We start from the raw sequence: 57,671 nt of genomic DNA, 5'->3' as shown, positions 1-57,671 counted from the left end.
TCAAAAGCTTCCAAATCCTCAGGTGGATATTCCGTGGTCGTCAGGATGGTGTAGAGGATTGAGGTGAAAAGAACCAACGCACCAATCGCAAATGCGTATTTCACCGAATCGGGCACCACTCCCTCGGGAGCGATGTTTGCCACACCGATCTGCGTCATCATCCAGGGAAGATTGGAGGCCACCCAGGTGCCGATCCCAATAATCAAGGTCTGCACCACAAAGCCATAGGAACGCTGGGAGTCGGGTAGCTTGTCCGCCACCAGGGCCCGGAAGGGCTCCATGGAGATATTGATCGACGCGTCCAGAATCCACAGCGCACCTGCAGCCATCCACAGGGCGGAGGAGTAGGGTGCAAAAAATAGCGCTACCGTACTCAGCACTGCCCCTACAAAAAAGAAGGGCTTTCGCCTTCCAAACTTTGGGTGCCAAGTGCGGTCACTCAGATACCCGACAATGGGCTGCACGAGCAATCCGGTCAGCGGCGCTGCAATCCAAAGAAAGGGAATGGTGTCTTTGTCGGCTCCGAGTGTCTGAAAAATCCGCGACATAAATCCGCCCTGCAGGGCGAACCCGAATTGGATTCCAAGAAATCCGAAGCTCATATTCCAGATTTGCCAGAAGCTGAGTTTGCTTTTTTTGGCCGTCATTGAGGGTTATTTCTATTGGGAGTAAAAATGTGACTTACTTCAGTCCTTTGATTTCAAAGGCATCCAAGGAGTGATCCATTTCAAGATAATAAAGGTTTTTGATGTCAAAATAGGGGTGATCCTGCTCTGGTAGCGGGTCAAATTCAGTCAGTTTTCCAAGGAAACCGTAGTCCTCAGTTTGGAGGCGGATTTCATTTCCCGACAGTAAAACCGAGTTCAGCCCAAATCCATGAAAGTAGATCCTGAGTGAGCTGAAATCACTCGGATAGTTTCCGTTTGACGCGGAAAAATGCAGAGACTCAGACCTCGGATCGTATCGAATTAGCCTTTTCATAAATCCTCCCTCAAGATACTCCAGCCCATCTCCCGCATCTTCGTAATGCAAGTATTCTGAACCGGTGCTGCCTTTGTAGACATGGATTCGGAGGATTCTGTCATGGGCGTCTGCGCTGTGTTCTACATCGGATTGCATTGCGAAAACCTGTCCGGCTTTGACATAGACGGGGAGGTAATTCAAGGGACAATCCTGATAAATGGTTTGATCTCCAGCGTATATCTTGTCGGCATACAGGTAGTACCATTCACCGGCTGGCAAGTACACTTTGGTGATAGCGGTGGTACTTTCGACCGGCGCGACCAAAAAGGAGTCACAGAACAGGTATTGGTTTTGAAAAGCGGAAAGGAAAATCTTGGGATCGTTAGGGTACTGAACCGCGAGGCTTTCTGCAAGCGGAAGACCGGAAAGACTGCTGGAGTAAAACTTGCTGTAGAGCGTGGGCAAAAGTCGGTAGCGCAGTTTCATATAGTTTCGGCTGATTTCCTCGACTTCCTCTCCGAACGCCCAAGGCTCCGAATCGTTACTATTGATCATGGAGTGCGCGCGGTAGAATGGAGCAAATGCAGCAATGCTCATCCACCTGGCAAAAAGAGACTTAGTCGCCTCACCTGCAAAGCCACCGACGTCGTATCCTGCGAACGGAACTCCACTCAAACCCAGGCTGTTCACCAGACGGATACCGGCTAACATATGTGCTTCTGTGGCGACGTTGTCGCCAGTCCAGGCCGCAGCGAAGCGCTGAATTCCCGCAAAGCCTGAGCGTGTCAATACAAAGGGTCTTTTGTTTGGGTTTTGAACTGTGGAGCCTTCCTGAGCGCTGCGAGCCATCTGCATGCCGTAGCTGTTTCGGGCTTTGCGGTGAGATGCTTTTTCGCCCTCGTAGTCAAACTCGATCAGATTGGGGGTAAACTGCCCCCAGGAGGCGGGTTCGTTCATGTCTGTCCAAAAACCGTCGACTCCAGCTTCGGTGTAGAATGCCATCTTTTCCGCCCACCAGGCTCGGGTTTCTGCTTTGGTAAAGTCGGGAAAGGCACACCATCCTGGCCATACTTGCGCTTCGTAAGTTATTCCGTCAGGATATTTTACAAAAAGATCTTTCTCAAGGCCTTCCTCAAATGGCAGGTAGCCTTTTTGGGTTTTGATGCCCGGATCCATGATGACGACGACTTTGAAGCCCTGCTCTTTTAGCCGCGCGATCATCGCTTTTGGATCTTTGAATTTTTCTCCGTCAAAGGTAAAAACCTTGTAGCCCTCCATGTGGTGAATGTCCAGATAGATCACATCGGCAGGCATGTTTTTGTCCCGAAAGGTCTGTGCGACCGTGTAAACTTCCGAGTCCGGGTAGTAGGAATAACGACACTGCTGGAAGCCCAATGCCCACTTGGGAGGCATTTGCATCCGACCTGTCAGCCAAGTATAGGAGCTAATGATCTCGGAAACGGAGGGCTGATGGATGAAATAATAATCCAGATCTCCGTCTTCAGCACTGAAATAGACAAAACGATTGGTGGAGGCGCCAAAGTTAAAGGCAGTCTTATGGGTGTTGTCAAAGAAGATCCCATAGGCGCCTCGATCATGAATACCCATATAGAAAGGGATACTCATATACAAGGGGTCATCGCCTATGCCGTAAGCGAAATAGTCCGTATTCCAGTTGGTATAGGCATAACCCAGTCGATTGAGCGGCCCGGTTTTCTCTCCCAAGCCAATGAATCTTTCTCCTGGTTGAACCTGCTTGTAGGTCGTCACTTCGGTGCCGATCCAAGCGGTGCCGAGTGAATCATCCTTATTCAGGAGGTTTCCTGCGAGGTCAAAAAATGACAGGTTGAAGTTGGCCAAATCAAGTGTTATCGACATGCTTGGGGTGGTCAGCGTTACCAGTCCTCCTTTTTCTGTCAAAGAAAAATCTACCTGTTCAGGTGTCCCCACGACGGAGTAGGGATTGCTTTCGAAGGATTCGAAGCGGCTGGCTTGCACACGGATGATTCCATCCTGATAGACGGTGATTCGGAAAAAAAACTCGGCACTTTTTCCCTCCAAGCCAAAGGGACTGGTATGCCATTCGGTGAGTGTTCCAAATCCTCGATGTCTATCGGAGTTCCGGGTGAGCTGAGGTTGGGAGGAGGAGTTCATAGATTTGTTAGGCTAGGATCCGGTTTGAGCGCTCGCTAAAATAAGGATGAAACCCAACAAAGTGATCAGTCGGCCACTCATTTTCACGTTGAAGCGTGCCAGTAAAAAATCAAGCATCCCTCTTTTATGGAAATTTCCTATAATTAAGTATTGGCATCAGTGATAGGTCGGTGCAAATTTTTTGGTTAATTTGTTCTTAGAGCTTGGATCTCGCCAAACAGTGAAAATCTCTGAAAACTACACTGCAGATTTCCCCGATAAATCTATCCCCAACCCCACTGATTTATGAAAAAGCTATCCGTTTTGCTGGCGTTGACCGCATTCTCTCTACCAGCAATGTCCCAAAATTTTGTCGGCGCCCAGATCGATAGCCGCATGGGTGTACAATCGCTCACCTTGAATCCTGCGCTGGGAACTCTTGCCCGCACTAAGCTGGACATCAACCTTCTTTCCGGCTCAGCGTTCGCAGGAAGCGATTACCTGTCCATCAATTTGAGTGACTTGGGATCAGTCGTAAATGGGTTTAGCTTGGAAGATGATGTAGTGACCAATCCCCAACCAGACAATAATTTCTTTGGCAACATAGATATCCTCGGCCCCTCGGTTTTGATGCGGCTCAATGAGCGTAGTGTGATCTCCTTGACGACGCGGGCGAGGGGATTTTTCAACCTGAATAATATTGATGGGGATTTCTTTGAGTTTGTTACCGATTCTGAGACAGGAAAGGTGGATTTCAACGCAGAAATGGAGGACATCTCGGGGATAGGTCACTTCTGGGGAGAAATTTCAGCCGGTTATTCGAGAATTTTGGTCGAGAGATCCAACCACAGTTTCAGTGCCGGGGCGAATTTGAAGTTACTCCTTGGAGCAGGTGGCGCATTTGGAGATACTCCTCAGCTAAGCGCCTCATATAGATCGGAGAGTGACATGTTGACCACTCAAGGCGATTTAGACTATGGATATTCTGTGGGTTTCGATTCTCAGGACATCAATTTCTCGGAAATTCAGCCGGGTTTTGCAATAGATTTGGGCTTTATCTATGAGTTGAAAGGAAACCACACTGAAGGTAAAGATTACAAACTTAGGGCGGGAATTTCAGTCTTGGATATCGGTAAAGTCAACTATCACGATGGATATCGCATTGAGTATGATATGAACGCCACTATCTCCGGCGACGAGTTTGAAGAGAAAGACTTCCAAGAAGTGTTGGAAGATAACTATGTTGGAACCGAACGGCCGTTTGAAGGAGCTTTGGGGCTTCCCACGTCTTTGCAGATTTTTCTGGATTATGGCATCAGTCATCGGTTTTACCTCAGTGCCCAGGCAGGAGTCGCGCTAAGCCAAGACGGAGACATCCCCGTCAGTAGAGTGATCAACACCGCGACGATAACACCCCGAATGGAGATGAAATTGCTGAGTATCTATAGTCCGATCAGTTACCGACAGTACGATGCGATCCCTTCTTGGGGATTGGGTGTGAGGTTTGGGCCGGTGGTTATCGGATCGGGGTCAATATTGACGAATGCCATTTCCAAAAAGTCGCGTACTGCTGATGCCTACGTAGGGCTGAAACTACCGATCTACGGTCGGATCAAAGAGAAAGTGAAGAAGGACAAGAGCAACGATATCTAAGCGGATGATTTGAGGGTGTTCTACGGAATGACGTGAGATAATCAGTTGGCGTTTTCCTTTTAGAATTTGGAATTGAAAAGTAGGAGGAGTTCCGCATCTGTTGGGAGCGGCTACATCCTTTTATATTTTTAAAATCCGAAAGTAGATTGAAGCCCTTGCGGAAGAACTGTACGGACTGAATGTGAAGGATTGCTCCGATCGAATTAAAAAAATTGAGCCTTTCACTACTGGTTTTAAAGTTCATTTGTACTCCTCAGATTCATTAAGCGCAAAGCCACGGCACACAGATGTCCCTGAACTCTGAATACGGGATATTTTTCTTGAACAGGTCGCTTCATAATCTCTGAAAAGTGGCATGTACCAACTGACGGCAAAGGACACCTCACTCCCTCCAATACGCCTCTGCCATACAAACGATATGCAGGATCACTCCAGGGACAATCAACAAAAAGTATCCGCCAACCACGACTATCAACCAAATCAATCCTTGGAGTTTTCTGCCACGGCGCATCTGACCCCAACCTGGAATCAAAAAACTTAGGAATGCCGCGGTACCCGGATCGATCGTGGAGGTATGTGTCATCTGGCAAAAATCTATAGCTGGAGATACATTAAGTTAAGGTTTTTTGCTCACTTCATCGCTGCGCAGCACCTTCAGGTAGGATTCGAGTTTGTCAAAAGTACTTTTGAATCCCTGCTTCATGTTGCCGTGATTTTGGGTAAATAATTTTTGAGAGGCGTCTGAAGCTTGGTGAGGGTGGGAGGTGAGGCGGAGTAGGCATTGATCTCCCTCTGGAATGAAGCGGTATTCTGTCCACATCTCCAAAGGCCAGTCTGCTCCAAAGGGAACTGCCGGGGCATTGATTGTCTCTCCTTCGGGATTGGAAAAGGCATTTAATAAGGCTATCCGATTTGGCGCGTCGATTTCGAGATAGGTGAATTTGCCCCACATCTCGAAACTTCCAGCTTTCAGGACATAGTGAAACGTCCCTTCGGGTTGGAAGTCAAATGTTTTGACTTCAATTCCCATGCCTTCGGGTCCCCACCAGTTGGCCAAGTGCTCTTTGGAGGAAAACATTTCGAAAACGAGGGCCGGAGAAGCAGGAAGGATTTGGGTGATTTCAAGGGGAGAGTGCATGGATGATTGGGTTTTAGCTGATGGTTTTTTAGTTAACTATTGCATTTAAAATTGGGCGAAATGTGGATTTGCAATCTTTTAATACCTCCGAGGATGGATTTCGACTTGGCTCTCACTATTGCTTCAGGACTGACAAGGCAGTTGCTCTTCTGCGATTGTCGAGATTGACGCTATTATCGCCCTCAGCACCCGCATTCCGAATTGGACGACGCTTAAGGGTAATAGGGTTCAAAGCCCTCCAAATGCGAAAATTTCAAGGTTAGAAATACCGGCGAAGGTCTAGTCACTGACTCTTGATACTGATTACTGAAGTACTACCCCTCGCAGTGATCTATCCACTTTCCGTCCAAACTCAAATAAGCTCCCATGCAATCCGCAGTCATACAGGAATGTATGGGTAAGATACCCAGCAGATCTCCCACTTTTACAGAAGCCAAAAGCGAATCGGAAGCTTTGATCACTCCGTGTTCCTGTGAAATGCTTTTCAGATAAGAGCGGTCAGCAGGGATTGTCCAGCCATTTTCACTTAAAAAGACTACTTCACCGAAGTTCTTGTTGCCATCAGTGTCAACCAAGACATCTTTGGCGAGATGAACTCCGCCACCGTGGATGAGGATTTCTTTTCGATCCTTGCTGATGTCCACCACGGGCACGGCCAAGCAAACAGAAATATCCTCTTTTGCGCAGCTTCCCAACTCGGCCTGCATCAAGTCAAAAAAGACAAAGTTTCCCGGTCCGAGCTCGTCCACATCTCCGAAGTCTTCGATCACGGCGCAGCCCGGTGTGTCTCCCACACGGGTGACCAGATTTGGGAATTCGCTTTGATACTTCATCTTGAGCATGTGCAGTGCCTGTCGGCTTTGCTCGTAAACTTCCGCTTTGTCAGGCATATAATACGTGTGTCCAGGATGGAGGTAGAAGCCTCTAAACTGCAGCTTTTCCGATTTGGCGGCGGTTCGGAGGATGTCTTCGATCAAGCCAAAATCAGACACATGAACTCCTGTTCTGCCGTAGCCAGCATCGATTTCGATAAAGAATCCGACTTTGTTGGTCAGGCCGTCGACGAGTTTTTGGGTGGTGGCTAGATTGACCAGCTGGACAGAAAGGCTTTCCGACTCAGCAAGTTGATTGAGCTCTGGAGTTTCCAGAGGGTTAAATGGAAAGGCAATGTGAACAGCGTCCCAGCCTTGTCCGCAGAGGTATTCTGCCATCTTGATAGAGGAAGCCGTCACTTCACGTATTCCGTATTCTTTCGCCCAGTTGCCGATTTCATGAGATTGGGCTGTTTTCCAGTGCGGGGTGAGTTTTTTACCATTCCGCTTAGCCTTGTCAGCCATTCGCTTGATATTGGCTCTGGTGATGGATTCGCTGATTAATAGGGTGGGGGAAGTGATTTGATCTAGGTAGGACATGGAAAATGATGGGTTTCTGTTTTTTGTCTAAAAGTAAAAAGGAAGTAGCAAGACGCAAGTACTCGTATCGTGTTAACTGGGAAAAGACCTTTTGACTCCCTATCCTCCGGCAGACTTGGGCACGAGGTAACACAGCGATGTCGGCAATTAAAATTGTCGGGAGAGGAGAGTTGAGGCCCTGCCTAATTTGACATCAAAAACAAACAACGCCTACGCTTCAATGCATTTCGTCGAGATCAAAACCGCAGTCACGATTGAACTTTGAACCTTATCCAAAACGACCGAAATCGAACGAAAACTGTCCGTACTGATTTGCTGATTATTATAAAATGGCCACTTGAAGGTTTAATGCGCTATTTTTTAATGGCACAATAGTAGAAATGGGAGAGCAGAATAAATCTGTCCGAACTAAACCCATTCCCATGAAACGCCTGAAAATACCCTTCGCTATCACTCTTCTAGTTTTGATTTCGCTTCAGCTCACAGCTATTGCTTCAGAGTTTCGCGCAGATCCTTACCTCATGAAAAAGTTTACGCTTAGTGGTGCAGGCAATCTCAATGTGGAAACGTCCGGTTCGTCCGTTGCTGTCACAGGGGCAAGTGGAAATGAGGTGGTAGTAGAGATGTATGTGAAGCTGAACGGGCGGGAAATCGACTCGGAAGATGCAGAGGTGGAGGATGAACTGGATAATTATAATCTCGACATAAGCCAAAGCGGCAATACAATTTCGCTTATAGTAAAAAGGAAGAACAACAGCGTTCGTAGCAAGATGAACCTATCTTTTAAGATCAAAGTGCCGAAAGAAATGTCTTCGAAAATCAAATCGAGCGGCGGATCAATCGCCATTGAAGGATTGAAAGGAAAACAGGACATCGCCACCAGCGGCGGAAGCATTCAGGTGCTTAATAGCAACGGCGCTGTCAACACCCATAGCTCTGGAGGTTCATTCCGGCTAGAAAACTTCGAGGGAAATGTGGAAGTGCAGAGTAGCGGCGGGTCAATTAAGATCAATCACCTAATCGGCGACGTCCTGGTTGGCTCTTCTGGAGGAAGTGTCACCCTAGAAGACATCAGCGGCAGTATCAATGCAAATACCAGCGGAGGCTCAATTAAAGCTCAGCTTTCCCATTTGGAAAAATCTCTGAGCATGAAGTCCAGCGGCGGCAGTATCACAGCTGTGGTTCCAAAGGGACTTGGGTTGAATCTGGATCTCAGTGGGGGACGGGTGAACTCTTCACTTTCTAACTTTGACGGAGAGATCAAGAAAGACCGAATCCTGGGCAAGATCAACGGCGGAGGAATTCCTGTGACGATGCAGAGCTCAGGGGGAAGTATCAATCTGGAGTTTAACTAGGAGCATCAAGTCCTAGTATAGGGAGGTTAGAAACTGGCAGTCGATTTCGCTTCCAAAATATTGGATTGGCCATTTACCAGGTCTCGGCAGGTCATTTTTCGGGATTCCTTTTACAAGTAACATTGGTTCAATAGCTTGATGCTGTGGTTGCCGATATCGGTTTAGTTGAGGTTGAGCGTTTTTACAGTGGTTCTTTCCGAAAGTTTCGCCAAGATTTGTTTTGATGTGCCAAAGCGCGGCGTATTGCCTCCCACGCATATTGTAGTACCTCTCAAAGACGAGCACAGGGTGGGTAAAGGTTCAATTTGAGCAGAGGCCAGTTTCCTTAGATTCGAATTGCCTGATTTTTTGGTATTTTAGTCCAAACCCAAAAGAACATGCGAACCTCAACTGCCCGACTTTTTTTCATTGGATTGATTTTCATCGGCTGCCAAAGTCAAGATACTTCTGAAGGACGAGCGCTGTTTGACGGGAAGACTTTTCAGGGTTGGGAAGGAGATACCCTTAAGACCTGGCGGATCTTAGAGGGGATGCTTGTGGGCGGATCGCTGGAGGAGACGGTCCCGCACAATGACTTCTTGGTCACCGATCGCGAATACGGGGATTTTATTCTTCGTTTGCAAATCAAGCTGACCGGAGACGAAGGCTTCATCAATTCCGGCATCCAGTTTCACTCCCAGCGTCTGAATGATCCCGCTCATGAGATGACTGGCTACCAAGCCGACTGGGGCGAAAACTACTGGGCTAGCCTCTACGACGAGTCGAGGCGAAACAAAACCCTAATCGCTCCGGATTCGGCACAGGTGCTGCAGTGGATCAAAAAAGACGATTGGAACGACTATCAAATCCAGGCCGAAAACGGCCATATCCAACTCTTTATCAATGGCCATCAAACCGTGGACTACATCGAGTCCGATCCGGCAATTCCCCAATTTGGTCGGATCGGCGTCCAAATCCATGGCGGAGGCAAAGCCGAAGTCTCCGTCAGGGATATTTTTATTAAAGAACTCAAGCAAAACCAATAGCTTGAATGCTCCGCTACCTCAATTCCCAATAACCCACCACCTATGAAAGCCCAGCACCTGCCTATCCTGATTGCGCTGCTAGTTGTGATGTTTGCCGCCAAAGCCCAGGAATCCGAGCCCGACAAAGAGTTTCGCCTGACCGCGACGATGCTGGGCTACTTTGCGGAGGATGGGACGAGAAACCCGATTTTGAAAGCAAAAAAGGGTCAAACCGTCCGTATCACGATCACCAACGGTGAGACCATGACGCACGATGTGGCCATGGAAAAACTCCAGGTTAAGAGCGAAACGATCTTTGACAAGGGGATGAGCACGAATATCACCTTCGTCGCGGTAGACGATGACACCTATTACTGTACTGTGCCAGGCCATAGAGCGGCCGGGATGGTGGGCGAGTTTCGACTGCTCAAGGAAGGGGAGACTGAGGAGATTCCCGGAGGGGTCCTTCCTATGAAGGATGGCAAGCCATTCAATTTTAACTTTGAAAGCGGCGATCTAAGCAACTGGACTGGGGAGGGGGATGCCTTCGAGTCACCCCTTGTCCACTCCGATCCCTCCCCCATACATGGGGAAGAGGGCCCGATCTTCTTTGAGGGAGAAAATTTCCTGAGCAGCGGAGGGTTGAAAAACTACCAGCTCACCGGCACGATGACTTCCGACCGTTTCGAGGTCACAGCCCCCTTTGCAGCCTTTCGGGTTTCCGGAGGAGCCTTGGTGGATACGCGGGTGGAATTGGTCTTGGCAGAGACCGAGGAGGTGATCTTCAGCTCCACAGGACAGGGAAGAGCTACGCTACAACCTGTGGTAGCTGATGTGACCCCGTTTTTGGGTAAGGAAATCTTTATTCGGGTGATCGATAATGAAACCGGTGTTTCGCAGATTCCTTATATCAAAGACGACCAGTGGGCCCACATCAATTTTGATGATTTTCGCTTTTATCCCACAAGACCCAATTTTCCCAATGAGCTGGACAAAGAGGATATCATCGTGCTTCCACCTTTGGATCCGGTCTTGAATGCAGGACTCTCCGGCCAAGAGGCGGCTGCGGCCATGACTCCGCCGCCGGGATTCAAGATTACCCTGGCTGCGGAGGAACCGGAGATCATTCGTCCGATCAGCTTCACGATAGATGCGAGAAACAGACTTTGGGTGGTGGAGGGCCATACCTATCCTATTCCGGCGCCCGAGGGAGCGGGCAAAGACCGCGTGTTGATCTTTGAAGACACGGATGGTGATGGCACCCTGGACAGCAGAAAAGTCTTTGCCGAAGGCCTAAACCTAGTCAGTGGCATCGAGGTCGGCATGGGGGGAGTGTGGCTGGGAGCGGCGCCTTACCTGCTTTTTATCCCGATAGACTACGCTACCGACAAGCCCGCTGGCCCGGCACAAAAACTCTTGGACGGCTGGGGTACACAGGATACGCACGAGGTCTTGAACAATCTCCGTTGGGGACCCGATGGTTGGCTTTATGGCACACATGGCGTATTTACCCACTCCAATGTTGGCAAGCCCGGAGCCACAGAGGCCGAGCGAACCAAGATCAATGCAGGCGTGTGGAGATACCATCCGACGAGGCATGAGTTTGAGGTTTTCGCCGAGGGGTCCAGCAATCCTTGGGGCATTGATTTCAACAGCTACGGGCATTCCTTTATCACCGTCTGCGTGATTCCGCATCTCTACTATGTGGTGCAGGGGGCAAGGTATCAGCGGCAGGCTGGCAAGCATTTCAACCCTTACACCTTTGATGACATCAAGACCATCGGCGACCACGTCCACTGGTTGGGTGATAGGGGCCCCCATGCGGGAAACTTCCGTTCGGCAGCAGCAGGTGGTGGCCACGCCCATGCGGGCGCGATGATCTATCTGGGTGGGGACAATTGGCCGAAAGAGTACCGGGACGCGATCTTTATGAACAATATCAACGGTGCACGACTCAATATCGATGAATTGAAAAAGTCTGGTTCAGGCTATGTAGGCATGCACCATCCCGATTTCATGGCGATGAACGACTCCTGGTCGCAGTGGCTCAATTTCAAGTACGACGCCAGCGGGTCGGTCTTTGCGATCGACTGGTATGACAAAAACCAGTGCCATAGTCCCAATCCGGATGTGCATGACAAGTCTTTGGGAAGGATCTTCAAGATCAGCCACGAGGGCGATGTCTTCGTAAAAGAAAATCTTTACGAAGCCACCGATCTGGAGCTGGCAAACTATCAAACCCACTCCAACGAATGGTATGCCCGTCAATCCAGGATGATCCTACAGGATCGGGGTGGCAATCGCAAATCCCAGAAAGCATTGAAAGCCATCCTTGCCAAGGATCCGGAAGTTACCCATCAGCTGCGTGCGCTGTGGACACTGCACGGGATGGAAGCGATGGGTGAAAAGGAAATGCAAATCTTGCTGACGAATTCCAACGAGTATCTCCGCAGTTGGGCGATTCAACTCCTGACGGAAGGCAAATCCGTCTCTCCCGAAACCCTTGCCAAATTCGCTGAAATGGCGAAAGTTGACTCTTCACCGATGGTCAGGCTCTATCTCGTTTCCGCCATGCTGCGTCTGGATCCGGAGATGCGTTGGGAGGTGCTCGCGGCCTTGTCCCAGCGATCCGAGGATGCAGAAGACCACAACCTGCCGCTCATGCTCTGGTATGCGCTTGAGCCACTCACCGACTTGGACGCTACACGCGCCTTGACTTTGGCGGAGAACAGCCAAATTCCTCTCCTTTTGGAGTATTGTTTGGAGAAGCTGCGGGAAAGGAGCGTTTCAGCTCCCGAGGAGTCCAGTCCCACACATCATTAGCTTAGTGGGGCTTTTTCTGAGTTGGAAAGCTTCCGCCTCTGGCAGTACGCTAGGTTTCTAAGGTGACTTTCACCGTCACCAGCAATTGGCCAAGATGCCGCTGCATGTGCTCTGCTGCGTGAAACAGCAAACCTCCCACCGTGGAGGGGAGTTGGGCTCGACCTACACCACGGAAGTCCGTCAGGGTCGCGGGATCGATGCTGCTCAGGACTTCCAGGAATAGCTCGATCTGACGATCCAGGTTTTCGAGTAGGGCGGTGGTGCTAAGGTCTTCGTTTGGGACTCCTTCCGCTTTTAGGTAAGCAAACTGAGATTCCTTCAGCACATCCCCTTTGGCATAGGTCGCCATCCTGTCCAGCACTCCAGCGATATGCTGGAGATGAAATCCCGGACTGGCCATGCCAGCCGGTTTCTGCCAGAGCTGCTCGGTTGGGAAATCATCCATCAAGGCATGTATCTCATCTTGGGCTTGCCGGATGGCATGGGCTACTGGCTGCAGAAGTGCGGGGATGCCGGAAATCGCTCCTCTCAGCCATACTTCGGGTTGCTTGTTCATAAGGTTAAATTTACAGGTTTGGCGGGTTTATCGGTTTTTGACCATTCCATTTCCCAAGTGGATATTGGAAAAAGAGGGGTTTAAGGGCGATATTGAAGGGATGGAGGAAAATTTGGAATCACTCTTACAGCGGGTCGCGCAATGCAGGATCTGCGAAAAGGATCTTCCCCTCGGCCCAAGACCCGTGCTATCGGTTCATCCGGACAGCAAGATCCTCATCGTCGGCCAAGCTCCCGGCACCAAGGTGCATGCGACTGGCATCCCTTGGAACGATCCCAGTGGGGATGAGCTCCGGCGCTGGCTGCAGGTCGATCGGGAGACTTTCTACGATCCCAGCGTATTTGGGATCATACCCATGGGTTTTTGCTATCCGGGTAGGGGAAAGGGTGGGGATCTGCCGCCGCGAAAGGAATGTGCAGCGACCTGGCATGCGCCTTTGCTGGATCATCTGCCCCGGCTCCAGCTCACTTTACTCATCGGGAGCTATGCGCAGGCTTATTATTTGGGAGCGGAGCGAAAAGGTACTCTCACCGAGACGGTCATGAATTTCGAAAGCTACCTGCCGCAATTTTTTCCCCTGGTACATCCCTCACCGCGAAATAGACTCTGGATGCGGCGTAATCCCTGGTTTGAAGAATGCGTCGTGCCCAGGCTCCGGCAGGTGGTCTGGGAATTGATCGGGGCATCCAAGACTTGATTGCAGTGACTGGAGCTTTTTTTGCCGAGGGTAGTCTTGCTCAGGTCAGTCCTTCAGCAGACCTTGAATTCGGATTTCCCCGATCAGACCGGAGGGCATAGGCTCCCAAACCTTCGCGTCAAAGGGCTGGTAATCCTTGTTGACCATGTTGATCTCATGGAAGATCTTCCATTCCTTTCCCGAGAGTTCCAAAGCCCGGATGCGGTTGGCGGAGAGGTTGGTGACTTCGATGCGAAGACGATTGTCCCGGTCTTTGAGCTCAGGCAAGACGATCTCGAAAGGATTGGCCCAGAGCGTGCCGAGGTATTTATCGTTGAGATATACCCGGGCACTTTCCCGCACATCGGGAAGCTGCAGCAGCCAGGCATCCGATCTTCCTGCAGGTTTGTCAAAGTTGATCTCATAGGCAGCAGTGCCGCTGAAAGCTTCGGCCTCGGAGTTTAGGCTAGTCCAAGACTGCAAGTTCGACAGGCTTTCGGGAGCGGGTAGGGAAGGGCCGCTATCGAGGAAACTGAGTTGGTAGGGACCGGGAATGGACTGCGGCGAACCCGATTTTTTCCAATAGGTCCAAGTCCCGCTTGCAGGACTTTTTCCCGTCAGGACAAAGAGGGACTTTCCAGCCTTGAGCTGAACCCGTACGAACTGCTTTCCTCCCTCGCTTTTCACGGCGGCTATGCCCAGCTGTTCGGTATCCGGATCATACAGGCTGAATTGCTGGCTCGAGGCATTGAGTGGGACAAAGGCGTCCACGTCTTTTGCCAGATGGTTGACCAGGAAATAGGCATGTCCTTGCTCGGTCTTCCTGCGGATAAATTTCAACCCACTTTCCACCAAGCTTTCCGGCAAGATCCCCTGGGCAGCTAGGTCATCCATCAAATCTCCAGAGACCTCCAAGCCTTCATTGAGCTTTTTCAATTGGGCCATCCTTTCTTCCAAGTCCAGCAATCCGGGTACGGATTGGGGCTTTCCGAGAAAGATCACCCGTCCACCCGATTTTTTCAACTCCTGAAGCTTCGCCAGCGTCTCCAAGGGCATGTGATCCACGGCAGGCACGACGATGGCTTGGTAGCTCCCTCCGGAGAAGTAAATCTTTCCATCTTCGACCTGGGCAGTTTGGACGAATTCGTCAGAGAAGAAGTCTAAGGAATAGCCTTCTTTCATCAAAGCTTGTCCCGTTTGGTAAAAGGGCGTCTCCAGCAGCCACTCATTGAGCGAGTGGATCTTGAACTGGAAGAAGGTACTCCCCTCGTAGTATTTTGCCCAGTTGTCGTACACCGGCCAGTAGAGGGCGATCTCGTTGTCTGCCTGGCCACTTTGCAGGATGCGCTGACTGTTTTCCACATAGTTGAAAAAAGCCGGGGCATCCCGCCAGATCGACAGCTGGGGGCTGAAGTTGACCGAGGCGTAAAACTTCCAGCCTGGCCAGTCCGCTACGGGATCGGTGTAGGTGGAGCCATGGAGAAAGATATGGTTGATGCCGCTGAGTAAGAGTTCCTCCAACTCCGGCTTGGTCTGGGAGAGCGCGGTTTTGAAATGATCCCGAAGCCAAGTAAAAGTCTCGGAGGAAACCAGCGGCTTGCCCGTCATGTGGGCCGCCGAGGAAGAAAACTTGAGCATCATGGGATCGGCATCGCCGGGACGAATGTCCGCCTCCTCACGCCTCAGGCCGGGAATGTCAAAGGGCATGGAGCCAAAAGTCTCGCATTCGGGAATATCGGCTGTGGCATACAGATCGAGGAGATTCCCCGGCGAACCATGAGCCTGCAGCTTGGTCTTATAGCCTTTAGAGTTTGCCCAGGCAGTCCAGGGCCGGTCAAACTCTACCTTCAGCAGCTCGCCCAAGGTTTCCCGATAGTCGCTGCGCACGCGGTTGGCGGTTTCGGAGTCCACTTTTTCGATCAAGAGGTTGAGATAGGGACGCAGGTCATATCCGCGCAGCTTTGCGAAAGCCTCCAAAAATCCCGGCGTAAAGTCCGCCCCATAGACTTCGAAGCTGTCGTTGAAGATGGCACGGATCGGCGCTTTGAGCTTTTGGTCGTAGGGGATCACATAGTCGGCAAAGGCAGCTCTCGAATAGTGGTCTAAGGTAAAGCCCTCTCCGCCCGGTGCGGCGCGCTTCACTTGCTGCCCGGTCCGGGCCTCGAATATCGCATAGACTTTTACGTCTTGTTTCGGAGTCCATTGGAGGCGATTTCCGGACACCTTGCTAGTCAAGTCCTCGTAGTAGCCCTCCTCGCCATAGGCCAGCACGGCAACGAGTTGGGAATCGGGTTTTTCGGGGCTTAGACTTTGGTCAAAAGCTGCGCCGGCCTTCAGTTCAAAGGCTTTGTGCTCCAGTCGGGTGGCAGCGTGCTCGGGTTCCACCTGCGGTCCGCCATAGGGCCAGCCCGTACCCAAAACCATGTCCACACCCATTCCGAGGCTGTCGGCGATATGGGTGGTGTAGTCGAGCATTTCCAGGTATTGGGGAGAAAGAAAGGGGAGGAAATTGGCCTCTTGTCCCTTCACTCCGTAGATGGGCGTGATCTCTACGCCGCCGATCCCTGCCTGTTGAAAGGCCGTCAACTGGGCTTTTATGCCGTCTTTGGTTACTGCGGAGCCCATCCACCACCAGCGCGTCCAGGCTTTGGTGCTTTGGGCTTGGAGGGAAAAAATGCTGAGAAAAAGCAGCAGGGAGCCAAGGGTAGTTTTTTTCAGGTTCATGTCTGGGCAGGTTTTTTTAGCGCGGAATATAAGGCTTGTTGGAAATTGCAGCGTCCCCTTCCTTCGGTATTTTCCGGGGTCTAAGACTCTTTTGTCTGGGGCAATTGCCGAAACTGGGCCTGGATATTCCTCCGAAGGGTGAAAAATTCAATCTTTTGAGAAATCTAGGAACAATTAGCGGCAAAAAGCCCTTTATTCCTATGTGCCACTTTCTTGTTAAACCTGTGCTCTCAGGTTCGGCATATCGGCGACTTTCCCCCTGCCAAATGTGGCATAGCTGGAAAGTGCCTCGAAGATAAACCCAAATCGATCTTTTTTTTCCGGCTTTGGCCCATGCGCCGAGGGGAGTTTTATTTTACTACCAAACCTATTTATCACATGGAAACACTATTGGAACAAGAGTACTTTGGAAACAGCGTCCAGGCCTACCTTATCGTGCTGGGCGTTATTTTGCTGGGCCTGCTGTTGGTAGCGGCCTTCAAGCGGTTTATCCTCAAGCGTGTGCATGCTTGGGTGGAGTCCACGGACAATGCCTACGATGACTTTGCGGTGGAGACGCTCAGCAAGTACCTCGTGCCCATGGTAGACTATGTCATCGTGTATGCCGCGCTCAAGACCCTCGTCTGGCCGGAACGCTTTGCCAATATCCTGGAAGTGGTTTTTGTGGTCGTGCTGACCTACTATGCAATCCGGCTGGTGTCGAGCGTGATTCTCATGCTGCTGCGTACCTACATCCGGCGACAGGAAGGCGGAGAGGAGAAAGTTAAACAGATGGGCGGAATCATCTTGATCGTCAATATCGTAATCTGGATCACGGGACTGGTCTTTATGTTTGGCAACCTCGGTTACGACGTCACCGCCATCATCGCCGGTATGGGGATTGGGGGTATAGCCATCGCCTTGGCCGCCCAGAATATCATCGGTGATTTGTTCAACTACTTCGTGATCTTCTTTGACCGGCCCTTTGAGGTCGGGGACTTTTTGGTCGTCGGGGACAAAAACGGCGTCGTCGAGAAGATCGGCATCAAGACGACCCGGATCGCAACCCTCTCGGGTGAGCAGTTGGTCTTTTCCAACAGTGACCTGACCGGCTCACGCATCCACAACTACAAGAAGATGCAGCGGAGAAGGATCGTCTTTGGCGTGGGCGTCACCTATGAGACTTCCCCCGAAGACCTGAGAGCTATTCCTTCCTTGCTTCGGGAGATCGTATCGTCCCAAAAAGACGTCACCTTTGACCGGGCTCACTTCAAGGCTTTCGGGGATTCCAGTCTGGACTTTGAGATTGTCTATTTTGTGGAAAATGCCGAATTCAACGCCTACATGGATGTGCAGCAGGAGATCAACCTGCAAATCTACGAGCAGCTGGGCAACAGAGGTATATCCATCGCCTTCCCTACGCGCACCCTTTATATCCGCAACGAAAACGGGATGAAGTTCCAGGTCAACGGAAGCATGCCGACCGCCGTGGAAAATGGTTCCAATCAAAATTGAGACATAGGAACTACGGAGTTTCCACCTCCAGTTCTCCGATTTTCATTAAATACTCACTTGCCGCCAATCCGTTGGGATTGCAGCCAGGCTGTCCCTCCGGGACTTCCATTCCCAGTCTTTCATAAAAATCCGTCCAATAGGCATCGGTATGTCCCGTCGCGGGATAGCTATGGGATACTGTCTAAGCGTTTGCTTGGCAGTATTTTTTTGTTTAGAGCCTGTCGAGAAAAATAGGCTTTAAAGTCTTCAACACTAGAATAGGTACGGCGAGTGTCTGGGGAGCAGTATGTTTTTGTCTTTTGGATTAGATATCGCTACTCTCTGCAAATTATTTTAACGATTGTTTTCGTGTTCATTTTGGTTTTAATACTTTGAACCTTCAGAAAGACGTTAATGAAACTCGAAACCATCATCAGGGATTTAACAAGACTCAGAAGAGCCGGAACCAAGTATGGAGTTGCCCCACACAAGCCCGTTCTGCTGATGTCCTTATTCGATCTAATGGATTCGGGAATAATGCCTGACAACAGGTTCTTTGTTAACTCGGACTTGGTTGGGACTTTCCACGAAAATTGGTCGCTGTTGGTCAATACGGGGCATCAGGAAGACTTTACCCAGCCCTTCTACTATCTACAAAATGATCGGATAAACAATACTAGGTTTTGGTTTCTAAAGCCAAAGCCCGGGTATTCAATCCAAGCGCATATCAAGAACATTTTCACGCTGTCAGAGGTGTTGGAGTTTGCCCATTTTTCGGAGGACTTCTTTGCTGTATTGGCTATTTTAGGCAATCGCCATATCATCCGGGAATTCCTTTTGGAAACCTATTTTCCGGGAGCAAAGGAAGCATTCATGCAACGAAAAAAAGGAGAGAGCCGCTATCTGCGAAGTATCGAGGCGTATGTGCTCAATGAAGTTCCCGTCGTCGAGCGCCTACAGGTGGCTGAGCAGGAGATCGTCTACGTGAGGAATGGGACATTCAAGAAGTGGGTGCCGAAGATCTATCTGTATACTTGTGCCATTTCCGGTATGAAGGCCATATCGACCTACGGCTACAGCCTGATCGATGCCTGCCACATCCGCCCTTTTGCCGACAATCAAGATGACCGGGTAGGCAATGGCATTGCGCTTTGTCCCAATCTGCATCGAGCCTTCGATCGTGGCTTGATCGGGATAGATTCGGATTACCGCGTGATGGTGTCTGACCAAATCCGGGAGGATAGCTCCCATGGTTATAGTCTGCAAAAGCTCCAAGGTAAGAGAGTGTTACTTCCCGATGAAAAGCGTCTCTGGCCCAATCAGGATAATTTGGAGTGGCATAGGGATCATAGGTTTTCGAAATAAGGTATATGTGGTTTAATAGGAAGGAATTTAAGTTTGAGTAGGTAATGTTGGGATTTCAAAATTCAATTATTAAGAACCAATCATTTATAGATTCCTCTGTAACATTAAAGCTATTAAGAGCGAGGAATCTCTCTTTGCCTATCACTTTTTTAGGTAGGGAATTTAAAGCAAACAGTGTTTTATCAATTCCATATCAGAATTTGGTGCAAAAACTGGCTGATTTTCTTGAGGAAGTTGAGTATTATGAAGAGGGAGAAATTCTCAAAACCGATAGCAATGAGGTGGGTTATCATGAAAAGGCAAAACTTTATTTAGATCGCTGGATTGACGCTAATTACCTTCGAAATATAGTAGATGACGCTCGGAAAGAACCTATAGTTTTTCTTACAAAGCATACAGAAAAGGCATTTCAGGTAATTGAATTATTGAGAGACAGAGAATTTGTAGGAACAGAATCCAAATTCAAGGACATCTTCTCAAAACTTAGGGACATTATAGAAAATGCCAATCCTGATAAAGAAAAGCGATTAGCCGAGTTGGAGCGGAGAAAGCAGGCAATAGATGAAGAGATCCGAAGAATAAAAATAGACGGTTTTGTAACCACTTATGAAGACTACCAGGTGAAGTCCCGCTATGAGGAGGTGAACCGTCTTGCTAATGAAATGATCGGAGACTTTAAAGAGGTAGAAGATAACTTTAAAGAAATAACCCGGAAAATTTACGAGCGGCAACAACAGGCGGAACTTTCCAAAGGGAAACTGTTATCAGAGACATTCGATGCCCTTTATGAGCTAAGGAGTACTGACCAAGGTAAAAGCTTTTATGCTTTTTGGCAATTTATGCTAGATGATGTAAGCCAGTCCGACTTTCAAAAATTAACGAAGGAAGTCTACAATGTGCTCGAAGATAGGGAGATTGAAGTATCTTCCCGTTCATTGCGAAAACTAAAGACACTATTGCACTTGGCTGCTCGAAAGGTGTTGGACAAAAACGGAGTGCTTGCGGACAAGCTCAGTAGGGAAATTGTAGCAAAGGAGAAATTGGAATCAAGAAAGGCAAGGGAACTGATGTCTGGTATCAAGCAACTGGCTATCCAGATGGTCAATCTAACTCCTTCCAAAGAATTTTATCTCGATATTGAGGGCAAAGCTGAAATTGAACTTCCTTTGGAACGCAAGCTGGGAGAAAAGGTGGAAAGTAATTCGTTTATGTCAAGTGCAGATCATGCTAGGTTGGAACTGGAAGATCTTGAAGACCTTTCCAGAATATACAAAGTGGATCTCATAGATAAACAGCAACTTCTTGCCAATATTCACGATTTGCTGGAGTCAAAGCGTCAGGTTTCATTGCAGGAAGTGGTGACGGAAAAAGGCCTTAGGAAAGGTCTGGCGGAGCTGTTGGCATATGTTGCACTTGTCAATGCGAACGCTAGTTTTTTTGTGAATGAAAATGTTCGTGAGGAAATTGAATTCAATAAGGCAGAGAGGAAATATCTCGATCTGCCCCAAATTATTTTCACCAGATAGATGATGGAATATCAAAACCCAAGGATAGCCCCCTTTGCCAGGTCGGCAGTGAAACTCTTGCAGGGGCCAATTTCAGAAGATCAGCAGGATGTTTGGGGAGAAATCGTGCAATATGTTGTAGAGTTAACTCATTACTTTGAAAAAATAGCCATAGAGTTGGTTTTGGACAGGCGGGAAGGTTATGCCTATTTGAAACAGATTGAATTGGACGATTCCGGGAGTACTATAGGTTTGGTGCGCAGAAGCCCACTTTCGTATGATCTAACTGTGGTTTGTATTTTGCTAAGGGAGTGGTTGTTTGAGTTTGAGTCGAGCGATCTAGAAACTGCTAATCTCTATGTTACCCCCAGAGAATTTAGAGAGAGGATTGACATGTTTTTTAAAGAAAAGACTAACGAGCTCAAATTTGTCAGAGATCTAAACTAATATTTGGAAGATTGTGTAAGGATGGGCTTTTTGAAACAGGTGCATAAGGATGGGGTATTTCCAGATGAATCCAGATACGAAGTTAAACGGATACTAAAAGCACGGATCACAACAGAAGAGCTTTTGAGATTTAAACAACAACTGGAAGATGAACTTAAGTCTTTTTAGCACTAAGCCCAGCGAGTCTGGCTTCCGACTGCACACTTATGAGGTTTGGAATTGGGGTACTTTTGACCGGGTGATTTATTCCATCGAGCCGGGAGGTGAGACCTCTCTGCTTACAGGAGGTAACGGATCGGGCAAAACAACTTTGGTTGATGGCCTTTTAACCCTTCTGCTACCTGAGAGAAGAGCAAGGGCATATAACCAGACAGCAGGCGAAAAAGGTGAGCGGACGGAAGAAACCTATTGGCTTGGGGAATATGGTGAAACGGAAAATGCGGATACCAACACACGTGAGGTTAAGAAACTAAGGCCAGTGAAATCCGAAGCTCAGTCCGTGCTGATAGCAGTTTTCCAAAACGAGTCACAATTTGTTACCCTAGCCCAATCCCGCTGGTATGCAGGAGGGGAACTCAAAAGAAGCTTTATAATTGCCCACAAAAAGTTATCAATTAAGGACGATTTTATGCCTTTTGATGTCAGCGGCGAGTGGAGGAAAAGGCTGAAGCAAAAATACCCCAAACAAGGGAGCAGAGAAATATTGTTTTTTGCAGATGGCCCGGGGGAATATGGGGAGCGAATGAGGAAAGCCTTTGGAATGAGATCGGAAAAGGCCCAGACGCTTTTCAACAAAACTATTGGTCTCAAAGTACTCGGTAATCTAGATGAGTTTGTGCGCCAGCAGATGCTGGAAGAGCTAGATTCGGAGACGGAATTCCAAAAAGTGAAGATCCATTATAAAACACTGAACGATGCGCATCAAGCTATAGAAAAAGCTCATAAACAAATAGAATTGCTAGAACCAATTAGGGGGATGTCGATTGGTCTTTCCAAATTAAAAGCAGACCTCAGTCGGGAAGAAAACTTCAGAGATATAGCCCCCCTTTGGTTTGCCAGCAAGCAAGAAGTTTTGGTGCAAGGCTTTATTGCCACCACGAATGAGCAAAAAAGGGAAAAAGAAGAAAAGCGGGAAACACTCACCAATGAAGTAGAAGCGCTTGACCATGACAGGATAAACCTAGAGGTACAAATAGAATCGGATGAAGTAGGTAGACAAATCCGTGATCTCGAAAGAAACAACAAGCGCTTTGAACAGGAAAAGTCGGAGAGGGAAAAGGAGCTAATTGCTTATAGTGAGTTGGCGGAAAACCTGGAACTTCAACCAAATCCCCAGTCACAGGCACTATTTAATGATCAAAGAAGGCTAGCATCGGAAAGGAAGAAAAAACTTGCCGAGCAATTGGATCAAAAAGAAGAGGAGAAGTTTCAGACTCGAAAAGAGCTGGATGATATCAAACTCAAATTTGACAATCTCTCGAATGAGTTGAGTGTTTTGCGTTCTCAAAAAAATAATATCACCGGTCATCCGACCCGTATCAAGAGCGAAATCCTGGAGGCCGTAGGCGCTACCGAGAGGGAAATCCCATTTGTGGGTGAGCTGATAAAAGTCCGGGATGATGCCCGTGATTGGGAACCAGCCATCGAGCGCCTGCTGCACAATTTCGCCCTTCGGCTTATCGTACCCGATAAATATTACCAACAGGTAAACGGCTATGTAAATGCACACGATTTAAGGGGTAGGATCATCTACCACAGGTTCAACAAAAAGGAAGTGGCCTCACCTATCTTTCAGCAAACGATCGAAAAGGAACTGATCCACAAACTCGATTTCAAAGCCTCAGACTACACCCAATGGATCAAAAATGAGGTGAGTTTCAAGTTTAACCATCAGTGTGTAGATGATCTTGACGCATTCCGCCTCTCAGATAAGGCCATCACCCGTGAGGGGCTAATCAAAAATACAGGACGGCATGAAAAGGACGACCGGCCTGAGATCAAGAACCGGCAGAAATATGTACTCGGCTGGGATAACAAAGAGAAAATTGCCGCACTGAGAGAAGCTGTAGCCAGCGTCCATGAACAGATCAAAACAGTGGAAAGCAGGCTCTCGGCCATAAAATCCCAGCAGACCAGGATGCGCAGGGATTCGGAGAACCTCACCAGCTTCATCGCATATAAAGCATTTAAGAAAATTGACTGGTGGTCATTGGCTGCCGAAATCCAGGGAAATATCAAAAAGATCGAAGAACTCGAGAAAACCAACAACAGGATAAATACGCTCAAAAAACAGAAGGAAGAAACCTTACGGATCATCAAAAGCAAACAGGAGCTGGTGAAGGGGCTGGATAAAGAAATCACCCAGATGGATACCCAGATCGGCTTTCAGCATCAAAAATTGAGAGAGTCCCAAGACACCATCCAGCGTTATGCGTACCTGAACACGGTCGCAAGATTGGGGGATTTTGAAGAACACTTCATATCCGAAATGGGTCGTGATATTGATTCCATAGAGAAGATCAGAAACAAGGTAGTTGGGGCCATCAACCAGCAGATTGAGAAACTGAGAGATGATATCCGAAGGATGGAAAGTGACTCGGAAAACCTGATGAGGCATTTCAAAAACCCGGACAAGGAAATAGCTGACCAGTTCAGTGATTGGAATGCGGATACCCACAGGCTGAGTGAGCGGGCTGAGTTCATTGAGGAATATGTTGCTCTGTTGGAAAGGATAGAAAAGGAGGAATTGGCAGGATACAAAGAGCAGTTCAAAAAATACCTAAACGAAGAGATGATTACCAAGATGTCTGATTTTCAAAGTTGGCTTGAGCAACAGGAAGAGGATATAGAAGAAAACATCGAGGTGCTGAATAAGTCGTTGGCTAAGATCAATTTCATCAGCAACCCACCTGCCTTTATCAAGCTGCAGGTAGAAAAAGACTATTCGCCCAAAGTTAAAGAGTTCAAGCAGCAACTCAGTGGATGGAAGCCTAATTCGACAGAGTTTGCCAGGACACAGGATGATCGAATACTTGAAGAAAGTTTTGGAAAAATCAAGTCGCTACTAGACAAGCTGACCACTGAAGAGAACCTAAGAAAAGAAGTACTAGATGTTAGAAATTGGCTAAAATTCAAAGCAGTAGCGCTCTATAAGAAAGATCCGTCACGAATTTTCCGAAGTTACACGGGAACGGCCAAACTTTCGGGTGGAGAAGCCGCCCAGCTTACTTATACGATTTTGGGTTCGGCCATAGCCTATCAGTTTGGTATCCATAGTGAGGGACTTAATACTAATTCCTTCCGCTTCATTTGCGTTGACGAGGCTTTTAGCAAACAGGATGACGAAAAAGCTCAATTCTTGATGGAACTATGTAAACAGCTACACCTGCAGGTGATGGTGGTGTCACCTGCCAAAGCGGAAGAAGTGGCGATTGTAGAACCTTATATCGCCAGGATCCATTTTGTGCAACGAAAAGAAAACCGGCATTCTGTAGTGTATGATATGCCTATTAAGCAACTACAGGAGCATAGAGAGCAGTTTTTGCAACCATCCGTTTAGTCATGATCACACCCGAGGAAATAAGGAAGAAAGCCGAGCGGAAATACCATGAAATTCTCCGGTCTTTACTTGAAGGGATTGACTGCTTTCCCTTCACTGTTCCGTCCGACAAAAAGCTTTCGGACAACTATGCCAACATGAATAGGGAAATAGAGGAGCTGTTTAGTGAGTCCAAAGATAGGAAGGGATTTGGTTACAAGGTAGTTGTAGAACGAGTGAAAACCCGAAGGCACGGTATGCAAGGAATACCTAGAGCGATTGTATTCGAAGACTTGACCAATTATTTGAAATTTTTGGGGAAAGAGAAAGAGTTTCAATTGTTAGAAGAAAACTTTGACAAGGTCGTTGCTGTGTTTCCACAACTTACGCAATGGATGGTAGATAACACTAGAGTGATAATATCAAATGATAATATCTGGCCAGACCTAATAAAAGTTTGCCTATGGTTCGAGAAAAGCTATGTTCCTGACAAATTTTATTTAAGAGAACTACCTATCTCAATTCATACTAAGTTTATCGAAGAGAATAAGGGGTGTTTGAGGGCCTTATTGGATGAATTGGTTCCGGAAATTCGAGTCGATCCCGAGAACACTTTCGAAAAGAGATTTGGTCTCAAATATGATCAGCCATTAGTTAGATTTAGAATTTTGGACTCAATTTTTTGGAATGTGTCGTGGTACGATGACATTTCCGTGCCGATCAAACAATTTGCCGCAAATCCGATAGGTTGCAAAAGAGTTTTTATAATTGAAAATAAAATGAACTTTTTGACTTATCCTAAAGTCTCAGATTCAATAGCTATATGGGGTCAAGGGTTTGCCATTGAGTCATTTAAGACAGTTGAATGGCTTCGTGATAAAGAAATTTACTATTGGAGTGATTTAGATCTTCAAGGATTTCAAATGCTTTCCCAATTGAGATCTTATTTTTCGCACACCAAGTCATTTTTGATGGATATGGAAATAGTCGAGAAGTACCACGAATTTATTGTGTCGGGCACTCCAGTGATTGCGAAAGTGCCATCTTATCTATCCGATGAAGAACATGCCGTTTATTATTTTCTCTTACAAAACAATTTTCGCTTAGAGCAAGAGCGAATTCACTTAGAAAATGTACGTCAGAGGTTAAGTGAGCTTTTTGAATCAGTGTAAATTTCTTTTGAAATTATTTTTTAAATCTCATATTATTGTGAAAATCAAGGTATTTTAAGTGCTCTTTACTGATGTTAATTTTAGTGTCAACTGATATGGATAAAATACTTGGTTGTTGAAGTTGTTTGGATATTTTAATTCTTCCCTCTAAAGAAAAACTGATCAGTCCTAAATCGAATAACTTATCAAAAGTAGGCAGGAGTAAAAGGCCGTTATATTTGTCCGTTCTTTCGAAGTTGTTGGAATCTTTCCAAGGTTTGATATGGGAAGCGACTAATATTCGATGATTAGAATAACCGGAGATCGAACATTTGCCCCATAGTTCTATAAGTGAATCCCTGTATTTTCCCTGCCCTCTTCGGCTTAAGATTATTGCTTCTTTTTCCGTTGACGTTAAGTTTTGATTGTTGATAATAGATTGTATTGTTTGTGGAATTGTGTTGTTTTGGACTAATTCCGAAGTATCAAGGAATTCTATATAAAGATCTAGTGATCTGCTATACATGTGATTTCCTTTTTTGTTTTTAAAATAGTATTCGTCAAAACTAAAGTATAATTCTTTTATTTTTATTATTTCCTCTGCATGGACAATTGAGAAGAGACCGGTTTCTATAAGGTTTTTCCTTTTAAGATGGTTTGATATTGTCGTAATCGTGGAGCTGTATTTGTCTGGCCTAGTGATGGTCTTTTTAGACTCTATGACCCATGATTCAAATATTTCTTTCATGAAAATGTTCGATTAAGAGTTTTGATCAAATCAGCTTTTCCTCAGCTCAAGTTTATTTTAACGGAGAGTACCCTAAGCCAACTCCCTCAGATCCACTGAAACCACCCTTGACACCCCAACTTCGACTATGGTAACGCCGTGGATGGTTCAGTAATCGCCATCGAGAAACGCAATTCCGTTTCGGCGAAGATAGAAGACTTTCGGAATATGGCTAAAGCCTCTTCCGATCTTTTCTCATCAGTTAAATAGATTAAAGCTCTTGAATGGCTTAGTCCATCCAGTCGAAGAGGTATTCGTCTTTGTAGTCTATCTGGAAGAGCGTCAGCAGGCTTTTGTATTCCTCTTGGAAGGTCTTTTTGCGATGGTGATCTTTTTGGTTTTGGATGTAGGAGATGACGGGATCGAGGGAAGAGTGAGAATAGGAGAATGCGCCATATCCCTCTTGCCATTGGAATTTGGAAGGGCAGAAGCCTTTTTCTTCCACCCAAGCGTTGCTGGATTTTTTGATTTCCCTGACCAGATCAGAAAGGCAACAGGTGGGTTTCATTCCGATCAGGATATGGATATGATCAGGCATTCCGTTGATGGACAGTAGTTTTTGTCCCTTGTGGGTCACGATGCCGGTGATGTATTTGTACAGTTCCTCCTCCCAGTGTGTTTGGATGAGGGATTGTCGGCCTTTTACGGCGAAGACCAGTTGGATGTAGATTTGTGAAAACGTCCCGGGCATAGTTTCGGTTTTTTGTTTGTTTCGGAAACAGAAACAAAATAGCGAATCCCGAAGGGATTCTATGTTTATAGCAGGGGAATTGAGATTGGGATGTACGACCCCATCGGGGTCGAATGGGATTCGATTCGACCAGACGATTTGCTATAAGCATTTGACCCATTCTGGGTCGTGCCCGTACCGTTTGGATGTTTTCTATAAACATATGAATCATTCTGGGTCACACATCAAGGTATAATAGACCGAATCCCGAAGGGATTTCATGCTTGTAGATGCATGGGATTTGTAGGATGTGCGACCCCATCGGGGTCGAATGGGGTTCAATACAACGTTTGCTATAAACATGTGACCTCTTCGAGGTCTTTTATAAGCCTCTGACCGACCGAATCGCGAAGGGCTTCGATGTATTTTGCCGCATAGAATGGGATGTGCAGCCCTGCCTGAAACAGACAGGCCCATTGGGGTCGAATTGATTTCAATCCGATGGATTCTATAAACATTCGGCCTTTTCGAGGCCATGTTCCTGTCGATTGGATATGAAGTATAAACATTTGCCCATTCTGGGGCGTTGGTCTAGATTGATGGCGCGAATCCCGAAGGGATTCTATGTTTATAGCAAAATGGGTAGACATTATTGGTGCGACCCCATTGGGGTCGAATGGCTCTATGTTCGATTGTGTTCTATAAACATGTGACCCCTGCGGGGTCATGTTTCTACCATGGAAATGATTTCTGTAAACATGTGACCCTTTGTGGGTGGTTTAGAATCCCGAGGGGATTCCACGTTTATGGAACAATGGATAATGTTCGGAATGTGCGACCCCGAAGGGGTCGAATGGCGGAATGGATTCGACGATTTTCTATAAATATGTGACCCCTGCGGGGTCATGTTTTCTACCATGGAGATGATTTCTGTAAACATGTGGCCTTTTGTGGGTGGTTTAGAATCCCGAGGGGATTCCATGTTTATAGAACAATCGATTGTGTTCGGAATGTACGACCCCGAAAGGGTCGAATCTGGTTGAATTGTACAATCTTCTATAAATATTTCACCCCTTCGGGGTGTATAATCTCACATTCCAAACCCTCAATCAATCTCTACGCCAACTCCCTCAAATCCACCGGAACCACCCTTGACACCCCCGCTTCGATCTTGGTGATGCCATAGATGATGTCGGTGCTGGTCCTAGTGCGTTTGTTGTGCGTGACGAGGATAAACTGGGACTCGCCGCTGAAGCGCTGGATGATCTGGTTAAACTTGTCGATGTTGGCGTCGTCGAGCGGGGCGTCCACTTCGTCGAAGATACAGAAGGGTGTGGATTTCAGAAGGTGAATTGAAAAAAGGAGCCAGTCCGGCACTTAAATTCTCAGCTGATTAATTATTAGAATTACTGCCAAGCTACGTTTTCGAAATCATATCGCCATTCTTCCTTGCGCTTATTTTGATCAAAAATGGCGATTGATTTTGGATAAGTGGATTTTTGATAGGGAATACCTTTGAAGAATTCAACTGCGTCATTGAATTGCGGTAGCTTCATCCTCGGACATCGAGCGATGGTGGCGTGGGGTCGAAGCTTTTTCCTTTCGATCGAAATTTCCGGAGCAGCCAATTTAAATTCTTTTTGCAAATCGGTGGAGATATTGCTGAGATCCTCCTGTTTTTCAAGATCCAAAAACAAGAGTTTGTTCCTTTCGAAGGAATTGAATGCGGTGAACTGAAGGTGAATCGATTTTATTTTCGCGCAGAAATTTTTAAGGACTTCAATGATTGGTGGAATCGATTTTTTGGAGGCGATAAAATGAAGCATGGTGAGATGCGGGGTTGACCTTACTTTTTCTGCGTATCCAAAATTGCGCTGGAAAAGCTGTTTGAAGGAGTATATGTCGGTCTCTATCTCCGATGAGAAGCCAATCAACACAATATAGCTTGAACGAGAGATTTTTTGATAGTCTGGGAAGAGGTTGTTCATCAAATGTGTTTCGTTGCAATTGGACTTCTAAGTGTTTGTTTTGCAGTCGACTGGATTAACCTGATATTAAGTCAAGGTTTTGTGATTTTCGGAATTAAATTCAAAATAGATTCGACCGATGCTTGCTCCAATTTTGAGAAAGCAAACCATTACGTCCTAAATCCTTTAGCGAAGCTCCTAAGTGATAGATCTCTTGACCATCAATAACCAGGAATCGATCATGGCTCTTGTCAAAAGGTTTCACTTCAAAATCCCCGTATTGTTCATTTGCTTTTTGGATATCCAATTCGAGTTGTTTGGTGATTGATTTGGTGAGAAGGATTGCTTTTACCCCTCGTTTTTTCTTTGCCATGTGAGTTAGCGTTGACTCATTGATGTAATTGTCAATCAGGATAATGCTGGACTTGGCAGATCGGATGATCCGGGAAACCAACTCGTAAGCATCAAAGACCTGTCCGTCGAAAAAAAAAACGCCCTGCGAGGGGATTTGATCCTTGTTTTCCAGGGCTTTAAAGATCTTTTCGAATTTTTGATCAGATTCGAGTATCGTTTTTTCTATTCCGTCAACCCTGTATAATTCAGCCAAATCCCGGTCAATCATGACTTGGTGGCCTCTGATCGTAAAAATCCGATTTTCAATCTCATCGCTAGAGAGGTGAAGTTCTTCGCTCATCCGCTAGAAATTAGGTTAAGCAACTAAGCTGATTATCTAAAATAGGAATTTCGGACGGATTTTGCCTTTGAGTTTTAATTGGTTCAGGCTTTTGTGCAGGGACTGGATTTGATTGGCAACATAAAGAATGTGGATAAAGCCTAACTACTATTAAAAAATCCAAATGGAATGGGCTAAAGCCACATTCCTATTCAAAATAGAAAATCGATAGGGGAGAGTCATTCTGAGTCTATTGGACTTCCCTTGAATTGCCTCCCGCTTAAGCGGGAGGCAGAGATTAATGCAATATCAAGGTGTGCATATGTACCGCTATATCCTCCAGCAGAAGATTTTAAGCCTATGACATATGTTTTTCAACCCACTCTTTAACGCTTATTTTAAAGCTGTTAAGACTTGCTTGACTTTTAATTATGGCGATTTTGCAATAATTAAAATTTGGATTGTATATCGATTCCCAGAAATCCGACCATTATAAAATATCGAAGGTTGAACATCGAAATTCCAGATCAAGCCAACTCCCTCAAATCCACCGGCACGACTCTCGAAACCCCCGCCTCAATCATCGTGATGCCATAGATAATATCCGTGCTGGCCATGGTGCGCTTGTTGTGCGTGACGATGATAAACTGGGACTCGCCGCTGAAGCGCTGGATGATCTGGTTAAACTTGTCGATGTTGGCGTCGTCGAGTGGGGCGTCCACTTCGTCGAAGATACAGAAGGGGGCAGGCTTCAGCAGATAGATAGAGAAGAGTAGAGAAGTGGCGGTCAGGGTTTTTTCCCCACCGCTGAGCTGGTTGATGGTGAGGGGACGCTTGCCCTTGGGCTTGGCCATGATCTCGATGGGTGATTCCAGCGGATTGCTGGGATCTACCAGGGTTAGGTCGCAGTCGTCCTGCTCAGTGAAGAGGGATCGGAATACGTTGATGAAGTTTTCCTTGATCTTGCCAAAAGCTTCCAAAAAGGTTTCTCTGGCCACTTGGTCGATCTCAGCGATGGTACTGAGCAGGGATTCCTTTGCCTTGATCAGATCTTCTTTTTGTGAACTGATGAAATCATAACGCACTTTGATCTCGTCATAGGCTTCCATAGCCATGGGATTTATGGGGCCGATCTTCTCCAGCCTCTCTTTTTGCTTGCGTACGAGTTCGCGCATCTCCTCCTCTGCAAAGTCCAAAAACTCCGGATCGAGGTCGGGGTTCTCTTCCATCAGCGCGTCCAGATCCAGCTCAAACTCCACGCTCAGGCGCTCCTTCATCCCGCTCATCTTGAGCTTGATCTCGTTGATGCTGTTTTGCAACTCCTGTAGCAGCAGGTCAAAACCTTCCTTGGACTTCTGCAGGCTACGGATCTTGGTGTCAGTCTCGTCGATGAATCCGCGGGCACCGTAATAGTCCTTTTCGGCTTCGGTGACGCCCTTTTCTATACTTTCCTTCTCGGCATAGAGCTCGATGAGTTCATCGTCTTTGACTTCGTTGTTGTCCAGCAGGGACTTGACTTCGGCGTCGAGCTGGGCGAGTTCGGCCTGGGACTTTTCGATACGTTCCTTGGAGCTTTCGAAGGCATTTTGCTTAAACTCGACCTCCTGCTCCAGACTGTTGACCCGGTTGACCTGCTGGATGTAGGTGATATTTTCCTGGTTGAAGGTCTGGGACTTCTCCGCCAGCTTTTTGTTCTCGATTTCGACTTCTTCGTTGACCAGCGTCAAGGCATCGGTCATTCCATCAAACACCGATTTTTCTTCTTTCAGTTGGGGGAGGATGACCAGCAGACTTTCTTCCAAAGAAGCAATCCGGTCCAGAATGTCCTCCCGCTTGTGGACGTTGGAGTTTAGGAGTTCGGCCAGTTGTTCCTTTTTGGTCCGGATAGACACATAGCCCGAATTGAGTTCATTGATCCGAATTTGACTTTCTTCCAAAGTCTTTTTGTGACTGACTTCCTTGAGTTTGATCAGGTCTGAAAGCTTCTGATCCAAGTTGGCGCGGGTACTGCTCACCTTTTTACTCAGGTCTTTGATCTCCCGGTCGAGCTTTTCGAGATTCTTGGCTCGGCCGATTCTTTTTCCTTCGAAAAGGCCAACCGATCCTCCCGAAAGGGAAAATTTGCGTTTAGTGTATTTGCCCGCTTCGGACAGAAAAACGCATTCCGGATCCTCGGGAAAATCCCTGTATTCTCCCTGCACGATGTAAACATTGTCCAGAATGAAATTGATCAACCGGCTGTATTTGACATCAAATTCGATGATCTCGGTGGCGGCGATGGCGTTGGGGAAAAGCTTGCTTTGCCCGGGCTTAAACCGCTCAAAGTGCTCTAAGACAAAGAAATTTGCCTTGCCACGTGCAGCATCGCTAAGCAGCTGGATCGCTGCAATTGCCTGCGTCTCGGTCTCCACGACATAGTAATTCATGTAACCTTCGAGGTAGTTTTCGATGGTTACACGAAACTTCTCGTCCGTCGTGAGCAAGTCCGAGAGCAGTGGAATGTCCTTGCCCCAAGAGTTGTTTTTTTTAAGGAATTTGATCGCTTCGGGGAAGCCTTCGAGGTTCTCGACCAGTGATTTGGTCAGGTTGTATTCGTTGGTTTTGGCGTCCAGCTTACGGGACGAAGTAGTGAGTTCCTCGCGGATCATCTCGATCACGCGATTGGTGTCCTCTATCTTTTGATCCTGATCTTCCTGCTTGGCTTTGAGTTTGGCAAACGCGGCAGTTGCCTCGTCGAGTTCTGCTTTGAGTTCCACCATCTTGTCCTCAAACTCCACCAGATTAGCTTCCTGTGAAGAGTCGTCCGAGGAAGTTCGCTCAAGTTCCTGCTTGAGTGTCGAGAGTTGTATTTGCTTGATTTCTACCTCTTTTCCAAGCTGATACACCCGTTCTTTGAGGCTTTCAAACTTGAGACTTTGTTCCTTTTGACTTTGCTGTTTTTCGGAGCTGATCAGCTTCTGCGCATCGAATTGCTCCCGGAGTTCGGTGACGATGAATTCCTTTTCGGCGAGGAGTTTTTCCGCAGCTTCTTTTTCTTGCTGGAGGGATCGGATGGAGAATCCGGCCCGGTCGTTGGACTTGCGATCCGTGTCGATCTGCTCGCGCAAAGCTTGGGATCTGTCCTCGAGGAAGCGCATCCGTTCGTTTTTGATTTTTTTCTCCGACTCAAACGCCCTGATCTTGTTCACGTGCTCGTTAAGCGTCTTTTGGCGGGTGGAGAGAAGCTTTTCTTTTTGAATCAAACCGGCTTTCAGCTGGCTGAGTAGGGCTTCCTGATCGGTGATCTGCGTGCTGATCTGCAGCTTTCTATCCGATTCGCTTTGGATTTTTGCACTCGCTTCTATCAGACTTTGGGCGTATTTCTCGATGGACTTCTTGGCCAGATTGATGCTGGCCTTGCGGTAGTCTGCTTTGATCTCAAAGTATTTGGCCGTCTGTTTGGCCTGTTTTTCCAGGCTTCTGAGGTTTTTGTCGATCTCATAAAGCAGATCCTCCACCCGTGCCAAGTCATCATCGGTGTCTTCAAGCTTGCGAAGTGTTTCCTTTTTTCGGGTTTTGAATTTCGATATACCGGCGGCCTCTTCGAAAAGCTCACGACGGGAGTTATTTTTGTCATTCAGCAACTCATCGATCATCTTGAGTTCGATGATCGCGTAGGAGTTGGAGTTGATCCCCGTGTCCATGAAGAGGTTGGTGATGTCTTTCAGCCTGCAGGTGACGCCATTGATCTGGTACTCACTTTCGCCGGATCGGTAGTAGCGTCGGGTGATCGTGACGTGGGTGTATTCGGTGGGGAGGAGGTTTTTGGTGTTTTCGAAGGTCAGGGAAACTTCCGCGAGGTTGGACGGTTTGCGGTTTTTGGTTCCGTTGAAGATGACGTTTTCCATCTTGTCGGAGCGGAGCATACGGGTTTTTTGCTCACCCAGCACCCATCGGATCGCATCGACGACATTAGACTTCCCACAGCCATTTGGGCCCACCACCCCTGTGATTCCTTTGTCAAAATGAATCACCATCTTATCCCCAAAACTCTTAAAACCCTTGATCTCCAGTTTACTGAGCAGCATGCGTGTTTTTTCTCCTTCTAAAGGGAACAAAATAAGCGCAATTGGGGGAATTGACAAGTCATTTCGAGCTCCGGGATAAAACTTGCGAAGAGCTTAGGAGGATTGCGTCTGTCGTATCTCTCCTGTATTAAGACGTCTCCTGTCGTTGACATGACTACCCGATCGGTTTTTCAATTAGGGACTCGTACGCCGAAGGTCAACTATCGATCAGCCGAAAATAAAATCTCAATTCTCAAATTTCAAATCCGGACACTTTACCTTATCTTACTCCCATGGATTTGGGAAATATTGTTTATATCGTGGCTGTCATTGCCTACTTCATCTATCAGGCAACTAGGAAGAAAAAAGGTCCTGAAGTGCCGGATTCTGACAATTCCGCACCAGAGGAACCAAAACGAGGGATGAGTTTTGAGGATTTGTTGAAGGAAATCCGCGAGGCGCAAAATCCAAAAACTCCAGAAAGTCGGCCGCAGTCTCGACCGCTCCAGCCCGTGTCAAATCCTACTGCGACGGTTGCTCGCAACAAGCCGATCAGCAGACGGTCAGTCGCGGTTGATGCCGATGACGAAGAGGCGGAGTTTTATGAAGACTCCTTTGCCGCGCGAAAGGAAAATCCCTATCAGGCATATAGAGATATCCATTCCATTCCGTCCGTTTCTATCCCGAAGATGGACTACGATGCGCTGTCTAAAAAGCGTGTAAATCCCTATGCAGACCTGCTTAAAAACCCCAAAACGCTGAAGCAGGCTGTTGTGGTCAGTGAAATTTTGAAGCCCAAGTATTTTTAGCCAAACTATTCAACTGCCTTTACATCCAACTGGAACATATAATTCGTTTATGTATTCATCAACGAAAATTATGTCCTATGGAAAATTCTACCCAAATAGTAACAGGTGAGCTTTCAAATTCCCGCAGGGAATTTTTGGAGAAAGCAGGATTCGGTTTGGTTTTCGGTACGTTGGGAGTTTCGTTTTTCACCTCCTGCTCCAGCACCGAGGACGCAGATCCCGCCCCCAAAACCCCTGGCGGAAATACGGGGAATCCAGGGCCCGGTACCGGCATCAGCGTATCGGGAAATACAATTACTATCGACTTGACAATTCAAACCGGACTTGCCGCATCAGGCGGTTGGCTATTGATCAGCAGCGCCAGGACATTGGTCGTAAATGTAAGTGGGAGCTACAATGCTATGACTTCTATTTGCACCCACGAAGGGTGTTTTGATAGTTGGACCTTTTCTGGATCCCGATTTACCTGCAATTGCCACGGGTCTGTGTTCGACTCATCGGGTAAACTCCTAAACGGACCCGCCACGCAACACTTAGATCAATACGCGGCGACTGCAGCGGGTACTACACTTACGATAGTCCGATGACTATCCTGGCTAAGATAGGGGTATCGGCGGTGTCAGTGATGTTGTCAGTATTTTGTGCTTTTTCCCAGGATATATCCGCACAGGATTCTACACCGTCGGAATTGAGCGAGATCTTTCAGGCTCCCCGGCATATCAACCAGCTTACGGTACATCCATTGACAAAAAAAACCTTACATTTTGCCTTGATGCACACCTTCGGGACACTGGATGGTGGTATTGAAAATCTCTTTGGACTGGACAATGGCGCGAACATCGTAATCGGATTTGAATACGGCCTGAGTGACAGAATCTCTCTGGGTCTAACCCGAACCAGTCAGGATAAGGTCTACCAGCTCTTTGGGAGATACCATCTGCTGCGGCAGACCGAGGATGGCCAAGTTCCTTTTTCACTGAGTTTTGCCGGAGGTATCGGGGTGATATCCGGAGATTACACTTATCTGCCAGCCGATGAACAGCCAGTGTTTTCAGACCGTTTGGTTTATTTTGCGCAGCTGATGCTTGCAAAGAAGTTTGGTGAAAAGATCAGCGTGGGAGTGAATCCAATTTTCTCCTATTTCAGCAATGCACTGCCGGTCTATCAGATCGAAGGTACCCAAAACCTCTATCTGGCACTGGGACTTAACGGAAAGTGGCAGGTCACGAAGAATTCCTCGCTCACGCTGCAATGGATTCCCAATCTCAATTCGGACATCAAAAACAACTTTGGAGTGGGTTGGGATATCAAGGCAGGGCAGCATGTGTTTCAAATGTACTTTGTGACTTCATCTGCGCTGAATGAACCGTATTTGCTGGCCGGCTCCAATGGTGTGCCGGGGGAGGAGTTTCGACTGGGCTTCAATGTGAATCGTCTGTTCTTCTTGGGAAATGATTGGTAGTGGCTTGAAAAAGGCATCCTTTTAAGTTCATTTCATCCTGAACGATCTATTCCAGATTTTCCCTTTCCGCTCTTCTTCGATAAGGCGACAATGGTTTTGAAGAAAAATTTCCAGCCGATCTATATCCTCTTGCTCTTTAGGGTACGCATGTCGGTAGTAGTCATAGAGGTACACTCTGAATTCCAACGGAAGTATCGGTGCCAAAGAGTCGAGCTTTTCGATAGGAAGCAGGAGTTCCTGGGCTTTTGGATCATTTGGAAACAGTACCTCTCGGCTGAAATGGACGAAGTTGTTGGTCAGTATAGGAGGTTGATTACCTGTGTTTTTTACTTCTTTTCTCAAAGAATTGATAAACTCAGGATAGGCCTTCACTTGACCTTGATAGTAGATGGAAGCCAAGGCCGGAACTAGCAATACCGCCCCCAATATCCATTTATTCATCGGCAGGTTTTTCCAGATTAAAACGCCTCCTACGAGGGTCTGAAAACCCGCCATCTTCCAATCCAGCTGCACCAGGCTGATGACTACTCCAAATTGAATCAAGACGATCAGCCACCATCTGAGTCTCGGATTGCTTTGCCATTCCTGCCAACCCAAACTGATCAAAAATGCCAGGACAGGGATGAGGATGATCAGGTGACGGGGATTTAGATAAAGGGGATTGTAAAACTGAAAGTTGGTACTCATGAACCAGAAGCAGCACAGCAAACTCAGGAATGCCAGGCCGAATTCGACTTCGGGAGACCTGGGGTTTTTGCGAAGCCTGACCAAAGCAGGAATCGCAAAAACGATCCAAAGCCAATACGATCGCTCCACAAAGGTAAGAATCGGGAATAAGGACAGGCGCTTCACCATCACCCAGACGCTTTTGTCCGCATAGGTGAATTCGGAGATGTAATGACCTTCTTGGATGGATTGGAAGCGATAAAGCGGATGACCGAATTCGACCCAGAAATAGGCCATATAGGCGCTGCCAAATAGCAACCCGAGCCCGAGCAGGGATAAGTAAAACCTTCGATTTAGCTGCTTATTTTTCCAATCGAGGAGAAAAAGCAAAACCGGAAATGGTGCCAGAAAGACAATGGTTTCCTTGGTGAGAAAGCCAAAAAACAGTCCTGCGATCACACCCAACGATGCTGATAGAGGGTGCTTTTTCCGGAAGACTGCCGAAAAAGGAACCAATGCCGTCCAGAAAACCAGCAGGGAATCAGGATAAACCTTGGTCAAAAAGTGAAGAAAATAGACTTGGGTCGAAAACCAGATCACCAAGACCCAAGGACTGTACTGCTTGGGTAGGATCTTTACCAACATCGCCAACGTACCGATATAGGCTAACAGGGAGATAAAAGAAACCCGATGGGGATCAGAGCCCAACAGGATTCCCATCAAGCCGGACGGAACATAAGCTCCCCAGCGGGTAGAGAAGTGGTAGGAATTAAACTCCATTGTCCCGTTCCAAAAATCCCTTCCAGCAAGCAAGTAGTAGACGTCGTCCGAAAAGGTAATGCCATCAAAGCCAATAAGCCAATACCCCAATAGAAAGATCGCTCCAGCGAGAAAGGCACTTTTCTTTGGAGACTTGTTGATTATTTCCGGAATTGGCATCGGGTAAAAATAGAGGAATTTCGTGTTTGGTAGAGGTTCAACGCTTCAGACTTTCTCAAAATCAACGCTGGATTTCTAGTTGACTCAATTCTCCCTTGGAAAGGGGGCTGGAGAATTTATTAGTTCAGGTCAATTCAATCATTTTTCCGACAATAGCTGTCATAATCTCCTTTTCACTGAGTTAGAATCCCTACTTTTAGACACTTATCGTCATAGCCTCATGAGCAAGTCCGGACAAATCGAACAGCAAAAAATCCTTCGTGTTTTCAAATTGATCAACCTCCTCCAAGTCAATATTGGCAAGCCTGTCCATAAACTCGCCGAACTCCTGGAGACGGACGAGCGAACAATCTATCGTTATTTCAAACTGCTGGAAGCCCTGGGTTTTGAGGTTGTCAAGGAGTTTAGCAAATACAAAATCAAGCAGCCTCCCGGTCAGGATACGCCGCTGAACTATAGCACTTTTTCGCAGGAAGAAAATATCTGGCTGAAATCCTTGATCGAGAGTCAGGGCAAAGCTAACCTTCTACGCGATTCTCTTTTGCAAAAACTGCAATTGAGATCCGAGGTAAAGCAGGGGACCGAGCAACTCTTCAAAGCCAATCTCGGCAAGCTGGTCGGTCAGATCGGGCAGGGGATCTCGGCGAAGAAGCAGATCTGGCTGAAGGATTACTATTCGCTCAGTAGTGAGACGGTCTCCGACAGACTTGTCGAACCCGTTGGTTTTTCCCGCGACTATGAAAATATTCATGCCTTCGAACTGGAAAGTCTAAGCATGAAGGTATTCAAGATAGAGCGAATTGCGGAAGTCATCATTGCATCAGAAGGGTGGAAACACGAAACGAAACACGAGCTTCCCGGACAGGCGATTTTTGGATTTACCGGGAAAAATAAATTCAATGTAAAGCTCAAACTCAGTAAACGCGCCTATCAGCTGATGCTGGAAGAGCATCCCAATGCGCTTCCTTTCATGTCCATCAAAAACCGAAACCAATATTGCTTTCAGGGAGAAATCCCTCAACTGCCAGGTTTGGCAAGGTTTATCCTCGGCCTTCCTGGAGAGATCAAAGTGGAGGAGGGAGAAGAGATGAAAGCTTATCTAAAGGTGCAGCTGGAGAAAGCGCTGTATTGAGATCAAGTCTGATCTAGTCCCAACGCCGAAAGTAGGAGTCTTTCTGCCGTTGCTATCCCTTGATGCCGCCAATTTCTCCGATTCCTCAAATTCCCGGCTGAGATATGCATAAGCCCGTCAATTCTGCTAATTTTGTCACCCGATAAAACCGGCCTTTTTATAGGCTCATTAACACGAATAGTTCATTTCTGCACCTCAGACCTTCCATGGAAGCAAAGAAAATACGGAGTACCTTTATAGAGTTTTTCCAGTCCAAACAGCATCAGTACGTTCCTTCATCCCCGATTGTGGTCAAAAATGACCCCACCCTGATGTTTACCAATGCCGGGATGAACCAATTCAAAGACGCATTTCTCGGCAACGAAATCGCCAAATTCCCTCGCGTCGCCAACTCCCAAAAGTGCCTTCGCGTGAGCGGGAAGCACAACGATCTCGAAGAAGTCGGCGTGGACACCTACCACCATACGATGTTTGAGATGCTGGGCAACTGGTCGTTTGGAGATTACTTCAAAAAAGAAGCAATCGAATGGGCTTGGGAACTTTTGACAGAAGTATATGGACTTCCAAAAGACAGATTGTACGCCTCTATTTTTAAGGGAGATGCAGGAGACAAGCTGGAAATGGATCAAGAGGCTTTCGATCTTTGGAGCAAAATCGTCTCGCCCGAGCGTATTATCATGGGTTCGAAGAAGGATAACTTTTGGGAAATGGGTGACACTGGGCCTTGTGGTCCTTGCTCAGAAGTACACATTGACTTGAGATCTGATGCCGAAAGAGAGCTGGTTCCCGGTCAGGATTTGGTTAACAATGACCATCCGCAGGTCATCGAGATTTGGAACTTGGTCTTCATGCAGTTCAACCGACTGGCGGATGGAAGTCTCAAAGAACTACCTGCCAAGCACGTAGATACCGGGATGGGTTTTGAGCGTCTTGTGAGAGCCGTTCAGTTCAAGTCCTCCAACTATGACACCGATTTGTTCAAGCCATTTTTGGACGCTATTGCCGACAAATCTGGTAAAACCTACGGTTTGGACGAGCAGACGGATATTGCATTCCGCGTGATCGTGGATCACATCCGCGCTATTTCCTTCACGATTGCAGATGGCCAGATTCCATCAAACAACAAGGCAGGCTACGTTATTCGTCGAATTCTCAGAAGAGCAGTTCGCTATGGATATACTTTCCTTGGGTTGCAGCAGCCATTTCTTTTTGAACTCGCGCCATTGATCTCTGAATATTTTGGGGAGGTTTTCCCAGAAGTAAGACAACAGCAGGAGTTTATCGCTAAGGTGATCTATGAGGAGGAAGCTTCCTTCCTGAGGACTTTGGACAATGGACTAAAGATGCTCGAGTCGATCAAAACAGACTTGAAGGCAAAAGGCGATACGGTTATCCCAGGCCAAACAGCTTTTGAACTCTACGACACTTTTGGGTTTCCGTTGGATTTGACTTCCCTGATTGCCAGAGAAAATGGCTTTTCTATCGATGAGGTTGGTTTTTCCTCAGAAATGGAAAAACAAAAGACCCGCTCCAGAGCGGCCTCCGAATCGGAAACGGGCGATTGGGTGATGGTCAATGAAGATACCGGAGTTGAGTTTATCGGCTATGACTATACCGAGGCTCAATCTCAGATCATTAAGTATCGCACGATCACCGACAAGAAGGGCGACCGTTACCAATTGGTGCTGGACAAGACACCGTTCTATGCCGAGAGTGGCGGACAGGTCGGAGATACCGGTTGGTTGGTTTCCGATTCTGAGAAAATCCGCGTGCTGGATACCAAGAAGGAAAATGACCTGATTGTTCATTTTGTGGAGAAGCTGCCAACTATTCCGGAGGCAATGTTCTCGTCAGAGGTAGATCGTGAGCGGAGACAGTTGTCGATGAATAATCATACCGCCACGCACTTGCTTCAGTCTGCATTGAAGGCCGTGTTGGGAGATCACATCCAGCAGCGGGGTTCCTTGGTCAATGACCATTTGCTTCGGTTTGATTTTTCCCACTTTGGAAAGATGACCGAGGACGAAATCGCCCAGGTAGAAGCAATTGTCAATGCCAAAGTACGGGAGAATATTCCGCTCTCGGAGCAGCGAAATGTGCCGATCGAAGAAGCGAAAAAGATGGGCGCCACGGCGCTCTTTGGTGAAAAGTACGGGGACTTTGTCCGTGTGATCACTTTTGACAAGAACTTCTCGGTCGAACTTTGCGGAGGGACGCACGTTCCGTCAACTGGTCAAATCGGCTTGTTTAAAGTAGTTTCCGAAGGCTCAATCGCTTCCGGCGTTCGTCGGATTGAGGCGATCACTTCCGGAGCTGCGGAGGGATATTTGCGTGAGCAGCAGACTTTGGTGAAGGAGATTCAGGATCTCATGAAGAATCCGAAGGACGTAAAAAAAGCTATAGAAGCGCTGATTCAGGAAAGAAATGACCTGCGGAAAGAAATCGAAGCCCTGCATCTGGAGAAAGCTTCCGGGGTTAAAGCGGAACTTTTGAAGCAGTTTGTGGACAAAGACGAGATGAAAGTCCTGATCGCTCAAGTTGAGTTGCCGAATGCAGATTCGCTGAAGAAGCTGGCCTACGAACTGAAGAATGAGGTGTCCAATGCTTTGGTCATCTTGGCTGCCAAGATTGAGGACAAACCTCAGGTGGCGGTAATTCTGGATGAAGCGCTGATAGCGGCCAAAGGACTTAATGCAGGGCAGATTGTACGTGAATTGGCCAAAGAAATCCAGGGTGGAGGAGGAGGACAGCCTTTCTTTGCTACCGCGGGTGGCAAGGATCTTGCAGGACTCGGCAAGGTTGTGACCAAGGCCAAAGAAAAATTTTTATAATTGCTGAAATTAGGAAGAGATGCTAAGCGAAGAGCTCAGAAATAAATATCAGCTGGTGATCGGCTTGGAGGTTCACGCGCAGTTGTTGACTGAGAGTAAGATGTTTGCCTCGGACGCGAATCGATACGGACAATCACCCAATACACTGATCTCTGTGATTACTTTGGGGCATCCCGGCACCTTGCCAAAGGTTAACAAGAAAGCTGTCGAGTTTGCCATCCGTATGGGCTTGGCTTGTAATTCTGAAATCACTCGAACTAATATTTTTTCCAGAAAGAATTACTTCTACCCAGACCTTCCAAAGGGCTATCAGATCACACAAGACAAGGGACCGATCTGCGTGGGAGGAGTGGTGCCGATTGAATTGGCAGACGGGTCTGTGAAAGAAGTCCAGCTCAATCGCGTGCATTTGGAAGAGGACGCTGGCAAGTCGATCCACCTCGCCGGTGAGACGGATACCTTGGTGGACTACAATCGGGCAGGGACTCCTTTGATTGAGATCGTGACTGAGCCGGATTTGCGTACGCCGGAGGAGGCCAATGTTTTCCTGGCGGAAATCAAAAAGCTTGTCAAGTATCTCGATATCTGCGACGGCAATATGGAGGAAGGATCACTTCGCTGTGATGCCAACGTGTCGGTGATGCTGAAAGGAGCCGTCGAATACGGCAAAAAAGTCGAGGTAAAGAACATGAACTCCTTTCGAAATGTATCCCGCGCCATCGAGCACGAGCATGAGCGGATCATCGGGTTGTTGGAAGCGGGTGAAGAAGTGGTCTCGGAGACCAGGACTTTTGATGCGACTACCGGCCTTACTGCCAGCATGCGCACCAAGGAGGATCTGAACGATTACCGGTATTTCCCTGAGCCGGATCTGAGTCCGGTGGTGATTTCGGAAGAATGGCTACAATCAGTGAAAGCGTCTATGCCCGCATTGCCGAGGGAACTCTACCGCAAGTTCGTCGAAGTCTATGGATTGCCTACCTACGATGCCGCACTATTGAGCGAATCCAAAGAGGTGGCGTTTTGGTTTGACGTCCTTTGCTCCAAAACCCAGAATTACAAGGCCGCTTCCAATTGGATGATGGGGCCGATGAAGTCTTTTCTGAACGAGTCAAACCTCCACATCAACGATTTCCCAATCAAGCAAGACGCATTAGCCGAATTGATTGCGGTCGTTGATTCCGGACATGTTTCTTTTACGGTTGCATCTCAAAATATTTATCCAGAAATGCTCAAGGCTTCGGGGGAGAGTGCCTCCGAGATCGCTCATCGCCTGAATTTGATTCAGGAAAGCGATGAAGATTCTCTGAAGCCGATCGTTGAGAGCGTGCTGGCAGAAAATGCCGCGAAAGTAAAAGAATACCGATCCGGTAAAAAAGGCCTGATGGGTATGTTTATGGGAGAGGTGATGAAAAAATCAAAAGGCAAGGCGGATCCGAAAGTTGCTACACGAATTTTGGCCGAATTGCTTAGAAATTAAATTGACGGGATCGAGCACCGCGAAGGAATGATTGTCAGTCCTGCGCGGTTCCCCCGATAATCCCGGTAGGTATCGGGAAGGGGGATGGTTAAAAAAATGAAATTGTAAACACATGAAATATACCATGATAGGAGTTTGGATGATTGTCTCAATGGCACTTTTCTCTTGTGGGGAAAGCGGGAAGGACACCGAAGGCAAAGTCACGGTTTCGGGTAAAATAGAAAATGCACCGGACGGTGTGGTTGTATTGTCTCAATTCACCGATAGCAGACCAAAAGTATTGGACACGCTGGACTTAGACAAAAACGGGGAATTCTCCTACGAATTGGCTGTTGCCACCCCGACCTTTTACGAGCTGAATATCTACGGACAGAAGGTGGTTCGTCTGGCGCTATTGGATGAAGATGTCAATATCAACTACAACTTTTCCAGTCCGGAAAGCTTGACAGTCGAAGGATCTGCGGATACCCAGGAAATGCTCAAGCTGGAGAAATTGATGGAGACCTACCAGGCGGATGTCAATAGCCTCAACGAAGCCTATTATGAGGCTATGAGCAAAAACGACTCAGAGCAGATTAAAAAGATCCAAGCGGACGCAATGACATTGGAATCCGAGCAAGCAGAACGTGTTAAAGAGATGATCAATAGCATGGGTGATTCGTTTGCAACCATGTCGGCGATCGGACTTTTGAATCCGAAGACGGACTTTCAGTTTATCGATGAGTTGGTGGCTAAACTCAATGAAAACTATCCAGGCACGACAGCCATCTTGCAGGTTAAGCAGCAATTGGATGAGATGCGGGCACTCTCTGTGGGTCAGCCTGCACCGGAGATCGAGCTTCCCAACCCGGATGGCAGCATGGTTAAACTTTCAGATCTGAGAGGGAAATACGTACTGATCGACTTCTGGGCCGCCTGGTGCAAGCCCTGTCGTCAGGAAAATCCAAATGTGGTCAGGCTTTACAATGAATATAAGGACAAAGGATTTGAGGTATTCGGAGTGTCGCTGGATCGCACCAAGGAAGACTGGGTGCAAGCGATCGCGGACGATGGCTTGACTTGGACTCAGGTTTCTGATTTGAAATATTTCAATTCAGCTGCCGCGGAACTGTATCAAATCGATGCAATACCGGCTACTTATATGATTGGTCCAGATGGAAAGATCATCGCAAAAGACCTGAGAGGGCCTAGTTTGGAGGATAAACTCGCTGAGCTCTTCGACTGAGAAAAAGAACTCAATGCAAAAAAGCCCTCGGTTATCATTCTAACCGAGGGCTTTTTTGTGAGCAGAAAGTGAAATGAAGAACAAAAAGGAAGGAGGAAAAAGTACCAAACAGTCCTTCCTTTAAAAATCGAGTCTCTTAAAAAGGAATAGCAAAAGTTGTTTATCACCCGAGACAAATCTAATGAAAACATTTAAAAGAAAAACAAACCTAAAATTATTCTTTTTTGAAGTAGTATTAATATACTGATAAAATTAGGGATTTTTTTAAGTCTGAAAATCGAATAAAATGGTTAAATGCTCATTTGGTCAATTGAAATTTGAATATTCCAATTCAAAAATTCTTTAAAAAAAAAACCACCGATATTGTCGATGGTTTTTTTTAGGATTCAAGGTTGACTATTTCGCTATTTTATCGTAGCTGGCGATCACTCCCCGAACCATCGCGGAGCTAAATCCTTGGTGCTCCATTTCATTTAAGCCCACAATTGTACAGCCTTTTGGAGTTGTTACTTTATCGATGGCGGCTTCGGGGTGGATGTTTTTTTGAATCATCAATTCTGCAGCCCCTTTTACCGTCTGATTTACGATTTTGCTGGCCGTGACCGAATCGAAACCGATCTGTATTCCTCCCTGAATCATGGCTCGCATGAATCTCAAGACATAGGCAATACCGCAGGCTCCAAGGACAGTGGCCGCTTCCATCAGGGTTTCATCAATCGAGATGGTGAATCCAATCGAATCAAACAACTCCTTGACTTGTTCGACCTGCACGGGAGCGGCTTGCTCGTGGCAGATACAGGTGACGGATTCCTGGATATCGGCAGCGATGTTTGGCATAGCTCGAAACGTAACAGTAGTAGGAGCTAGCACTTCGTACATTTCCTTCAGGGTGACCCCTGTCGCCAGAGAAATGATAGTCTGCCTCTTCGGATCCAATACCGGATAGATCTCCCTCAGAATGTTGCCGACATTATAGGGTTTCACGCCTAGAAGAACCAAGTCGGCATTTCTCGCTGCATCTATGTTATCGGAGCATACTTGAACGCCTTTATCCTCAAACTCTTTAAGGCTGGACGTGTTTCGTTTGGTAAGGGTGAGATTTTTTGGGTCAAAATCAGCTCTCATCACTAATCCGTTTGCGATAGAAGAACCAAGGTTGCCACAGCCGATGATGGCAATTTTCAAGTTTGAAATCATGGGGAATCGAATTATTAACAGGTTTGATGGACTAAATGTAAACAAAAGGAAGGCCTTTATGCGAGAATGAAAGTGCCTCTACGGGATTTTGTATCGTTATGGAAATTTTGAATTGGAATTATTGGACAAAATATTTTTACAATTGGTAAAGTTTGTTTTACATTTGGGAAAATAAACACGACTTATGAAAAAGAACTCAATCTTGAATGTGCCATTGCTTTCTCCAGGATGGAAGAAGCTGGCTTATGTGTTTTTCTTCTTACCGGTGATTTTAATTATTGGGTTGGCCCTCGCCAGTCCTTCAATGGATCCCAATTCTGCTGGAGAAATATTTTATGGATTTTGGGCGATAGGGTTTGGGATTTTGAATCTGACCCGCGAGAAGGTAGAGGATGAGATGATCCGAAGTTTCAGACAGCAGGCCTTTCAGACTGGGTTTTTCTGGATGATCTGGGGACTTGGGGCGTTAATGCTGGTCAACTACTTGATCTACGATCGGGTTACCACGGAGATCTTTACGGCGTATCTTGTGCTTTTTTTGCTTAATGGGTATATCTACGGGGCATTTCAATATCAAAAATTTATGGTAGGCAAGGAGGATAGCTGAATTTTATTCACAATGAAGTCAATGAAAGAAGTGGAAATGTGTTTCATCCTCATGACCGGACTTAAATGAAAAATACGATCAAGGTAGAGCGGGCAAAAAAAGATCTGACCCAGCAGGATTTAGCCGAGAAAGTTCAGGTTTCCCGGCAGACGATCAATTCTATAGAAGCTGGAAAATACGTGCCGTCAACAGTGTTGGCGTTGAAGATAGCAAGGGTCTTCGGAGTAGGATTAGAAGAAGTGTTTAGTTTGGAGGAGAGCGACTAGAGTTCGTTTCGGATATTTTTTGCCGTTCAAAACTTGCCGAATTCTGATGGCTTTTTATTTTTGAAAAAATTAGTTTTATGAGTGACCTATTGGTTTTTATAGCCGCTTTTCTCAGTGTCAGCTTGCCTGCTCAGTGTCAGATATTTGAAAACGATTCCTCTGTCAAGACCATAGCTTTTTGGGATTTGAATGAGACGTACTCCTATACCGTAGTTCTCGAAAATTACGATGTAGTGGAGGCGGACACGATTGATAGGATTCTGACGAGCTACACCGTGGACATGCTGGTGATCGATTCCACTGAGACTTCCTATGACGTCCGATGGACTTACCGGGATATGGACTATGAGTTGGTTGATGAGAATCCCCTGCTGGAAGCGCTCATGGAAAAGCTAAATGAGCTTACCGGAGGATCTGTAGTGGAGTTTCGCACAGATGAATTGGGAGCTTTTCAGGAAGTAACAAATTGGGAAGAGATCAGGGACTATTATATGGTGGCGCGGGAAAGCATGAAGGAGTTTTTTGGCAATAACCCCGATGTCAACCAGTTTCTGGAAAACGTGATGAGCATTTATTTGTCGAAAAATTCAATTGAGACAAGCAGTATAAAGGATGTTCATCAGTTCTTGAATTTTCATGGCGGTGAATACCGATTGAATGAACCCATTTACGCAAATATGGAATTCCCAAGTGTGGTTGGAGGGGATAATCTTGATGCTTTGGTCACAGTGGAGCTAATGAAGATTTATCCCGACGATGACGATTATTCGATTTATTCAATTGTTGAAGTAAATCCCACTCAGCTCAAGGAACAAACCAAACTAGTGCTAAGGAGAATGTTGCCACATGCCACTGAAGAGGAGATTCAAGAGGGCTTGGATCAGGTAGGAGAGCTGTGGAATGTAATTGAAAATTCGTCGATAATCCACTATTGGGGCTGGCCGACTTACTCAAGAGAAACCCGTCAAACAGGCAGTGACCAAAAAGTAAAAGTGGAAACCCGAACGATAGAAATGATCTAACAACTTTTTTTGAGATCGAAATCCATATTTAGAAGGTCATAAAAGCGTTAATCTTTTACCTTTGTGCTTTTATAATCCCTTTTGATGCCCAAGTTAATTCGAATCACCACCGTACCGATTTCTCTCAAATTGTTGCTCGCTGGGCAAATGAAGTACGCGAAGGAGCAGGGCTGGGAAGTTATTATGGTTAGCGCCGACGGGCGAGAAGTGGATCAGGTGATTAAGAGTGAAGGAGTTCGGCACGAGATTGTTCCGTTCACCCGCAAAATCACTCCTATCGCTGATCTCAAATGTATATGGCTTCTGTTCAAGCTTTTCAAAAGCGAGAAACCTGACATTGTCCACACCCACACGCCGAAAGCCGGACTCTTGGGGATGATCGCTGCCAATCTCGCCGGCGTGAAAATCCGCATTCATACCTTGGCGGGAATTCCCGCGATGGCCGCTGAGGGGAAAAAGAAAGGACTCCTCGAAGCCGCTGAAAAATGGACGTATTCTAATGCAACCGAGGTTTGGCCCAATTCTGCAGGATTGAAAAAGTTTGTGATTCAAAACCAACTTTGCCCCGAAGACAAACTTCGGATCATCGGCAAAGGCTCATCCAACGGTATAGATTTAACGAAATTCAACAGAGAAGCCCTGAAGGAGAATCACCTCGTCGCCGCGACAATGAGAATTTTGCCGGGTGAAGATGAATTCATCATTCTTTCGGTCGGCAGATTGGTCAAAGACAAGGGGATTGAAGAGTTGGTTTCGGCATTTCTCAATTCTAAGATCGCCAATCGCGCGAAGTTGGTGCTTTTGGGGGCATTTGAGCAAGACCTGAATCCATTGTCTCCCGAGACCATACAAACGATACAGGATAATCCTCGAATTGTACAGATTGACTGGACTGACCATGTTGCGCATTATCTTGCCTTGGCTGACCTATTGGTTCACCCTTCACACCGTGAGGGATTTCCAAATGTCCTGCTCGAAGCGGGGGCGATGCAAGTTCCAGTGATCTGTTCAGCTATTATCGGCAATTCGGATATTATCTCGCAGCAAAAGACCGGCTTGATTTTCCCTGTCAAAGATGCGATGGTGCTGAAAGAAGCGCTCGAATTTGCGTTTGTGAAGCGAGATCGAATGGCGCTTTATGCCGCAAATTTATACCAAGAGGTAGTTGAAAACTATGACAGAAATGTCATCCAAAAGGAGGTGTTTAACAACTATCAGCGCGTCTTAGGCGCTTCGAAGACCGCGGAATAGTATATATTTGAAGCTGGACAATAAACATATTTTTCTCTATGAGGTACCTTGTGACCGGTGTAGCCGGATTTATCGGATTTCATGTTGCTCAAAAATTAGTAGATCGAGGCGAGGAGGTAGTAGGGTTGGATATTATCAACGATTACTATGATATCAACCTCAAATATGCCCGGTTGGAGCATCGAGGTATCCAAAAATCTTCCATCAGAAAAGGAGAAATCGCTCAATCGACGACCCAGCCACTTTACCGTTTTATACAGCAGGACCTGGCAGACAAAGCGGCTTTGCTCTCACTTTTTGAACAGGAAAAGTTTGATGTCGTTATTCACCTAGCGGCTCAAGCGGGCGTGAGGTATTCACTCTCACATCCAGAAGTTTATATCGAAAGCAATATTACGGCTTTTCTTAACATATTAGAATGCTGCCGTTTTCATCCGGTGAAACATTTGGTGTATGCCTCTTCGAGCTCGGTGTACGGAGCAAATGAAAAAATGCCCTTCTCGACTTCAGACTCGGTAGATCATCCGGTCTCCCTGTACGCTGCGTCCAAAAAATCCAACGAACTAATGGCTCATACCTACAGCCATTTGTTTGGAATTCCGACGACGGGCTTGCGGTTTTTTACGGTTTATGGCCCGTGGGGCCGGCCGGATATGGCTTTGTTTCTGTTTACTGAAGCTATCCTGAAAGGGGAGAAAATCCAGGTATTCAACTACGGCAATATGAAGCGGGATTTTACTTTCATCGATGACATCGTAGAAGGGATAGTCAAAGTGGCGGATCGACCTGCAGCTGCGAATCCTGATTTTGATTCAAAAAATCCTGATCCAGGAAGCGGGAAAGCACCTTACAAAATCTACAACATTGGGAACTCGGCTCCGGTCTTGCTGATGGACTATATCAAGGCAGTAGAAAAAGGATTGGGTAAAAAAGCAGAAATGGTTTTACTTCCCCTTCAACCCGGCGATGTGCCGGCCTCTCACGCAGATGTAGAGGACTTGGTGCGCGACACAGGATACAAGCCAAACACCGCGATAGAAGTGGGTGTTAAGGCGTTTACGGATTGGTATTTAGATTATTATAAAAAGTAGCATATGAGTAAAGCGATTTTGATTACCGGCGGAGCGGGCTTTATTGGAAGCCACGTTGTCCAGCTTTTTGTAAGTAAGTATCCTGAATACAAGATCGTTAATCTGGATGCGTTGACTTATGCGGGGAATCTGGAAAATCTGAAGTCGGTAGAGGGTGCTTCCAATTACGTGTTTGAAAAAGCAGATATCCAAGATGCAGAAGCACTCGACGAGATCTTTGCGAAGCACAAGATTACCGATGTGATTCACCTCGCTGCCGAATCTCACGTGGATCGCTCGATCAGTGACCCTTTGGCTTTTGTGAAAACCAATGTGTTTGGCACGGTAAATTTGCTTAACTCAGCCAAAACGGCTTGGGCCGGAGAATTGGATCAGCATCTTTTCTACCATGTCTCCACTGATGAGGTCTATGGGTCTTTGCATGATGGCGGATTCTTTTTGGAAACAACTGCCTACGATCCGCAGTCTCCGTATTCAGCGTCCAAAGCTGCTTCGGATCACTTTGTGAGGGCCTATGCCAATACCTACAAAATGAAGACGGTGGTTTCCAATTGCTCCAACAATTACGGCCCGAATCATTTTCCTGAGAAGCTCATTCCGCTTTGCATTCACAATATCAAAAACATGAAGCCGCTTCCTGTCTATGGGAAAGGCGAAAATGTCCGCGATTGGTTGTTTGTGAAAGATCACGCACGGGCGATCGACACGGTCTTTCATCAAGGAAAACCCGGCGAGACTTACAATATTGGAGGCTTTAATGAGTGGAAAAACATTGACATAGTCCAGCTGCTTTGCAAAAAGATGGACGAGAAGCTTGGACGCGAGCCAGGCACGTCAGAAAAATTGATCACCTATGTGACCGATCGCGCAGGGCATGATCTACGCTATGCGATTGATGCAACTAAGATTCAAAAAGAGCTGGGCTGGGAGCCGAGTCTACAGTTTGACGAGGGAATCGAGATCACGATCGATTGGTACCTTGCAAATGAAGCGTGGCTCGAGCATGTGACCTCGGGAGCGTACCAGGATTACTACAAGGAACACTACGAAAGCTGATAAAGCATGAAGCCCCGATTAATCGTCGGGGCTTTTTCGTGGAAAATGGCTCAGTAGTTTTTTCTTTCTCCCCAATTACTGATTTGCAATAAATGGCGCTTTTTTGAAATAATTCGGATCAGATAAGCTTTCCGCGAGGAAGTAGGCCAGATCCGTAGCACTTATAGAACCTCTGGGACAATCGACCAAGCTGACCAAGGTAGGTCGGCGCTCGTCGGTTTGCTCGATCATCGGAAGTCTGACGAGTGTCCAATTGATTGTACTGGTGGAAAGTAGTTCATACTCCACTTGCTTATCAGCAGTGGTCATCGGGTAGTGGATTTTCATCCAGTCGGTTCCTGCCTTAGTCCGTTCACCTTTTTGGTCATTCGGCGCATCAACGTTCAACCCCGTAGTGATGATGTATCGGTCGATTCTAAAATCAGCCATGGCTCGAATTACATTGCGGGTAGCGTCGCTAAAAATCGACGGTTCGCCCTTTGGTTGTCCCAGTGTGCTGATGACCGCCTGGCAGCCATTTACTAGTGATTTGATCGATTCATAATTTCTTGCATCGCCAGCGACTAGTTCTATAAGCGGACTTTGGAGTGTGAAATTTTCGGGATTTCTAAGCAAAAGCTTGAGTTGATATCCCTCGTTGAGCAAATGCTGGACAAGATATTTGCCTGATTTACCTGTGCCACCCAGGATGGCTATTTTTTGAAATGGTTTCATGAGTTTCTCTGTATTAAGATTTAGAATCGTTGTTGGGGAAATGCAACTGAGCACCACAGAACCGGGCGATTCTGGGTAAGAAAAATATGCTCAATATTTTACAGAGAGATTTTAATGTGTTAAAGCTAGGGATTTCTTGAGGTTTTCAAAAAAGGAAAACCAGCCCATGCGCGGACTTCAACGCGGCTTTGCAGTTTCTTTTCTGTCAAGACGTGTTGAAATTGAGAAAGTAGGCCCGCTTCAAACTTCTATTTTTTTTCAAATCCAACTTTGCAGTATGGCGCAGGATAGGCATCCAAATATCTATTCCTAAACTATGACCTGACGACCCAAAATAAACCGATGAATAAGCCCCTACTATTCCTAGCTGTGATCCTTTTTGGATCACCTGCATTTGCCCAAAATTCTACTAGAAAACTTCCAGTCTCCACCGAACGCCGCCAAACCCCGTGTCTGGTGGCATTGGATGAATGGCAACATCACCAAGGAAGGCATCCAAAAGGATCTGGACTGGATGGAGAAAAGCGGAATAGGCGGTTTTCAAAACTTTGACGCCAATCTATTTACTCCGGTGGTGGTCAGTGAAAAGTTGGTTTTCATGACGCCGACCTGGAAGGAGGCTTTTGGATTTGCAACAGATTTAGCGGCGGACAAAGGCCTTGAAATGGCGATAGCAGGTTCTCCGGGATGGTCTGTAACCGGTGGGCCTTGGGTACGGCCAGAGAATGCGATGAAGAAATACGTCTGGTCAGAACTCGAGGTAGACGGAGGTAAAACCTATTCAGGGAAGCTTCCACAGCCGTCTGGGCAAACTGGAAAATATCAAGACGCGCATCTGGAGGGAGGTGGGATCACCGGTGGGTTTATCGGCGAGGTGCCGACCTTTTACCGAGATGCCTTGGTGGTCGCTTTTCCAGTCGATGCGGGTGAAAAGAATCTTTCCGCGCTTTTACCGGAAATCTCCAGTAGTGGGGGTGAGTTCAATTTGGAGCTGTTGACGGATGGGAGTTTGGCGAATGCGAGTTTCCTGCCGCCAATGGAAGTCGGAGAGGACATGTGGATCCAATACACATTTGATCAGCCACAGACGTTCACGGCTATGAGTGTTTCGGGTGCAATGAATGGCGCATTGGCCGAGTTCAATGGTGGGCCGGAAAACCGAAGCTTAAAAGTCAGTGATGACGGAGTGACCTTTCGGACTATTGCCAAAGTCTCGGGAAGTACGGTTCCTTTCAACACCGTTTCCTTTGCACCCACAGAAGCCAAATACTGGAGGATTTGCTACGAAACCTTGCCTCCGGAGGTCAATCTTTTCGCAGCAATGGCAGGCGCGCCGATAGGTGAACCCAAGTCTGACGGGGTAAACGTCGCTGAATTTGTCCTCTACACTACTTCGCGGATCGATCAAGTGGAGGACAAGGCTGGCTTTTCCCCTTGGACGGAAGATTTTTTATTGGCGAATCTCAATGTCAAGAAAAGTGACGAAGACCTGATTGAGAAGTCTCAGGTCATCGACTTGACTTCTAAGTTGCAGACTGACGGAAGTATCACTTGGGATGTGCCTTCCGGAAAATGGAGGATCATGCGATTCGGGTATTCTCTGACGGGGCGTCAAAACCATCCCGCATCACCGGAAGCCACGGGTTTGGAGGTGGACAAGTTGGATGAGGAAGCCGTCCGTCGCTATATCAATCACTACCTTGATTTATACGAAAGTGCAACGGGTGGAAAATTGGGACCCGGTGGTTTGGAGTACATGATTTTAGATAGCTACGAAGCCGGACATATGAATTGGACGGCGGATTTTTCTGATGAATTTGAAAAAAGAAGGGGATATAGTCTGGTCTCGTATCTGCCGATTTTGACGGGTAGATTGGTGACGAGTAGGGAGGAAAGCGAGAAATTTCTTTGGGATTTTCGAAAGACGATAGGAGAAATGATCGCTGACAATCATTATGATGTGATTGGTGAGGAGCTGAAGAAACGGGGGATGAAGCGCTACACCGAATCGCATGAAAACAAGCGAATCTATCTGGCTGACGGAATGGACGTAAAGCGGCATGCTGATATTCCCATGTCAGCCATGTGGACGCCGGGAAGTCTAGCAGGCGGAGCAAATGAAGAGGTAAGGAGCGAGGCTGACATTAGGGAATCAGCCTCCGTGGCCAATATCTATGGGAAACCCTTTGTCGCCGCAGAATCGATGACTTCCGTGGGGAGACCATTTCAGGAGTATCCGGAACGCCTCAAGCGAACCGCCGACCTTGAGCTGGCATCCGGCCTGAATCGCTTTGTAATCCATACCTCTGTTCATCAGCCCCTCGATGACAAAAAGCCAGGATTTTCTCTCGGGCCATTTGGGCAATATTTCTCCCGACAGGAGACTTGGTCTGGGATGGCCAAGGCCTGGATAGACTATCTGGGACGGAGTTCCTATTTGCTTCAGCAAGGCAAAAATGTCGCTGATATTCTCTATTTCTATGGAGAAAACAACAACATCACTTGGGTGTCGAGAAACAAACTTCCGGACATTCCCGCCGGATATGAGTTTGATTATGTGAATGCCACGGCACTGTTGGAAGCGATCCAGCCTGAAAACGGAAAGCTCAAAGCGCCAAGCGGTGCGACCTATGAAGTGTTGATGCTGGACGAAAGCGCTATTTTGATGTCTTATGCGGTGCTTGAGAAGTTAAAGGTCTTGGCGGATGCAGGCGTTCCGATTGTCGGGCAAAAACCCAAGAAGTCTCCGAGTATTTCGGATGATGCGGCGGATTTTGAGGCTTTGGCGACAGAGATTTGGAGTAAAAAGAATGTCAATACTTCCTTGGTTGTTCCCACCCATCCCGATGTAGTCATTTCCGAAACCGACCACAAAATTCTCTTCCGACATAGAAAGACCGCGAACGGCGAAATCTACTGGCTTAATAACCGAAGTGTCGATCCAACCTCCGCAAATGTGAGCTTCCGAGTGACAGGAAAGAAGCCCACGCTCTGGAATCCGATCAACGGTGAAGTCAAGGAAGTCTCTTACGAGATCAAAGATGGAAGGACACACCTTGCCTTGAATTTCGAGTCTTGGGATGCCTTTTTTGTGATTTTTCAAGAAAGTACTGCTCAAAATTCCTTCAGTCTTGCGAGTAAGAAAGAAACGTTGGAAAGAGAAATCGGCGGTACTTGGCAGGTGAATTTTGGAGATAAAAAATCCGAGTTTACAGATTTGGTGTCTTGGCATCAAAGCGCTGATTCAGCGATCAAATATTTTTCCGGAACGGCATCTTATACCAATTCCTTCGAGCTCGACGCAGTGAACCCAGGCAGCTCATACTACTTGGATTTAGGTTCGGTGAAAAACTTGGCTGAAGTCTGGTTGAACGGCCAAAATATGGGAATTGTTTGGAAAACCCTATTCAAACTGGATGTGACCCAAGCCTTAAAACGGGGAGAGAACAAAGTCGAAATCAAGGTCGTCAACACCTGGGTCAATCGTCTGATTGGTGATGCGCAGCCCGGTGCGGTCAAGACGACGTTTACGACGATGCCGTTTTATCAGGCCAACTCACCACTGGTTGAGTCGGGACTGATGGGGCCGGTTAGGCTTCTGAAAGTAGACTGACGGGAGATTTTGAAATCAAAAATTTGAGAGCAGAGCGGGCCAGATATGCCCGCTTTTTCATCTTCCTCTCGCCGTTTGTTGGTAACCTCGGTCAGCGGACATTCATTTTCCTGCGGGCCATCTGGAGTGAAGGTTTTTGAGCTTACTGCTAGTTCTTTAATTCATACCACTCGATATCCTTGAGCGGAACTCTTCTGCCAGTGGGAGGCGCAGGAGCGTGGTGTTTGGCGAGGTAGTCTAGAATGATAGCTTCATTACCTCCCAGGTCCCAAAGTCCTTGAGTCTCCTGCATCCAGACAATCTTGGCTTTCCACCCTTCGCGGGTAAACTTGTTTTGCAGCACGATTGCGCTGGAGTGACAGCCCGTACAGGTGGCCTTGACGATCTCAAAACCTTCGTCGATGACGAATCCGGTTGCGACGTCTTTGCCGTCCACCACTTCATCGGCAGCGAGAGCGGTATTTAGCGAATTACTTGTTTCCGAGGCGTTTTCTTTCGGCGATGGGCCGTCGTAAAATGCCACAAATACCAGCCCACCGACCAAGAGGATTACGATAGCCAGCAGGCCAACTACCGCCGTGTTCAGTACCTTGATGAGCTGTTGGGATTCTTGATTTTTCTTCATCACCCTTAGCTTACTTTGACTGCGATTCGGTGACAGGCATTGTTGAGATAGCCTTTTGGATTCCAACCGGGGATTACCATAGGCTGGGAAACGCCTCGACTGTCAGTGGCTTTTGCCCAGATTTCATAGTAACCGACCTCGGTGAAACTGAGCTCCGTTGACCATTGCTGCCAAGCCAGGCGATTGGGGGCATTTTTCAATTGACATTTCGTCCAAGTGGCTCCGAAATCCGTCGAAACCTGTACCACTGCGACTTCGAACTCACCTGCCCAAGCGTGGCCTCGCACGTTCAGTTTCTTTGATTTGCCAAACATCGCTCCGGTTTTCGGGAATGTGATCAGAGATTTGACAGGCATGGATTCGATGATTGTCATGTCTTCCACCGGAGCTTCTTCCCCAGGCGCAACGGGATTCTTTGGCATGCGATAGGAGTCGCCGGTCATCTTCGCGCCGTCGTGCTCTTTGTTTCGAACTACTAGTTTGTTTACCCATTTTCCTGAAGTAGAAGCAGGCCAACCTCCGCAAACCAAGCGTAGTGGGTAGCCGTGGGCCAAGGGGATATCTTTGCCGTTGAGCGACCAAGCGAGAAGCGTCTCGTCCTGCATGGCTTTGGCGATTGGCACGCCCCGGGAGATGACGGGCTTAGAGGCATCTCCATTCAGATGTTTGTCTGTGCCATAGTAGCCGACGTACACTGCGTCGGATTTGATGCCCACATCTTGGAGCAGGTCTTTCAGGCGTATGCCTGTCCATTCTGAGCAGTAGACTGCGCCCTCTTCCCACTGGTTGCCGGCAGTGGGTGGATAAAATCCCGCCCGACCATTGCCGCCGCATTCGAGTACCAACTGGTAGGAGTAAGGTTTGAAGTTTTTCTTGAGCTCGGCTAGGCTGTAGGATTTTTCCTTGTTGACAGATTCTCCGCTGATGGTGAGCTTCCAGTTGGCAGCATCGATGTCTTCGGGAATCAGCCCGTTGTTTCGGATGAAGATGTTTTCAAATGGTGTAATCGCATCGTCGAGTTGGTGTGGTCTGGCTTCGACATTCCATGGTTGATCGCTACGGATGATCATCTCGGGGTTTTTGCCCTTCATCGGGTCAAAGTCCTGTGGCAGAGCGATAGGAACATACCCCTCGGGCATGGTGGCTGCGTGGATGATCTCCGCACCCAGTACGGCCGACAGGGTGCCTAGGACGCTTTTTCTTAGAAAAGTACGGCGATCAGTAGTGTTTTGATCGGGTTGGGTCAGCGGGTCTATGCCGGATTTTGCCATAGTAGAGTGGGGAGTTTTGTTTTGCAAGACGCAGCCTAAAATCCGAATGGCACAGGAAACAGGCTGGGTTTGCAGGATTGGGATACGCTTTGTCAAAAGGTGAAATTAGGCAAAATCATCAACTCGTCGGATAGCCCGTAGGTTTTTCGTCCGGACATTTTGTGGACAGGGACGATTGGAGATATAGAGTGCCGCAATCGAGGTTTGGCGGGTGAGGAAATCAGAATAAATGAGAATAGTCGGGATCCAGCTTCTGGAGAAGCAGGATAACGCTAAAAAACATTCATGAATAGGGGAAATTCACCCGCAGCCATGAAAGTCGTAAAAGGAGTTACCACAACTTATTTACGACATG

Annotated in this window: 42 protein-coding genes and 1 pseudogene (1 of these 43 running past the window's edge); 25 read left to right on the top strand and 18 right to left on the bottom strand. The window is 47.2% G+C overall.

The window, feature by feature from the left end:
* Window positions 1-602, bottom strand: partial view of an MFS transporter gene (locus tag ABD031_RS16345; protein WP_343853398.1) — the start only. The gene continues 679 nt to the left of window position 1, outside the view; only the first 602 of its 1,281 coding nucleotides appear in the window; its start codon is at window positions 600-602; the stop codon falls past the left edge of the window.
* A gap of 79 nt (window positions 603-681) precedes the next feature.
* Window positions 682-3,117 carry a glycoside hydrolase family 31 protein gene (locus tag ABD031_RS16340; protein WP_343853396.1) on the bottom strand — a complete coding sequence of 812 codons (2,436 nt, stop codon included), beginning with the start codon at window positions 3,115-3,117 and terminating at the stop codon, window positions 682-684.
* Window positions 3,118-3,402: 285 nt separating this feature from the next.
* On the opposite strand from ABD031_RS16340, the gene ABD031_RS16335 reads away from it, so the two are divergent.
* Window positions 3,403-4,749, top strand: a complete 1,347-nt coding sequence (locus tag ABD031_RS16335) for a DUF5723 family protein (RefSeq protein ID WP_343853394.1) — start codon at window positions 3,403-3,405, stop codon at window positions 4,747-4,749.
* 382 nt (window positions 4,750-5,131) lie between these two features.
* Here ABD031_RS16335 and ABD031_RS16330 read toward each other — a convergent pair whose 3' ends face one another.
* The 3 genes from ABD031_RS16330 to ABD031_RS16320 form a co-directional block, all read right to left on the bottom strand.
* Complete coding sequence (locus tag ABD031_RS16330) at window positions 5,132-5,332, bottom strand: DUF5683 domain-containing protein (RefSeq protein ID WP_343853392.1); 201 nt, start codon at window positions 5,330-5,332, stop codon at window positions 5,132-5,134.
* 33 nt (window positions 5,333-5,365) lie between these two features.
* Entirely contained in the window at window positions 5,366-5,887 is a 522-nt protein-coding gene (locus ABD031_RS16325; protein WP_343853390.1) for an SRPBCC family protein, read from the bottom strand.
* A gap of 314 nt (window positions 5,888-6,201) precedes the next feature.
* The gene (locus ABD031_RS16320; protein WP_343853388.1) at window positions 6,202-7,299 is read right to left on the bottom strand and encodes an alanine racemase; all 1,098 of its coding nucleotides are present in this window, start codon (window positions 7,297-7,299) and stop codon (window positions 6,202-6,204) included.
* Window positions 7,300-7,721: 422 nt separating this feature from the next.
* On the opposite strand from ABD031_RS16320, the gene ABD031_RS16315 reads away from it, so the two are divergent.
* The 3 genes from ABD031_RS16315 to ABD031_RS16305 all read left to right on the top strand — a co-directional run bounded on the left by ABD031_RS16315 (window position 7,722) and on the right by ABD031_RS16305 (window position 12,481).
* Window positions 7,722-8,654: a DUF4097 family beta strand repeat-containing protein gene (locus tag ABD031_RS16315; protein ID WP_343853386.1), complete on the top strand. Its 933-nt coding sequence runs from the start codon at window positions 7,722-7,724 to the stop codon at window positions 8,652-8,654.
* 377 nt (window positions 8,655-9,031) lie between these two features.
* Complete coding sequence (locus ABD031_RS16310; protein WP_343853384.1) at window positions 9,032-9,679, top strand: 3-keto-disaccharide hydrolase; 648 nt, start codon at window positions 9,032-9,034, stop codon at window positions 9,677-9,679.
* A 42-nt stretch (window positions 9,680-9,721) separates the two neighbouring features.
* Entirely contained in the window at window positions 9,722-12,481 is a 2,760-nt protein-coding gene (locus ABD031_RS16305) for a PVC-type heme-binding CxxCH protein (protein ID WP_425542777.1), read from the top strand.
* 49 nt (window positions 12,482-12,530) lie between these two features.
* Here the strand turns inward: ABD031_RS16305 and ABD031_RS16300 are convergent, their stop codons facing one another.
* Window positions 12,531-13,037, bottom strand: a complete 507-nt coding sequence (locus ABD031_RS16300; protein ID WP_343853382.1) for a DinB family protein — start codon at window positions 13,035-13,037, stop codon at window positions 12,531-12,533.
* A gap of 112 nt (window positions 13,038-13,149) precedes the next feature.
* Between ABD031_RS16300 and ABD031_RS16295 the strand changes: the two genes are divergently transcribed.
* On the top strand, window positions 13,150-13,734 hold the full coding sequence (locus ABD031_RS16295) for a uracil-DNA glycosylase family protein (protein WP_343853379.1): 585 nt from the start codon (window positions 13,150-13,152) through the stop codon (window positions 13,732-13,734).
* Between the two features lie 45 nt (window positions 13,735-13,779).
* Here the strand turns inward: ABD031_RS16295 and ABD031_RS16290 are convergent, their stop codons facing one another.
* Window positions 13,780-16,437, bottom strand: coding sequence for a glycosyl hydrolase (locus ABD031_RS16290; protein WP_343853376.1), 2,658 nt, complete (start codon window positions 16,435-16,437; stop codon window positions 13,780-13,782).
* 378 nt (window positions 16,438-16,815) lie between these two features.
* On the opposite strand from ABD031_RS16290, the gene ABD031_RS16285 reads away from it, so the two are divergent.
* The 6 genes from ABD031_RS16285 (at window position 16,816) to ABD031_RS16260 (ending at window position 25,937) form a co-directional block, all read left to right on the top strand.
* Entirely contained in the window at window positions 16,816-17,931 is a 1,116-nt protein-coding gene (locus tag ABD031_RS16285; RefSeq protein ID WP_343853374.1) for a mechanosensitive ion channel family protein, read from the top strand.
* A gap of 393 nt (window positions 17,932-18,324) precedes the next feature.
* Window positions 18,325-19,275 (top strand): HNH endonuclease, encoded by a 951-nt coding sequence (locus ABD031_RS16280; RefSeq protein WP_343853372.1) that lies wholly within the window; start codon window positions 18,325-18,327, stop codon window positions 19,273-19,275.
* A 44-nt stretch (window positions 19,276-19,319) separates the two neighbouring features.
* Window positions 19,320-20,801: a DUF3375 domain-containing protein gene (locus tag ABD031_RS16275; RefSeq protein ID WP_343853370.1), complete on the top strand. Its 1,482-nt coding sequence runs from the start codon at window positions 19,320-19,322 to the stop codon at window positions 20,799-20,801.
* A 3-nt stretch (window positions 20,802-20,804) separates the two neighbouring features.
* The gene (locus ABD031_RS16270; protein WP_343853368.1) at window positions 20,805-21,227 is read left to right on the top strand and encodes a DUF4194 domain-containing protein; all 423 of its coding nucleotides are present in this window, start codon (window positions 20,805-20,807) and stop codon (window positions 21,225-21,227) included.
* 148 nt (window positions 21,228-21,375) lie between these two features.
* On the top strand, window positions 21,376-24,786 hold the full coding sequence (locus ABD031_RS16265) for an ATP-binding protein (RefSeq protein ID WP_343853366.1): 3,411 nt from the start codon (window positions 21,376-21,378) through the stop codon (window positions 24,784-24,786).
* Window positions 24,787-24,788: 2 nt separating this feature from the next.
* Window positions 24,789-25,937 carry a Wadjet anti-phage system protein JetD domain-containing protein gene (locus tag ABD031_RS16260; RefSeq protein ID WP_343853364.1) on the top strand — a complete coding sequence of 383 codons (1,149 nt, stop codon included), beginning with the start codon at window positions 24,789-24,791 and terminating at the stop codon, window positions 25,935-25,937.
* Between the two features lie 13 nt (window positions 25,938-25,950).
* On the opposite strand, the gene ABD031_RS16255 is transcribed toward ABD031_RS16260, so the two are convergent.
* The 6 genes and pseudogenes from ABD031_RS16255 to smc form a co-directional block, all read right to left on the bottom strand.
* Window positions 25,951-26,664 carry an HNH endonuclease gene (locus ABD031_RS16255; RefSeq protein WP_343853362.1) on the bottom strand — a complete coding sequence of 238 codons (714 nt, stop codon included), beginning with the start codon at window positions 26,662-26,664 and terminating at the stop codon, window positions 25,951-25,953.
* A 268-nt stretch (window positions 26,665-26,932) separates the two neighbouring features.
* Window positions 26,933-27,394 (bottom strand): IS200/IS605 family transposase, encoded by a 462-nt coding sequence (tnpA, locus tag ABD031_RS16250; protein WP_343853359.1) that lies wholly within the window; start codon window positions 27,392-27,394, stop codon window positions 26,933-26,935.
* A gap of 1,095 nt (window positions 27,395-28,489) precedes the next feature.
* Window positions 28,490-28,738: pseudogene (locus ABD031_RS16245) on the bottom strand (hypothetical protein); the annotation flags it as partial.
* Window positions 28,739-28,779: 41 nt separating this feature from the next.
* Window positions 28,780-29,361, bottom strand: coding sequence for a 2'-5' RNA ligase family protein (locus ABD031_RS16240; RefSeq protein ID WP_343853355.1), 582 nt, complete (start codon window positions 29,359-29,361; stop codon window positions 28,780-28,782).
* A gap of 100 nt (window positions 29,362-29,461) precedes the next feature.
* Window positions 29,462-30,034, bottom strand: a complete 573-nt coding sequence (locus tag ABD031_RS16235; RefSeq protein WP_343853353.1) for an ORF6N domain-containing protein — start codon at window positions 30,032-30,034, stop codon at window positions 29,462-29,464.
* A gap of 506 nt (window positions 30,035-30,540) precedes the next feature.
* On the bottom strand, window positions 30,541-34,080 hold the full coding sequence (gene smc / locus ABD031_RS16230) for a chromosome segregation protein SMC (RefSeq protein ID WP_343853351.1): 3,540 nt from the start codon (window positions 34,078-34,080) through the stop codon (window positions 30,541-30,543).
* Window positions 34,081-34,352: 272 nt separating this feature from the next.
* On the opposite strand from smc, the gene ABD031_RS16225 reads away from it, so the two are divergent.
* The 3 genes from ABD031_RS16225 to ABD031_RS16215 all read left to right on the top strand — a co-directional run bounded on the left by ABD031_RS16225 (window position 34,353) and on the right by ABD031_RS16215 (window position 36,330).
* Window positions 34,353-34,868: a hypothetical protein gene (locus tag ABD031_RS16225; protein ID WP_343853349.1), complete on the top strand. Its 516-nt coding sequence runs from the start codon at window positions 34,353-34,355 to the stop codon at window positions 34,866-34,868.
* 77 nt (window positions 34,869-34,945) lie between these two features.
* Window positions 34,946-35,455, top strand: coding sequence for a Rieske (2Fe-2S) protein (locus tag ABD031_RS16220; protein ID WP_343853347.1), 510 nt, complete (start codon window positions 34,946-34,948; stop codon window positions 35,453-35,455).
* Window positions 35,452-36,330, top strand: a complete 879-nt coding sequence (locus tag ABD031_RS16215) for a DUF5777 family beta-barrel protein (protein WP_343853345.1) — start codon at window positions 35,452-35,454, stop codon at window positions 36,328-36,330. Before ABD031_RS16220 ends, ABD031_RS16215 begins: the two co-directional genes overlap by 4 nt.
* Window positions 36,331-36,357: 27 nt before the next feature.
* On the opposite strand, the gene ABD031_RS16210 is transcribed toward ABD031_RS16215, so the two are convergent.
* Entirely contained in the window at window positions 36,358-37,935 is a 1,578-nt protein-coding gene (locus ABD031_RS16210; RefSeq protein ID WP_343853343.1) for a hypothetical protein, read from the bottom strand.
* Between the two features lie 220 nt (window positions 37,936-38,155).
* On the opposite strand from ABD031_RS16210, the gene ABD031_RS16205 reads away from it, so the two are divergent.
* The 4 genes from ABD031_RS16205 (at window position 38,156) to ABD031_RS16190 (ending at window position 44,603) form a co-directional block, all read left to right on the top strand.
* The gene (locus ABD031_RS16205; RefSeq protein WP_343853341.1) at window positions 38,156-39,067 is read left to right on the top strand and encodes a helix-turn-helix transcriptional regulator; all 912 of its coding nucleotides are present in this window, start codon (window positions 38,156-38,158) and stop codon (window positions 39,065-39,067) included.
* A 206-nt stretch (window positions 39,068-39,273) separates the two neighbouring features.
* A complete protein-coding gene (gene alaS, locus ABD031_RS16200; RefSeq protein ID WP_343853339.1) occupies window positions 39,274-41,898 on the top strand; it encodes an alanine--tRNA ligase in 2,625 nt (874 codons plus the stop codon).
* 19 nt (window positions 41,899-41,917) lie between these two features.
* On the top strand, window positions 41,918-43,378 hold the full coding sequence (gene gatB / locus ABD031_RS16195) for an Asp-tRNA(Asn)/Glu-tRNA(Gln) amidotransferase subunit GatB (protein WP_343853337.1): 1,461 nt from the start codon (window positions 41,918-41,920) through the stop codon (window positions 43,376-43,378).
* Window positions 43,379-43,490: 112 nt separating this feature from the next.
* Entirely contained in the window at window positions 43,491-44,603 is a 1,113-nt protein-coding gene (locus ABD031_RS16190; RefSeq protein WP_343853335.1) for a redoxin domain-containing protein, read from the top strand.
* A 396-nt stretch (window positions 44,604-44,999) separates the two neighbouring features.
* Here the strand turns inward: ABD031_RS16190 and proC are convergent, their stop codons facing one another.
* Window positions 45,000-45,800: a pyrroline-5-carboxylate reductase gene (gene proC / locus ABD031_RS16185; RefSeq protein WP_343853333.1), complete on the bottom strand. Its 801-nt coding sequence runs from the start codon at window positions 45,798-45,800 to the stop codon at window positions 45,000-45,002.
* A gap of 184 nt (window positions 45,801-45,984) precedes the next feature.
* On the opposite strand from proC, the gene ABD031_RS16180 reads away from it, so the two are divergent.
* From ABD031_RS16180 to rfbB, 6 genes are all read left to right on the top strand, one after another.
* Window positions 45,985-46,407: a hypothetical protein gene (locus tag ABD031_RS16180; RefSeq protein ID WP_343853331.1), complete on the top strand. Its 423-nt coding sequence runs from the start codon at window positions 45,985-45,987 to the stop codon at window positions 46,405-46,407.
* Window positions 46,408-46,472: 65 nt separating this feature from the next.
* Window positions 46,473-46,673, top strand: a complete 201-nt coding sequence (locus ABD031_RS16175) for a helix-turn-helix transcriptional regulator (protein ID WP_343853329.1) — start codon at window positions 46,473-46,475, stop codon at window positions 46,671-46,673.
* Window positions 46,674-46,750: 77 nt separating this feature from the next.
* Window positions 46,751-47,695, top strand: coding sequence for a hypothetical protein (locus ABD031_RS16170; RefSeq protein WP_343853327.1), 945 nt, complete (start codon window positions 46,751-46,753; stop codon window positions 47,693-47,695).
* Window positions 47,696-47,779: 84 nt separating this feature from the next.
* Window positions 47,780-48,946 (top strand): glycosyltransferase family 4 protein, encoded by a 1,167-nt coding sequence (locus ABD031_RS16165; RefSeq protein WP_343853325.1) that lies wholly within the window; start codon window positions 47,780-47,782, stop codon window positions 48,944-48,946.
* 38 nt (window positions 48,947-48,984) lie between these two features.
* Window positions 48,985-50,037 carry an NAD-dependent epimerase gene (locus tag ABD031_RS16160; protein WP_343853323.1) on the top strand — a complete coding sequence of 351 codons (1,053 nt, stop codon included), beginning with the start codon at window positions 48,985-48,987 and terminating at the stop codon, window positions 50,035-50,037.
* 3 nt (window positions 50,038-50,040) lie between these two features.
* Window positions 50,041-51,093: a dTDP-glucose 4,6-dehydratase gene (gene rfbB, locus ABD031_RS16155; protein WP_343853321.1), complete on the top strand. Its 1,053-nt coding sequence runs from the start codon at window positions 50,041-50,043 to the stop codon at window positions 51,091-51,093.
* Between the two features lie 75 nt (window positions 51,094-51,168).
* On the opposite strand, the gene ABD031_RS16150 is transcribed toward rfbB, so the two are convergent.
* On the bottom strand, window positions 51,169-51,807 hold the full coding sequence (locus ABD031_RS16150; RefSeq protein ID WP_343853319.1) for an NAD(P)-dependent oxidoreductase: 639 nt from the start codon (window positions 51,805-51,807) through the stop codon (window positions 51,169-51,171).
* A 394-nt stretch (window positions 51,808-52,201) separates the two neighbouring features.
* On the opposite strand from ABD031_RS16150, the gene ABD031_RS16145 reads away from it, so the two are divergent.
* Window positions 52,202-55,420 (top strand): glycosyl hydrolase, encoded by a 3,219-nt coding sequence (locus ABD031_RS16145; protein ID WP_343853317.1) that lies wholly within the window; start codon window positions 52,202-52,204, stop codon window positions 55,418-55,420.
* A gap of 148 nt (window positions 55,421-55,568) precedes the next feature.
* Here the strand turns inward: ABD031_RS16145 and ABD031_RS16140 are convergent, their stop codons facing one another.
* Entirely contained in the window at window positions 55,569-56,045 is a 477-nt protein-coding gene (locus tag ABD031_RS16140; RefSeq protein WP_343853315.1) for a cytochrome C, read from the bottom strand.
* Window positions 56,046-56,050: 5 nt separating this feature from the next.
* The gene (locus tag ABD031_RS16135) at window positions 56,051-57,316 is read right to left on the bottom strand and encodes a sulfite oxidase (RefSeq protein WP_343853447.1); all 1,266 of its coding nucleotides are present in this window, start codon (window positions 57,314-57,316) and stop codon (window positions 56,051-56,053) included.
* Window positions 57,317-57,671: the final 355 nt, after the last annotated feature.

It is taken from the genome of Algoriphagus jejuensis, from assembly GCF_039523455.1.
Classification (GTDB): Bacteria; Bacteroidota; Bacteroidia; order Cytophagales; family Cyclobacteriaceae; genus Algoriphagus; species Algoriphagus jejuensis.
Note: the sequence above shows the minus strand (reverse complement) of the source record. Positions and strands in the feature narration are given on the sequence as shown.

Excerpts from the sequence above, each read along its gene's own strand:
- ABD031_RS16205 (WP_343853341.1), top strand. The coding sequence starts at position 38,156 with ATGAGCAAGTCCGGACAAATCGAACAGCAAAAAATCCTTCGTGTTTTC.
- ABD031_RS16340 (WP_343853396.1), bottom strand. The coding sequence starts at position 3,117 with ATGAACTCCTCCTCCCAACCTCAGCTCACCCGGAACTCCGATAGACAT.
- ABD031_RS16210 (WP_343853343.1), bottom strand. The coding sequence starts at position 37,935 with ATGCCAATTCCGGAAATAATCAACAAGTCTCCAAAGAAAAGTGCCTTT.
- smc (WP_343853351.1), bottom strand. The coding sequence starts at position 34,080 with ATGCTGCTCAGTAAACTGGAGATCAAGGGTTTTAAGAGTTTTGGGGAT.
- ABD031_RS16180 (WP_343853331.1), top strand. The coding sequence starts at position 45,985 with ATGAAAAAGAACTCAATCTTGAATGTGCCATTGCTTTCTCCAGGATGG.
- ABD031_RS16270 (WP_343853368.1), top strand. The coding sequence starts at position 20,805 with ATGGAATATCAAAACCCAAGGATAGCCCCCTTTGCCAGGTCGGCAGTG.
- ABD031_RS16175 (WP_343853329.1), top strand. The coding sequence starts at position 46,473 with ATGAAAAATACGATCAAGGTAGAGCGGGCAAAAAAAGATCTGACCCAG.
- alaS (WP_343853339.1), top strand. The coding sequence starts at position 39,274 with ATGGAAGCAAAGAAAATACGGAGTACCTTTATAGAGTTTTTCCAGTCC.
- ABD031_RS16285 (WP_343853374.1), top strand. The coding sequence starts at position 16,816 with ATGGAAACACTATTGGAACAAGAGTACTTTGGAAACAGCGTCCAGGCC.
- ABD031_RS16330 (WP_343853392.1), bottom strand. The coding sequence starts at position 5,332 with ATGACACATACCTCCACGATCGATCCGGGTACCGCGGCATTCCTAAGT.
- ABD031_RS16325 (WP_343853390.1), bottom strand. The coding sequence starts at position 5,887 with ATGCACTCTCCCCTTGAAATCACCCAAATCCTTCCTGCTTCTCCGGCC.
- tnpA (WP_343853359.1), bottom strand. The coding sequence starts at position 27,394 with ATGCCCGGGACGTTTTCACAAATCTACATCCAACTGGTCTTCGCCGTA.
- ABD031_RS16220 (WP_343853347.1), top strand. The coding sequence starts at position 34,946 with ATGGAAAATTCTACCCAAATAGTAACAGGTGAGCTTTCAAATTCCCGC.
- rfbB (WP_343853321.1), top strand. The coding sequence starts at position 50,041 with ATGAGTAAAGCGATTTTGATTACCGGCGGAGCGGGCTTTATTGGAAGC.
- ABD031_RS16240 (WP_343853355.1), bottom strand. The coding sequence starts at position 29,361 with ATGAACAACCTCTTCCCAGACTATCAAAAAATCTCTCGTTCAAGCTAT.
- ABD031_RS16310 (WP_343853384.1), top strand. The coding sequence starts at position 9,032 with ATGCGAACCTCAACTGCCCGACTTTTTTTCATTGGATTGATTTTCATC.
- ABD031_RS16165 (WP_343853325.1), top strand. The coding sequence starts at position 47,780 with ATGCCCAAGTTAATTCGAATCACCACCGTACCGATTTCTCTCAAATTG.
- ABD031_RS16235 (WP_343853353.1), bottom strand. The coding sequence starts at position 30,034 with ATGAGCGAAGAACTTCACCTCTCTAGCGATGAGATTGAAAATCGGATT.
- ABD031_RS16260 (WP_343853364.1), top strand. The coding sequence starts at position 24,789 with ATGATCACACCCGAGGAAATAAGGAAGAAAGCCGAGCGGAAATACCAT.
- ABD031_RS16305 (WP_425542777.1), top strand. The coding sequence starts at position 9,722 with ATGAAAGCCCAGCACCTGCCTATCCTGATTGCGCTGCTAGTTGTGATG.
- ABD031_RS16190 (WP_343853335.1), top strand. The coding sequence starts at position 43,491 with ATGAAATATACCATGATAGGAGTTTGGATGATTGTCTCAATGGCACTT.
- ABD031_RS16280 (WP_343853372.1), top strand. The coding sequence starts at position 18,325 with ATGAAACTCGAAACCATCATCAGGGATTTAACAAGACTCAGAAGAGCC.
- ABD031_RS16290 (WP_343853376.1), bottom strand. The coding sequence starts at position 16,437 with ATGAACCTGAAAAAAACTACCCTTGGCTCCCTGCTGCTTTTTCTCAGC.
- ABD031_RS16300 (WP_343853382.1), bottom strand. The coding sequence starts at position 13,037 with ATGAACAAGCAACCCGAAGTATGGCTGAGAGGAGCGATTTCCGGCATC.
- ABD031_RS16160 (WP_343853323.1), top strand. The coding sequence starts at position 48,985 with ATGAGGTACCTTGTGACCGGTGTAGCCGGATTTATCGGATTTCATGTT.
- ABD031_RS16265 (WP_343853366.1), top strand. The coding sequence starts at position 21,376 with ATGAACTTAAGTCTTTTTAGCACTAAGCCCAGCGAGTCTGGCTTCCGA.
- ABD031_RS16315 (WP_343853386.1), top strand. The coding sequence starts at position 7,722 with ATGAAACGCCTGAAAATACCCTTCGCTATCACTCTTCTAGTTTTGATT.
- ABD031_RS16170 (WP_343853327.1), top strand. The coding sequence starts at position 46,751 with ATGAGTGACCTATTGGTTTTTATAGCCGCTTTTCTCAGTGTCAGCTTG.
- ABD031_RS16320 (WP_343853388.1), bottom strand. The coding sequence starts at position 7,299 with ATGTCCTACCTAGATCAAATCACTTCCCCCACCCTATTAATCAGCGAA.
- gatB (WP_343853337.1), top strand. The coding sequence starts at position 41,918 with ATGCTAAGCGAAGAGCTCAGAAATAAATATCAGCTGGTGATCGGCTTG.
- ABD031_RS16255 (WP_343853362.1), bottom strand. The coding sequence starts at position 26,664 with ATGAAAGAAATATTTGAATCATGGGTCATAGAGTCTAAAAAGACCATC.
- ABD031_RS16225 (WP_343853349.1), top strand. The coding sequence starts at position 34,353 with ATGGATTTGGGAAATATTGTTTATATCGTGGCTGTCATTGCCTACTTC.
- ABD031_RS16150 (WP_343853319.1), bottom strand. The coding sequence starts at position 51,807 with ATGAAACCATTTCAAAAAATAGCCATCCTGGGTGGCACAGGTAAATCA.
- ABD031_RS16140 (WP_343853315.1), bottom strand. The coding sequence starts at position 56,045 with ATGAAGAAAAATCAAGAATCCCAACAGCTCATCAAGGTACTGAACACG.
- ABD031_RS16335 (WP_343853394.1), top strand. The coding sequence starts at position 3,403 with ATGAAAAAGCTATCCGTTTTGCTGGCGTTGACCGCATTCTCTCTACCA.
- ABD031_RS16275 (WP_343853370.1), top strand. The coding sequence starts at position 19,320 with ATGTTGGGATTTCAAAATTCAATTATTAAGAACCAATCATTTATAGAT.
- ABD031_RS16135 (WP_343853447.1), bottom strand. The coding sequence starts at position 57,316 with ATGGCAAAATCCGGCATAGACCCGCTGACCCAACCCGATCAAAACACT.
- ABD031_RS16215 (WP_343853345.1), top strand. The coding sequence starts at position 35,452 with ATGACTATCCTGGCTAAGATAGGGGTATCGGCGGTGTCAGTGATGTTG.
- proC (WP_343853333.1), bottom strand. The coding sequence starts at position 45,800 with ATGATTTCAAACTTGAAAATTGCCATCATCGGCTGTGGCAACCTTGGT.